The following is a 56,169-nucleotide window of genomic DNA, read 5'->3' as shown; positions in this document are numbered from 1 at the left end:
CACCACCGGGAACTCGGGCAACTCCGGGAACTCCGGTGACACCGGCGGCAACTCGGCCGTGGTGAAGACCGAGAACAAGAAGTGGGACGGCCACCGCGGCGACAAGTGCCACGGCTGGAAGAACCACGGCTGGAAGCACTCAGGCTGGAAGCACGACTGGAAGAACCACGGCACCAAGTCCTGGACCGAGGTCACCTCGGGCGACTCCGGTGACACCGGTGCCACTGGTCCGACCGGCGACGCCTCCAACCACAGCACCACTGTCGGTGGCCACTCCGGTCCGGCGGGCGACGGCGGCGACGCCTCGTCCTGGACGCACGGGAAGCACTCCGTGAAGGCGTGACCACGAGGTGATCACAGGGCGGGGCCGGCTGATGCCGGCCCCGCCTTTCGCTATGTCACCCATTCGGGTTTCCGGTTGCGCTGAAGGGGTATTCGGCGGTTCCCCTATGAGCAGGACGGTGTGACGTGGAGAGACCGCCATCGAAGGACGAATGGTGTCCGACGGTAGGTGTGGAGGAGGAGTTCCTCCTCGTGGACCCGGAGACCGGTGCGCCGGTGAACCGGGCGGACGAGGTCGTCACCGTCGCGCGGGAGCAGTTGGGGCTCGATCTCGAGCGCGAGCTCACCGGCGCGCAGGTGGAGATCAACACGACCGTGTGCCGTGACGTGGAGCAGGCGCGCCAGGAGTTGCTCGAGACCCGGCGCCGCGTCGCACAGGCCGCGCGCACGGCGGGCTGCCGGGCCATCGCCGTCGGGGCGCCCCCGCTGGGGGAGGCGACCGGAGAGGTGACGGACAGCCTGCGGTACCGGCGGATCGCACGTGAATTCGGTGCGCTGGCGGAACAACAGCTGATCTGCGGATGTCACGTGCACGTCGCCGTGCCCGACCGGGAGACCGCCGTCCAGGTGTGCAACCACGTGCGCCCGTGGCTGCCCGTGCTGGCCGCCGTGACCGCGAACTCGCCGTTCTCGGGCGGCGAGGACACGGGGTTCGCGAGCTGGCGTTCGACCGTCTGGTCGCGCTGGCCGGTGTCCGGTCCGCCGCCGGTCTTCGAGTCGTGGCAGCAGTACGAGGAAGTCTGCGACACCATGATCACGGCGGGCACCGCGCTGGACCGGGCGATGATCTACTGGGACGTCCGGCCCGCCACCGACCTGCCCACCGTGGAGGTGCGGGTCTCGGACGTCGCGGCGACCGTGGACGAGGCGGTGCTGCTCGCGGCCCTCGTCCGGGCACTCGTGGCGCAGGCGGTCGTCGACGTCGGACGAGGCGTGCAGGCCGAGCCGATTCCCCAGGAGACACTGCGCCAGGCCTGCTGGGGCGCGTCCAACGGAGGGCTTCGGGGCAGCACGCTCGACGTGGTGTCCGGCGAGCAACGGCCGGTGCGGCGGCAGCTGGACGACCTGGTGGACCGGCTGACGCCGGTGTTCGAGGCGAACGGTGATCTGCCCGCGGTGCAACGAGGTCTGCGGCTGCTGGACGGCGCGGGCGGCGGCGCGGACCGGCAGCGGGAGGCGTTCAGGGGAGGCGACGTGGCGTCGTTGCTGACCCTGCTCGACGTCGACAACGCGGACCGGTCCGAGCCGCGGGAGACCGCTGCCAGCTGAGACGGGGCCTCCCGCGTTGAGTACGATCTTCGACACCTCGCGGTGGCGCGAGGCCAAGAGACGGCGTCCGAGGTCAAACAGCGAGCCTGTGACGCATGGCGAGAGGGCGGCCATGAGGGCGTTCGGCACATCTGAACAGGGCACGGACGAGGATCTCCGCGCGCTGTTCGGGCAGTCCACCGCGGTGTTCGCGAAGTTCACGGGGCCCGCGCACGTGGTCGAGACGGCCAACCCGGCCTTCCAGGCCACCTTCGGTGAGAACGGTCAGGGGCTCACCGCGCTGCTGGACGAGGTCCTCCGCACCGGCGAGCCCCGCACCGACCGTGACGTGCGGGTGGTGCGAGGCAGCGGCCCGCACGCGCAGGAGACGTTCTTCGACCTCACCTGCGAGCCGCGCCGGGACGCGTCCGGCGCGGTGCACGGGGTCCGCGTGATCGGCGTGGAGACCACCCAGGTCAAGCACGCCCAGCGGTTGATGGCCGAGCATCGGGCGCTGCTGGAGCAGATCGCCCGGCAGGCTCCGCTGTCCGAGGTGCTCGACGGGATGGCCCGGTGCATCGAGGAACTGGCGCCGGAGGAGCTGTTCGTGTCGGTCCTGCTGGCCGATCCCGACGGCCTGCACCTGCGCCACGGCACCGCTCCCAGCCTGCCCGCCTTCTACAACGAGGCCATCGACGGCATCGCCACCGGGGAAGGCGTCGGCTCCTGCGGAACGGCCGCGCACCGGCGTGAACCGGTCATCGTCACGGACATCGCCACCGACCCGTTCTGGGACGACTTCCGCGACCTGGCTCAGCGGGCCGGGCTGGGCTCGTGCTGGTCGACGCCGATCCTGGGGCGCGACGGCAGCCTGCTCGGCACGTTCGCGATGTACCACCCGGCGGCCCGTGCCCCGCAGGACAACGACTTCGCGCTCATCCGGGTCTTCGCCGGCACGGCCGCGCTGGCGATCGAACGGCACCACAACGAGGTGGCGCGCCAGGCCGCCGAGGCACGCGCCGAGGCTGCTCGCGAAGCCCTGGCCGAAGCGGTGCGTGCGGAACGGGAACTGCGCGCGGAGGCCGAGCGCCGTGCGGACGCCGCCGCCGAGCTCACCGCCCAGATGCGGGTCGCCGCGGCCGCTCATTCCGGCGCACCCCACCCCGAACTGTGCCAGCTGGGCGGCAGGGCCGGGTGCGCCGCGGCGGCCGAGCTGAAGGTCGCCGACTCCTGGGGCGACGCGGCCTGGGGGTGCGCCGCGCACGTCGAGGAGGTGCTGATCCACGTGCGGTCGGTCTTCATCGCGGGTGAGGAACTCGGTGGCCTGGCGGCGTACCTGAACCGGTGACCCCGCGGCGGTTCACGCCGAGGGACCGCGCAGGTACCTGGTCATCATGTCGACGAGTTCGTGCTCGAACGTCTCGGTCGGCCGTTGGAACGCGGCCAGCCGGTGCGTGTTCAGCTCCACGGTGAACACGACGAGCTCGACCGCCGTGTCCAGGTCCCGCACGTCGACGTCGGGGTGGCGGGCGAACACGTCCCGGACCTGCGCGAAACGGTGTTCGCTGTGGCGGGCGAGGGTGTCGCGCAGTTCCGCGGAGAACTGCCCCTCCTCGATCATGATCCGCAGCAGCTGCGGGTCGTCGCGGTGGTGGTCGATCGCGTCGCGGACCAGCGCCCGCACCACGGATTCCAGGCTGCCCGGCGAGAAGTCCAGCCGGTCGGCCTGCGTCCAGGTGCCCCGGTCGATGTGACGGACCATCAGCTCGGCGAGGATCGAGTCCTTGTTCGGGAAGTACTGGTACAGCGAGCCGATCGACACGCGGGCGCGTTCGGCGATGCGGTTCGTGGTGCCCGCGGCGTACCCGTGCTCGGAGAAAACGTGAGCAGCCGCGGTCAGGATGCGGTCGCGGGTGAGTTCCGCGCGCACCTGCCGGGGCTTGCGACGTGGGTCGACGTCGCGGCTGGCCGACGGCATGCCGTGCCTCCAAAAGCGAGTATCCAAGACCTGAGCAAATGCTCATAATAGTGTCATGAGCTGGGAAAACAATCCTTCTGCACGGCTGGACACGGTGGCGGGGGTCGAGGCGGTCATCGGGCGCCCGGCGTCGGTGATCATGCTGAAGGAGCTCGGCGCGCTCGACGCGGGATGTGTGGACCTGCTTGCGCGCAGCCCGATCGCGGGGTTCGGGTACCGGGGTGCGGACGGTGCCTGCCGCACGACGTTCGTCGGTGGCCGGCCCGGGTTCGCGCGGGTGCACTCGCCGACGCGGATCTCGTTCGACCTGGAGGACGCCGAGGGGCCGGCGTCGATGGTCTTCCTGCTCCCCGGAGTCGGGGAGACCTTGCGGGTCAACGGTGTCGTGCGCGGCGGGGGCTTCGACGTCGAGCAGGTCTACATCCACTGCGCGCAGGCCGTGCTGCGTTCCGGACTGTGGTCGCCTGCCGAGACGCCGCCGCCGGCTCCCGCGATCGGTGACGGACCGCTCGCGTCGGCCGGTGTCGCCGACTTCCTCGCCGCCGCACCGTTCCTGGCTCTGTCCACCTGGGACTCGAAGGGCGGCGGCGACACCAGCCCGCGTGGAGAGCAGGGGATGGTCGCGCGGATCCTCGACGGCCACACACTCCTGATCGCGGACCGGCGCGGCAACAAACGCGCCGACACGGTGCACAACCTCCTCGAGGACGACCGGCTCTCGTTCGCGGCGCTGGTGCCGGGACGCACCGGTGTCGTGCACGTCCGGGGCCGCGCGACGATCACCGTGGACCCGGCGTTGCTGGAACCGTTGTCGCTGCGGGGGATCCCGCCGCACGCCGCCCTGCTCGTCGACGTCGAGGCCGCCGAGCTGAGCGCGAACGACGCGGTGACGCGGTCCCGGCTGTGGACCACCGCCCTGCCCGCCGACGTGCCCGACATGATGGCGCTGGGAAGTCGTCACCTCGCGGCGAACGTCCGGAGAGGCGGCTTCCTGTTCAAGGTCGCCGGCCTGATCCCGGCGCGGTGGATGCGCGCGGTCATGGACTTCGCGTACCGCTCGGGTCTGCGCAAGGAGGGCTACGAGGTCGTCCTGAAACCCCGTGCCGTGGCGGAGGATCCGCTGCGCGAGGTGCGCGTCACCGAGGTGCGGCCGGAGACGCCGAGCGCCGTCACGCTGGTGCTGGAGGACGACCGGCCGTTCGACTTCCGGCCCGGCCAGTTCTTCACGCTCGTGGCCGACGTCGACGGCGTTGAGGTGCGCAGGCCCTACTCGGCGTCGTCCGCACCGGGGGCGCGGCTGGAGGTGACGGTGAAGGAGGTGGGCCTGTTCTCCCGCCACGTCCGCACGCTCACGCCCGGCGACCGGCTGTTCGTGCGCGGCCCGTCGGGCACGTTCCACGCGGAGCCCGGCCACGAGGTGGTGCTGATCGCGGCGGGCAGCGGTGTCACGCCGATGATGAGCATCATCCGCACCCTGCTCGCACAGCCGGGCGACCGCGTCTCCCTGCTGTACAGCAACAGGACCGCGGAGGAGGCCATCTTCGCGGCGGAACTCGCGAGCCTGGGGGAGCAGCACCCCGGACGGTTCGCCGTGACCGATGTGCACACCTCCCGCGACGGACGGCTCGACGTGCCCGATGTCCGGAAGTGGGCGGCCGAGTTCCCGTCCTCCGCGCGGTTCTACGTCTGCGGTCCGGAACCTCTGATGGACACCGTGCGGCAGGCACTGGACGAACTGGGCGTGCCAGACGACCGCGTGCACTTCGAGAGCTACACCAGTGCGTCGGTGGCGGCGGGATCCATGACACCGCAACGGATGGTCGTCGACGGTGTCGGCACCGCGGTCGTCGAACCGGGGCAGACGTTGCTGGACGCCGGGCTCTCCGCCGGACTGCCGATGCCCTACTCCTGCACGGTGGGCAGCTGCCGGGAGTGCGTGGTGAAGCTCCTCGCGGGGAAGGTCTCGCGACAGGAGGAGGACGGCCGGGTGCTCGCGTGCACCACCGCGCCGCTGACGGACGTCACGCTGGAGCTGTGACCGGAAACGGGGCCAGGCGTCACGGGACGTGCTCACCGGCTGGGAACGCTCTCACCCGGAGGGCGGTTGTCCCTCGAAGTGCTCTTGCGCCACCGTGACGCCCGACAACGTTGTCGGGGAGGTCTCTCGTGGGCGTACGCGCGGTGCTGGTCGTGCTGATGACGGCTCTGGCGCTGCTGGTGCCGGGCAGTGCCACAGCCGGTACGGCACCGGACTACCCGGAGTTCCCCTACCCGCCGACGACCTACCAGGAACCGTTCCGCGGGCAGTTCCACTTCAGCTCGCAGTCGGGCTGGATGAACGACCCCAACGGACTGGTCTTCGCCAACGGCCTCTACCACTTCTTCTACCAGCACAACCCGCACGGCCTGGAGTGGGACACGATGCACTGGGGCCACGCCACGAGCCCCGACCTGGTGCACTGGACGCAGAAGCCGATCGCGCTGGAACCGGGCGTGCACCCCGGCACGTTGTTCTCCGGTGGAGGCATCGCCGACACGGGCAACACCTCGGGACTCAAGACCGGTGCGCTCGACCCGATCGTCGTCTTCTCGAACACCAACGGCGTCAGCATCTTCTACAGCAACGACAACGGCCGCAGCTTCCAGGCGTACGACGGCGGGCGCAAGCAGATCGAGATCCCGGAGGAGAGCCGCGACCCCAACGTCGTGTGGGACGCCGACCGGCGGCAGTGGGTCATGGTGGTGTGGTCGAACCGGGGCGGCAACGGCGCGGACATCTACACCTCGCCGGACCTGCTGCGGTGGACGTTCGCCAGTCGTTACGCCGCCGACTGGCTGTTCGAGTGCCCCGACCTGTTCGTGTTGCCGCTCAACGGCGCCCCGCGGTGGGTGCTCACGTCCGCGACCGGCGAGTACGTGGTGGGCAGCTTCGACGGCACCACGTTCCGCACCGACCGCCCGCAGCCGAAGAAGATGAACCACGGCACCACCTACCCCGGCGGGACGTTCTACGCCGCCGAGACGTTCCACAACACACCGGACGGCCGGATCGTCCAGATGGCGTGGCAGGGCGGGAACCGGGGGCACGGCTGGACCGGCAACGCGACGTTCCCCGTCGCGCTCGGGCTCGTCGCCTCGCCGGACGGGCCGAAGGTGACGAGGACACCGGTGGCCGAGCTGGACTCGCTGCGCGCGGACACCCGGACGTGGCGGAACACGACCGTGACCGCGACGAACAACCCGTTCGCCGGGATTCTCGCCGACACCTACGAGATCACCGCGCGCTTCGACCTGCGCGGTGCGACGGCGAGTGAGTTCGGGTTCGCGTTGCACAGCCGTTCCGACGGCACCGCCGATCGCACCGTCACCTACGACCGCGCCGCGAAGAAGTTGTACGGCAAGCCTTTTGACGCTGCTGGCGACGAGGTGAGCGTGCGGCTGCTGGTGGACCGCGGCCAGCTGGAGATCTTCGGCGGTGACGGCGTGTTCTCCATGGCGGACAACGTGAACTTCGACTCCGCCGCCGTCAGCCAGGGCATCCGGTTGTTCGCGACCGGCGGTCAGGTGCGGGTGAAGGACGCGAGGTTCACCCGGCTCAGCACGAGCTGGGGCACCGCCCAGTCGACGCTGGAAAGCACCCTCTCGGGTCCGTGGCACGCCACGGCGGGCATGTGGAGCGACGTGGCCGCGGGCAAGCAGGCGCAGACGACCGGCGACTCGTTCTACCTGAGCGCGAGCACCGGCGGCGACGCGACCTACCAGGGCGACCTGCGCCTCGACACCGCGCAGGCGGCGGGACTGACGTTCCGCGCGACCCCCGAAGGCGCCGGGTACACGGCGAACATCGACGCGAGCGGCGTGGTGAAGCTGTGGCGCCCCGGCCGTGACATCGCGACCTACGCCGCGCCGATCACGCGTGGGCGCACCCACCACCTGAAGGTGCAGGCGACGGGCTCCCGGATCCAGGTCTGGCTCGACCACGGCACGTCCCCGGTCATCGACGCCACCGACACCGCGTACGCGTCCGGGCGCTTCGGTGCCAACGTCTTCCGCGGTGCGGCCACCGTGCAGAACCTGAACACCGGCACCGGCGGGTTCTCCGCGTTCCGATCGGGACCGTGGACGCAGACCGGCGGCACCTGGACCACGACGCCGGAGTCGTTGCGCGCCAACGCCTCCGGAGACGGCTTCTACCTCAGCGACCACACCGTGCGGGACGTCGTCTACGAGGGTGATCTGTCCGTCGTCACCGGGGTGGCGGCGGGCCTGACGTTCCGCGCGACCCCCGAGGGCGCGGGCTACACCGCGAACATCGACACCGGCGGGGTCGTGAAGCTGTGGCGGCCAGGTCGTGACATCGCCGCGCACGCCACGGAGATCGTCGCCGGGCGGACGTACCACCTGAAGGTCCAGGCAGTCGGTGACCGCATCCAGTTGTGGCTCAACGGTTCCCCGGTGATCGATGCCGTGGACACGGCGTACGCCGAGGGACGACTCGGCCTCAACGTGTACGCGGCAACGGCGACGGCGCAGCACCTCGCGGCCGCCTGACCAGTGTGTGCGCGGCCCGGCACGGGTACCGCGATTCGATGAGGACACCACCGATCGTCTCGGCGGAGGAGTGGGACGCGGCGCGCCGGGAACTCCTGCGCAAGGAGAAGGAGCACACCCGCGCGAAGGACGCCCTGGCCGCCGAACGCCGCCGGCTGCCGCGGGTCCGGGCCGGGAAGGCGTACACCTTCGAAGGGCCGGAAGGGGAGACGGACCTGCCCGGCCTGTTCGCGGGGCGCAGCCAGCTGATCGTCTACCGGCACTTCTTCGAGCCCGGTGTCGCGGACTGGCCGCGGGGCGGCTGCGGCGGGTGCGCGATGTTCACCGACAACCTCGGCCACCTCGCCCACCTCAACGCCCGCGACGTCACGTTCGTGCTGGTCTCCGCGGCCCCGCAGGACGACATCCGGCGCTACCGCCACCGCATGGGCTGGGACGGCGTGCCCTGGTACACCACGCGGGACGACTTCTCGAAGGACTTCGGCGTCGACGAGTACTTCGGCCTCAACGTGTTCCTCCGCGACGGTGACGAGGTCTTCCGCACGTACTTCACCAACGCGCGCTCGGCCGAGCAGACGGGCAACGTCTGGAGCCTGCTCGACCTCACCCCGCTCGGCCGCCAGGAGGACTGGGAGGACTCGCCCGAGGGGTACCCGCAGGAGCCGCCCTACCGGTGGTGGCGCCGCCACGACGAGTACGGCACCGCCGAGGACGCGGGCTGACGGCAGGTGTGAACGTTCACCGTCCTCTGTGGCCGATGTGCCCCTGAAGCTGCTGCGTCACCGGGGAACGTCCACCCGGCACGCCCACGACGGGTCTTCCGCACGGCAGGACCTGGGGCTGCGGTGGCCGACCCCCTGGAATCGGCGTTGGAACGGGCTGATGGGAGCGCGCCGCCCAAGCGGGCGATCGGCGAGGGAGATGATCTCCTGGCGCCCTGATTGATCACTGGGCAGTATGGGAAACATGCCTGCCATTCCCGAGAGCTCCGCCGTCATCGCCGATGTGGCCGCGGAGAACGACTACGACGGCTTCGCCGAGGCGTACACGGCCGAGAACGAGACCAGCCTCCTCAACGCCTACTACGTCCGGCCCGCGATCGTGGACCTGGCCGGCGACGTGGCCGGTCGACGAATTCTCGACGCCGGCTGCGGTGCTGGTCCCGTGTCCTCGGCGCTACGTGATCGGGGAGCCGTCGTGAGCGGCTTCGACCGCAGCGCCAAGATGGTGGAGCTGGCCCGGCAGCGGCTCGGTGACGACGTGGACCTGCGGGTCGCCGACATAACGGGCCCGCTGCCGTACCCCGACGGCGCCTTCGACGACGCCGTCGCCGCTTTGGTGCTGCACTACCTGCAGGACTGGACCGCACCTCTGGCTGAGCTGCGGCGGGTGCTGAAGCCCGGTGGCCGGCTGATCGTGGTCGTCAACCACCCCATCCTCCTCAAGATGGTGCATCGCGAGACTGACTACTTCGCGACCACCAAGTGGTCCGACGAGTACGACTTCAACGGCCAGAAGGCCGTGCTCACCTACTGGCACCGGCCGCTGCACGCGATGACCGACGCCTTCACCGCAGCAGGCTTCCGCACCGCCGTCATCAGCGAGCCGCCTCCGGCGCCGGAAGCCCACGAACTCTTTCCCGACGAGATGGCGAGTTTCCCCTCCGGGGCCTTCCTGAGCTTCATGTTCTTCGTCCTGGAGGCCGCCTGACCACGGCGTGGCACATGGGTGGCCGCAAGGTCCGTGGCAAGCACCACGAACTTGCCCTGGACACCACAATGTCCGGCTGGACAGGACACCGCACGCCCGTGCCGGTGAGATCCGCGCCGGCACGGGCCCCGGCCGGGTGACCGGGGACTCCGTCACCACCGCGCGGCCCGGCACGGGCGCCCGATCTGCGCATGTAGGCTTCGCCCGGCAGGTGCGGACACGTCAAGCAGTCGGCGCATTCGGAGTTCCTGCTGTACAGCGACGATGATCCGGTGAAAGCTCATCCCGGCTTCCACCGCGGGTTCATCGTGGCCTGTCGGTTTGTCGACTGCTCGAGGAGACCTGAGTGACCGTGGACGCGGGACGTGCCCAAAGCCTGACCGACCTGCTGCGTGACAGCGCGGAGCCGCTGATCGACAAGTGGGTGGGCGTGGTCGCGGCGCTGCTGCGCGGGCGGTCGACGAAGACGGAGCTCGAAGCCGACTTCAAGGAGTTCTACGCGGCACTGCTGCCCGTCGCCGGCAGCGACGGCAGGAACATCGGTGGGCCGGAGTTCGCCGACCTGCGCGCGTTCCTGGAGGAGTACTCGCGCTCCCGGGTCCGGGCGGGCTTCACCCCGACGGAGACGGCGTCGAGCGTGTTCTCCCTCAAGCGCGCGGTCTTCGACCTCACCGAGAGCAGCGACGACCCGGAGATGTTCCGCCAGCTCATGGCGTTCTCCGGGCTGCTGGACGCGCTCGGCCTGCTGACCTTCGAGTCCTACGCGCGGGTCCGTGAGGAGATCATCCGGGAGCAGTCCGAACAGCTCCTGGAGCTCACCACGCCGGTCGTCAAGGTCTGGGAGGGCGTGCTGGCGGTACCGCTGGTGGGCACCCTCGACTCGGCCCGCACCCAGGTCGTCATGGAGAAGCTGCTCGAGGCGCTCGTCGAGACCGGGTCCGAGCACGCGATCATCGACATCACCGGTGTGTTCGCGGTCGACACCCAGGTCGCGCAGCACCTGCTCAAGACGGTCGTCGCGGCCCGGCTGATGGGCGCGGAGTGCATCGTGTCCGGTATCCGCCCGCAGATCGCGCAGACGATCGTGGCGCTGGGCATCGAGTTCGGCGACATCGTCACCAAGGCCTCCCTCGCCGACGCGCTGCGGCACGCGCTGCGCCGTGAGGGCGTCGACGTCGTGCGCCGCGAGACCGCCTGATGGAACGCGTACCGATTCTGAAGATCGGTGGCCTCCTGCTCGTCTCCATCCAGATCGACCTGCAGGACCAGAGCGTGCTGGCCCTGCAGGAGGACCTGGCGGAGAAGATCAGCGCCACCGGCGCCCACGGCGTGATCATCGACATCTCGGCGGTCGAGATCGTCGACTCGTTCATCGGCCGGATGTTCGCCACGATCGCGTCCATCTCCCGGCTGTTCGACGCCGACACCGTGGTGGTGGGCATGCGGCCGGCGGTCGCGATCACGTTGGTGGAGCTGGGTCTCACGCTGGGCGGGGTGCGCACGGCGCTCGACCTCGAACGCGGCATGAAGATCCTGGGACAGCTCGGTCGCGGACGGGACTCCTGATGCCGCCCCGGTCCGAGGGACCGGAGGAGGTGCCGATCACCGCCGACGACGACGTCGTCCGCGTTCGCCAACTCGTGCGGACCTACGCACAGCAGACCAAGCTCTCGCTGGTGGACCAGACGAAACTGGTCACCGCGGCGAGTGAGCTCGCGCGCAACACGCTCATCTACGGCGGCGGGGGCTTCGCCCGCGTCGAGGAGGTCAGCGACGGACGCCGCGCCGGCGTGCGCGCCTCCTTCCACGACGAGGGACCCGGCATCCCCGACCTGACGCTCGCCCTGGCCGACGGCTGGAGCAGCGGCAGCGGGCTCGGCCTGGGCCTGAGCGGCGCGAAGCGCCTGGTGGACCAGTTCGACCTCGACACCGAGGTCGGACGCGGCACGGTCGTGACGGTGACCAAGTGGAAGAGATGACCACGGTGACCTGCCTGCCGCTCGTGCGCGACGAGGCCTGGATGCCGGTCGAGGAGACCGCCCAGGTCGGCCGGATCCGCCGCACGGCCACGTCGCTGGCCGAACGGCTCGGGTTCACCGCCACGCGCACGGCGGAGATCGGCCTCGCCGCCACGGAGATCGGCACGAACCTGCACAAGCACGCCCGGCAGGGCGTGGTGCTGGTCCGGACGGTGCGCGGCGTGGAGGACTCGGCGGTCGAGATCGTCGCGCTCGACCGCGGGCCCGGCATCAGCGACCTCGCCCTCGCGTGGGAGGACGGCCACTCGACGACCGGAACGCTCGGCGTCGGGCTCGGCACGGTGGCACGACTCGCGACGTCCTGCGCCATGTCCTCCCGGCTCGGCCTGGGAACGGCGCTCGTGGCGCGGTTCGCCCCGGTGCTGCGCTGGGCACCCGAGTGGGGTGAGGAACGAGCGGCCGGCGTGACCAGGCCGATCAGCGGCGAGGACGTGTGCGGCGACGCCTACGCGTTCTGCCGTTCTGCTGACCGGATGACGCTGATGATGTGCGACGGGTCCGGGCACGGGCCGCTGGCGGCGGCCGCGTCCGACGCCGCCGTGCGCCTGTTCCGCGAGCAGCCCTTCCTGCCGCCCGACCAGATGGTCGCGTTGCTGCACAAGGCGTTGCGCGGCACGCGGGGTGGCGCGGTGGCGGTCGCGGACGTCGACCTCATCGCGCGGACGGTGCGCTTCTGCGGGCTGGGCAACATCGCCGCGGCGGTGCTGGGGGAGGGCCGCAAGACGGGCATGATCTCGGTGCCCGGCGTGGCGGGCCACCAGGCGCGCACGATCCGCACGTTCGACTACGCACTGCCGGAGAAGGCGGTCGTGGTCCTGCACTCCGACGGCCTCACCGAACGCTGGGGCCCCGACCACGGCAGTGACCTGGTCAACGACCCGCCGGTGCTGATCGCGGCGACCCTGCTGCGGGAAGCGGGCGTGCGCAAGGACGACGCCTGCGTGCTCGTGGCCAGACCGGCATGACGACCGACGACCTGCTGCGGCTGGTGATCGGTGACGAGCGGGACGTGTTCCTGCTCCGCCAGCGCGGCCGCCAGGTCGCCGCCGCGGTCGGGCTCGACGGGCAGAACCAGATCCGGGTCGCCACGGCGCTGAGCGACATCGGCCGGGAACTCGTCCGGCAGGAGGTGGGCACGACCGCGGTCTTCCGGCTGCGGCGCCGGCCCGTTCCGGCGTTGCTCGTGGAACTGTCCTGGCAGGCGCCCGTGACCGCGACCGGCCCCGGCTGGGACACCGCCCGCAGGTTGATGAACGAGCTGACCCTGACCGCCACGGGCGTCACGCTGGTGAAGAACGTGGCGCACGCGGACGCGCCCGACGAGGACCTGCTCCGGGACCTGCGCGAGAGCACCGGCACCACCGCGCTCGACGAACTGCGCGCCCAGAACCAGGAGCTGCTGGAGACGCTCGAGAACCTGGAGGCCAAGAGCAAGGAGCTCGAACGCCTCAACGACGAGCTGGAGGAGACCAACCGCGGCGTCGTCGCGCTCTACCAGGAGCTGTCCGACGAGCTGGAGCAGACGAACCAGGGCGTGGTGGCGCTCTACGCGGAGCTGGAGGCGAAGTCCGCCGAGCTGCGTGACGCGGCCGCCGCCCGCATCCGGTTCTGGTCCAACATCAGCCACGAGCTGCGCGCGCCGATCAACTCCGTGGTCGGCCTGACCCGCCTGCTCGGCGGGCCGGGCGGGGATCCGATGACCGACGACCAGCGCCACCACGTCGACCTGATCAACGAGTCCGCGGCGACGCTGCTGGCGCTGGTGAACGAGCTGCTCGACACGGCGAAGGCCGAGTCGGGCAGCCTGCAGCCGCGGATGGCGCCCGTCGCGCTCGACTACGTGATCACCCAGCTGCGGTCGGCGGTGCGGCCGCTGCTGCGCTCCGGCGACGTGCGGCTGGTGGTGGACGACGTGCCCGAGCTGCGGCCGCTGGTCACCGACGAGACGATGCTCGTCCGGATCCTGCGCAACGTCCTGTCGAACGCGGTCAAGTTCACCAAGCGCGGCGAGATCCACTTCACCGCCTCCCAGGGCCCCGGCCCCGACGAGGTCCGGTTCGTGGTCACCGACACCGGCATCGGCATCCCGCCCGCCGAGCAGGACCGCGTGTTCGAGGAGTTCTACCAGGTGCCGAACTCGCTGCAGGTCGGTGCGAGCGGCACCGGGCTCGGCCTGTCCTACGCGCGCAAGCTCGCCGAGATCCTCGGCGGCACCCTGACGCTGAGCAGCACGTCCGGTGTGGGCACGGAGGTCGTGCTGACGCTGCCGACCGCGAAGGACGAGTTCGTCCAGCCCGCGCCCGTCGCCTGCGCGCTGATCGCGGACGGCGACGAGAAGTGCCGCCGGCAGCTGCGCGACGCCCTGGCCGGGCTCGCCGCCGAGGTCGTCGAGACCGAGGACGGCCGCACCGCCCTGAACCTCGCGAAGTCACGGCGGCCGGACCTCGTCCTGGTGAGCGCGAGCGCCCCGGTGATGAGCGGCAGCGCGGTCCTGTCCGTGTTGAGGCTTGATCCGGATCTGGCCGGGGTACCTGTGGTCATCGTGTGCGGCGACGACCCCGGTGGTCTCGCGCGCAGCGTGTACAGCCTGGGTGCCGCGATGCTGCACGAGGCGCGGATCTCCCCGGAGACGGTGAGCCGTGCGATCAGGGACGCTCAGCTCACCGCGCGCAGAACGGACACCCGATGAACCCGACAGCGATGGGTGGCGGACCGGCCAGGGTCCTCGTGGTCGACGACCTCGAGGCGAGCCGGTTCATCGCGTGCAGCTGGCTGCGCCGCAGCGGCCACACGGTGGTCGAGGCGACCACGGCGGCGGAGGCGCTCATCGCACTGGAAGGCGACTTGTTCGACCTGGTCCTGCTCGACGTGCACCTGCCGGACATGAGCGGGTACGACGTGACGGAGCGGATCAAGGCCGACCCGCGCACCAGTTCGATCCCGGTCGTGATGCTGTCGGCGACCTTCATCGAGCCCGAGGACAAGGTCACCGGCCTCACCAGGGGCGCCGACGCCTACCTCACCGAGCCCGTCGACCCCGGCGAGCTGCTGGCCAACGTCGAGGCGGCGTTGCGCTACCACCGCGCCCGCGCGCTGGCCGAACACCTCGCCGCCCGGCTGACCCGGCTCGCCACCGCCACGTTCGCCATCAACGCCGCGCCGACGTTCGAGACCCTGGCCGAAGCCGCCGCCATCGGGGCCGCCGACGTGCTCGACACGGAGGCCACCGCCGTTCTGACGGCTCCGTCCGGTGCCGTGTGCGTCGTGATGGCCGGTGCCGCGTGGGTCCGCCCGGACGAGGCGACCGTCGAGCAGTGGATGGCCTCGCTCACCCCTGGCGTCGGGGTGGCCGTGATCGAGGCCGCCGCGGTGCCGTGGCACCAGGTCGCGGTGGTCGCGCGCACCAAGCTGCGGCGCCCGCCCATCGGCATCACCGTCAGCCCGCTGGCTGTGACCACCGACGACGACCGGAACCTGTTGCGCCAGCTCGCCCAGGCGGCCGCGCTCGCCGCCGAGGGCCTGCACACCTTCGCCGAGGAGCACTCGCTCGCGCTCACGTTGCAGCGCAGCCTCCTGCCCCGCGCGTTGCCGCAGGTGCCCGCCCTGCCGATGACGGCCAGGTACGTGCCGGCGTCGAGCAACGCCGAGATCGGCGGCGACTTCTACGACGTGATCGAGCTCGACGGCCTCCTGCTCATCGCCATCGGCGACGTGTGCGGCCATTCGATCGAGGCCGCGACAGTGATGGCGGAGGTGCGCCACACCCTGCGCGCGTACGCCGTGGAGGGCCATCGGCCGGCCGAGATCCTGCGCCGCGTCGACGCCCTGCTCGAGCGGTTCCACCCGACCGGGGGCCTCACCACCATGTGCCTGCTGCTGGTCGACCTGGAGGCGGGCACCATGGCCGTCGCGAACGCGGGCCACGTACCGCCGCTGATCGTCGACGACCAGGGTGCTCACTACGCCCGCGTGCACGGCCCGTTGCTGGGCATCGGGCTGGACCGGCCGGAAGCGACGGAACTGCCGTTGCCGCCGGCGACGACGGTGCTGCTGACCACCGACGGCCTCGTCGAACGGCCGGGCATCGATCTGGACGAGGGCATGGAGAAACTGCGCGCCGCCGTGTCGAACACCGAGGACATGGACGAGCTCGCCGACCGCCTGCTCGCCGAGATGGGCCAGGACAAGCGGGACGACATCGCCCTGCTCCTGCTGCGGCGGCTCGGGTGAGCGCCCCCGTGGTCGACCTGCCCGTCCGGCCGGGCATGTCGATGGCGTCGTTGCGCCGCGACCTCGCCGCCGCCCTGCACGACCTCGGTGAGGACCACCTCTACGACGTGCAGCTCGTGGTGACCGAACTCGTGTCGAACGTCCTCGACCACACCACCATGAGCACCGGTCACCTGCGGATCGTGCTCCGCGAGGAGCCCTGCGCGGTGCTGGTCGAGGTCGACGACGAGTCCGCGGTCGAACCGGTGTACGGCCGCTCCCGCCTGGGGGAGAACCGCGGCAGGGGCATCGTGGTGGTGGACAACATCTCGCGCGAATGGGGCTTCCGGCCGCGCGGTGAGCACGGCAAGACGGTGTTCGCCCTGGTGGAGTGCACCGGCTGAGGCCCTGCCCCGTCCGCAGCGGTTACCCCGATCCGCTCGGGGTACCTCTGGCCATGACCACCACACCGTCAGCGCGGTCTGGGGAGCCATCTCGGCCTCCACTAGCGCGAAAGCCGGTCCCCACCGGTGAAAGATCCGTCACCGAGCACCTCGACAACGGTGCCGTCGTCACCTACTTCGACCCGTCCCCGTTCGCCGAGGGCCCGTTCCGGCGCGCGGTCGCGATCGGGGCGGAGATCGTCGACCCGCGCACGAACCTCCGCTGGATCCCGTTGCTGCGGGGCGACCTGACCATCGACCTGGTCGCCTGGGCGCTGGTCGTGGACATCGCTCCCGGCTAGCCGGGAGCGATGTCCACCCTCAGCCGGACGGCTCGAGCAGTGCCAGCATCTCCGGCAGGTCGAAGTGCCGGGCGACGTCGAGCGCGGACCTCGGCCCGAGAGCCGGATCCGCGCCCGCGCTGAGCAGCAGGCGGACGATCTCCTCGGAGCGCCGGAACACCGCCGCCCCCAGTGCGGTCTGCCCCCGGTCGTTGACCCGCCCGGTGTCGGCGCCGCGCTCCAGCAACGCCCGCACCACGTCCGTGCGGCAGCGGTAGGCGGCGAGGATCAGCAGCGTGTCGCCCGAGGAGTTGGTGAGGTTGACCGGGATCCCCGCGTCGACGGCCTCGCTCAGCCCCGCCCCGTCTCCGTCGCGGGCCAGGTCGAACATCGACTGAAGGAACCCGAGCTCCTCGTCGGTGAGCGTCCGGCTCATGCGATGGCCGGGGGGAAGCGGTCCCACACGCGGTGGGCCCCGAGCAGCTTCGTCACGGCCGCGAGGACCTTCGACGCGTCGTCGTCCAGCACGACACCCGGCCCCGTGCACCCGGCGGCCTCGACGGCGGCCCGCCCGGTGCCCCACGCGCCGATCGCCTTGGCGTGGCGGAAGGCCTCCTGGACCATGAGGGTGACGCGCGGGTCGGCGGAGTCGCCCGCGACCAGCAGGGCGTCGAACTCGACGGACCGCGCGGTGAGGAACGTGCGCTGCGCGACCAGGCCGCTGTCCCCGATCGGGCCGCCGATCGGCGCGATCAGCAGCGGCACCATCCCGCCGGCCAGGACGGTCTCACGCACCGTGCGCACACCGTCGAGATCCAGCGGGTCGACCACGATGCCGATCATGCGGCCGTCCGCGGGCCACGTCTGCCCGAGCTGCGACAGGGCCGGGCTCGGCGTGACCTTCTTGAGCCGTGCCTTCTCCGGCACCGGGAGGCCCAGCCCCTTCGCGACCTCCGCGCAGAGCGTGGCGTCGACGTTCGCGAGCACCAGCAGTTCGCGTTCCTTGATCACCTGCTCGTAGCACTTGCCCAGCTCGAAGGTGAACGCGCTCACGACGTGGTCCTTCTCGACCGGCGTCAGGCTCTGCCAGAACAGCCTCGGCTGCGTGTAGTGGTCGGCGAACGACGCCGGCGACTGGCGGACCTTCACGGCCTTCGGCAGCGGCCGCGCCACCTCGACGAACGGCCGGTCGCCCTCCTTCGCGACGAACGGGTTGCCACCGTCGAGCGTGTTCGGCCGGTAGGGGGCGACACCCCCGTGCACCGCGTGCTGGTGGTAGCCGTCGCGGAGCATGTCGTTGACCGGCGCGTGCGGGCGGTTGATCGGGATCTGGTTGAAGTTCGGTCCGGCGAGCCTCGTCAGCTGGGTGTCGAGGTAGGAGAACAGCCGGGCCTGGAACAGCGGGTCGTCGGTGACGTCGATGCCCGGCACCAGGTTGCCGAGGTGGAACGCGACCTGCTCGGTCTCCGCGAAGTAGTTGAGCGGGTTGCGGTTCAGCGTCAGCATCCCGACCGGCTGCACCGGTGCGAGCTCCTCGGGGACCATCTTCGTCGGGTCGAGCAGGTCGATGCCCTCGAACGTCTGTTGTGGACTGTCGGGCATGATCTGCAGGCCGAGTTCCCACTGCGGGTACGCGCCGGACTCGATGGCGTCGGCGAGGTCGCGGCGGTGGAAGTCCGGGTCGAACCCGCACAGCAGCTGCGCCTCCTCCCACACCAGGGAGTGCACGCCGAGCTTGGGCTTCCAGTGGAACTTCGCGAGCGCGGTCTCGCCGTCGGCGTTGACGAGCCGGAACGTGTGGACGCCGAACCCCTCCATCGTGCGGTACGAGCGGGGGATGCCGCGGTCCGACATGTTCCAGATGACGTGGTGGGTGGCCTCGGTGTGGGTGGACACGAAGTCCCAGAACGTGTCGTGCGCGCTCTGCGCCTGCGGGATCTCGCGGTCCGGGTGCGGCTTGCCCGCGTGGATCACGTCCGGGAACTTGATCCCGTCCTGGATGAAGAAGACCGGGATGTTGTTGCCCACCAGGTCGAAGTTGCCCTCCTGGGTGTAGAACTTCGTCGCGAACCCGCGGGTGTCGCGCACGGTGTCCGCCGACCCGCGCGAGCCCAGCACCGTGGAGAACCGCACGAACACGGGCGTTTCCACGCCGTCGCCGAGGAATCCGGCCCTGCAGACGTTCACGGCGGTGCCGTAACCGACGAACACACCGTGCGCGCCGTATCCACGTGCGTGGACCACTCGCTCCGGGATGCGCTCGTGGTCGAAGTGCATGACCTTCTCGCGCAAGTGGTGGTCCTGCAACAGCGTCGGCCCGCGTTCACCGGCCTTCAACGAGTGGTCGGTGTCGTACAGCCGCGTGCCGCCGGAGGTCGTGAGGAACTCGCCCTGCTGGCCCTGGGACACCTGCGGCGCCCCGGTCGGCGCACCCGTCGGCGACACCGTCTCCGGTCCGGTCTGGTCGTGCTTGGGCGGCAACGGCCCCCGCGGCTCGGTCGGCTCGGTGAGTGACGGCGGCTCGCTGCCGGGGGTGCCGGGAATCGGCGGGTTCACCATGTCGGCGACCTTGTCCACGGCCTTCTCGAGTGCCGCCTTCACGAGCTTGCCTGGCTTGTGGGTGGCCACGGATGCCTCCTTCTCGCACGGGAACGTCGGACTGGCGGTACCCGGTGGTTCGGGTACCAACCACTTGACGCGGAACCGTTTGTTCCGGTCGGAAGGGGGTACGCCGGTCGCGTCCGAAGTGCGTTTCCCTTCGACGGGAGTCGTCATGTCCCGAACCGGAACGGCCCGGCGCCACGCGGTCCAGACGATCGCGCTGGTCGTGGCCGCGGTGTTCACGCTGGTGGGTGTCGCCGGGTTCATCCCCGGCCTGACCACGAACTACGACACGCTGATGTTCGCCGGCCACGAGTCGCGGGCGATGCTGCTGGGCCTGTTCGCGGTGTCGGTCCTGCACAACGTGGTCCACCTCGCCTTCGGCGTGGCCGGCTTCCTGCTGTCGCGCACGGCCAATGGCGCGTACTGGTACCTCGTCGGTGGCGGGGCGGTCTACCTCGTGCTGTTCGTCTACGGGCTGATCGTCGACCACGGCAGTGACGCGAACTTCGTGCCGGTGAACCCCGCCGACAACTGGCTGCACCTGTTGCTGGGCGTCGCCATGGTCGTGCTCGGGCTGGCGTCGGGCGGCGGCCGTCACCGGACCGTGCGCGGCAACTGAACCTCCACACCGAAAAGCGGTGGGCATCGCTCGTGCGATGCCCACCGCTTCATCTGGACCTCAGCTCGGTTGGAGCAGGACCTTCTGAGCCCCGTGCTGCTTCTTCTGGAACATCTCGTAGGCCCTGGGCGCCTCGTGCAACGGCAACCTGTGCGTCGCGAAGTCGTCCACGCCCAGAGGATCGTCGGAACCGGAGAGCAGCGGCACGATCTCGTCCATCCAGCGGCGGACGTTCGCCTGTCCCATGTGGAGCCTGATCTGCTTGTCGAACAGTTCCATCATGGGCATCGGGTCGATCATGCCGCCGTACACACCGGACAGTGAGATCGTGCCGCCGCGCCGCACCGAGTCGATGGCGGCGTACAGCACGCTCAGCCGGTCGATGCCGGCCTTCTCGGTGATCAACGCTCCGGCGGCCTGCGGCAGCGCGGCCACCAGGTTGTGAGCGAGCCGCGCGGCCGGGGCGCCGTGCGCCTCCATGCCCACCGCGTCGATGACGGAGTCCGCGCCACGACCCGCGGTGAGCGCGCGGACGGCGTCGCCGATGTCGTCGTGCTCGCGGGTGTCGAGGACCGTCGCACCGTGCGCCTCGGCGCGCGCCAGGCGCTCGGTCACGAGGTCGATCCCGATGACCTGCCCGGCACCCTTGTGCAGGGCGACGCGGGCGCACATCTGCCCGATCGGCCCGAGCCCGAAGACCACGACGGAACCACCCGCGGGGATCTCGGCGTACTCGACCGCCTGCCAGGCCGTCGGCAGCACGTCGGACAGGTACACGAACCGGTCGTCCGGCGGGCCGTCCGGGACCTTGATCGGCCCGTACTGCGCGTGGGGCACCCGCAGGTACTCGGCCTGCCCGCCGGGCACCTGCCCGTAGAGCTTCGTGTAGCCGAACAGTGCCGCGCCCTTGCCCTGCCCGGTGACCTGGGTCGTCTCGCACTGCGACTGCAGCCCGCGGTCGCACATGAAGCAGTGCCCGCAGGAGATGGTGAACGGGACGACCACGCGGTCGCCCGGCTTGAGGGACGTGACCTCCGCGCCGACCTCCTCCACGACGCCCATCGGCTCGTGACCCAGGACGTCGCCCTCGGTCATGAACGGGCCGAGCACCTCGTACAGGTGCAGGTCCGAACCGCACACGCCGGTGGAGGTGACCCGGATGACGGCGTCCGTGGGTGACTCGATCCGCGGATCGGGCACCGTGTCCACCCGGACGTCGCGTTTGCCGTGCCAGGTGACCGCCTTCATCAACGCTCCATTCGTGAGAGAACACAGTTGTGGGCCGGGTGCCCTCGTAGTCGCCTCACAAACACCCGAGCGCGAGCGCTATCCGTTCTGCGACACCAGCGACCGCAGAGGCGTGCGCAGCGACGACTCGCCGTTCTTCCAGGACGACAGCAGGTGATCTGCCAGTCGTGACTCCAGGTGTTCCGTCGCCTGGATCCCGAACACGACGTCGGCCTGAAGCGACGGCTCCTGCTCCAGCAGCGAACCGATGACGTCGTTGCGCATGATCTGCTCGTGCACGGCGTCGGCCTCGATGTGCTCGGTGAAGAACTCGACGCACCGCGGGTCGGCGTCCATCCGTCCCAGGGCCTGGACCATGCGCTGGGCGCTCGGTCCCGTGGTGATCTCGGCGGCGGCGAAGTGGCCGACCAGGGCGCCGCGCAACGACCGGTGCAAGCCGAACAGCGACATCATGTTGACGATCGCGATGGCCGGTGCCGGCACGTCGTCGAGGTAGCGCAGGTAGTCCGAGGACATGCCCGCGCCGTCGAGCAGGTCGGCGTACAGCTGTGAGTGCATGCGGTCGGCCCGTCCGCCGCCGAACTCGTCGAACTCGACCGCCACCAGCGCCGCCTTCGCCCTGCCCCGCAACCGGGGGATGACCCAGGCGTGCGGGTCGGCCTCCTTGTGGTGGTACACCGAGCGGTGCGCGAAGTACTCGCACATCTGCTCCCAGGTCCCGTCGTCGCGCAGGTGGTGCGAGACGCCGCTGCCGGGGACGTGCTCGACCAGCATGTCGCCCAGGGCGGTGTCGAGGTCGTCACCACCGTCCACATCGGAGCGAAGACGGCCGAGGAACGCGCTTTCGGCCTGTGCCCGCAGCCGCAGCAGTTCCGGGTCCCACTCCCAGGCGGGGTCCACGCCGTCGAAACCGCCGTAGTGCAGTTCGTACAACGTGTACAACGCGATCGTCAGGTCCTCTCCGTACGGATCGGCGGCGGCGAACGGGATCGCGCGGCCGTCCGGGTCACCGCTCAGCGCGGCGACGACTTGCTCGGACAACGGGCCACGAGGCGTTGGAAGGTGCACTCAGGAGTCATACCCGCGTGGAGACGAGCCCATGCACGAGTTCCAGCTCACCGCGTTCCTCCAACGCCGGCGTCACGTGCTTGAGCAGCTTGTCGAGCAGTGCCGTGGCGGGCACCCGGCACTCCAGCCACGGGTCCACACCGGCTCCGTCCACGCCGTACCGCGAAGCCGCCCACACGGCGGCGGCGAGCACGTCGTCGCGCACGGCGTCCGGCTTCTTGCCGTCACGGAGGTCCTGGTTCGCGGTGTGCACGAGAGCGCGGGACAGCGCTGCCTGCAACACCGATCCGCTCACTTCGGTGGAGGCGTCGGCCATGCGGAACTCGACGGTCGGCAGCCGGGAGGCCAGGCGCACGAGCCAGAACGTCTGCGCCGCGTCCACGAGCGTTCCGCAGCGCACCATCCGGGCGACGTGGGCGTCGTAGTCCCGCGCGTCGGTGAAGAGCGGCGGCACGCCGGAACCGGGGAAGCGCGACTGCTGCACCATCCGCCAGCTCGCGTAGCCGTGGTCGGGGGAGTTGGCGGCCAGCGCCAGCAGGGTCGGCAGCCACGGCCGCACGTGGTTCAGCACCGCCACCGCCGTGTCGCGATCCGGCACGCCGACGTGCACATGGCATCCGCTCGCCTCGTAGTCGTCCACGACGCCCGCGTACATGTCGAGCACGCGGCGGAACCGTGCGCCCTCCGAGACGACCGAGTGCGTGGAGGCTTTGAGAGGTGTGCCACGGGAAAGCAGCTCCAGGCCCTCCGCTCGGGCGGCGTTGGCGAGCATCGAGCGGGCCTGCGAGAGCGCGTCACCGAGGGCGGCCACTCCGGTGCACGGACCGGTCGCCGCCTCGACCTGCGTTCCCGCGAGTTCCGCGTGGAACTTGGTGAGCTCGGTGTCCCGCACCCGTGCCAGCACGGCTTTCGCACGCATGACCGTGCGCCGCGAAGCAGTGTCGACGAGCAGGAACTCCTCTTCCACCCCAACGGTGTCGGCGCAGGTGTCCACCAAGAGCCCGTCTCCGCTCTTCCCGCAACGTTGCCGCCGGGTTACCCGCGCCGGGTGAGGACGAACCACCACGGGGTATCCGGCCCGGCATGGACGACAAGACGATCGAGGCGCTCGGCAAGCTCAGCAAGGCGCGGGAGACCACCGAACGGGCTCGCGGCCACCTGTACTCCTTCCACCAGCTCACCGGCACCGCGGACTTCGAGATCGGGGACGCGATCGAGGCGCTGCGCGAGGCCGGGCACGTCGACCACGCGAACCGCGTGCAACGGGAGTTGCTCGGCCGCAACGTCCTGCCGGGACGCTGGACCTTCCAGATCGTCGAGGAGTACGACGACATGTACTACGACGTGGTCCGTGAGGTCGAACGCGCCGTGCGCGACGATCTGGCGGGCGGCCAGCGGCACGGCCTGGAGAAGCAGCTCAAGCGAGACCGTCAACGTCTCAGCGCCGCCGCGTACTCCGAGCAGACCGATCGGTGAACAGGGCCACTGCCTGCCTGTCCTGCGGTCATGGGGCGGCTGGGCTACGTTCGAAGGCAGGGTTCAGCACGCAGCCCTCCGTCGCGGCGCAGCCGTGCGGATGGGCGGAGCTGCCACCGAGGTGACCGCTCGACCCTTCCGCGATCAAGGCCGGAAGAGGGCGCATGAAGATCGCAATGGTGTCGGAGAACGACGCGCAGGGCCGCTGGGACGTGCACGCCGCGGACCTGGCGGCGGCGCTGGTGTCGCTGGGCCACGAGGTCACGGTCCACAGCTGCGGTGAGGCCGTGGCCACCGTTCCCGGCCAGGAGCCCTATCTCGGTGGCTTCGTCGACTCGCTCCGCTTGGAGTGGGTGCTCACACCACCGGACGTCGTGCACGCCCACCACTGGCGGCCCGGCCTGGCCGCGCTGCTGGCGGCACAGACGGCCGGTGTGCCCGTGGTGGCGTCGTTCCACGGTTTCGGCCGGCGACCCGACGTCGAACGACTGGTGGGCAGGGAGGCCGCCGTGGTCGTGGCGGGCTGCGGGGACGAGGTGCTCCGGCTCGCGGAGGCCGGGCTACCGCGCTCCAGGATCGTGGTCGTCCCGCGCGGGGTCGACGCCGACCTGTTCCAGCCACAGGGCGAACCAGTTCGCAGACGAGTGAAGCGCATCGTCTGCCGGGCGGGCGACGGGGTGGCGGACGTCGTCGCGGCGCTGCCGTGGCTGCCGGACGCCGAACTGCTGATCACCGGGGCGTTCCCGGCGGGCGAGGCCCGCCGTCTGGGACAGCGGGCGCGAGAACTCGGCGTGCACGAGCGGGTCCGGTCGACCGGACCGGTCGCGCGCGAGGACGTGCCGGCGTTGCTGCACTCGGCGGACGTGGTGGCATGCGTGCCCAGGCAACCCCTGTGGGACGCGTGGCCGCTGGAGACCATGGCCTGCGGTGTGCCGGTCGTGGCCACGGCGGTGGCCGGGCTCAGCGACGCCGTGACCGACGGTGTGACCGGGGTCCTCATTCCACCGGGCGAGGTGAAAATGCTGGTCAGGAGGCTGCGAGAGGTCCTGGAGGACGCCATGCTCCGCACCTCGTGCGGGATCGCGGCGGTGGACCGGGTCCAGGCCCGGCACACCTGGCCGGACGTCGCGCGCGGCGTGGAGCGGCTGTACCGGCGAGTGCTGGAGATCCCCTCGGCCGCGAAGCACGGACGAGCGGTGGGCTGACACCGTGGGGGAGCCGGACGCTGCTCTGGACCGGACCGTCGGCGCGGCGGAGGTCGTGCGCCAGGTGTACGACGAGATGCCGTTGATGGTCATGGGGTACGAGGGGCCGGAGCACCGGATCATCGCGGTGACCGGCGTCTGCCGGACGTGGCTCGGCCGGGGCGAACTGATCGGGCCGACGGTGCGGGAGGCCTTTCCGGAGACGAAGGGTCAGCAGGTGTTCGAGATCGCCGACCGGGTCTGCGCCACCGGCCGGCCGGAGTCGCTGCGCGGGTTCCGGCTCCAGTTCGTCCGGCGGGATCCCGGGGTCCGCGTGGAGGTCTTCGTCGACTTCACCGTGACCCCGAGACGTGCGCCGGACGGGCGGGTCACCGGCGTCGTCATCGACGCGGCCGACGTCAGCGAGCGTGTCCGGGTGCGGCGGGCCGCCGAGACCGACGCCGATTCGGGGAGGCGAGGGACGTGATCGACGCACTGCAGCGGGAGATGCTCCCGTCCGCTGTTCCGCTGCTGCCCGGGGTCCAGGTGGCGGCGAGCTACCTGCCGGCCCGGGCCGGCACGGCGGCGGGCGGTGACTGGTTCGACGCGGTGCCGCTGCCGGGCGGCAGGCTCGGCCTGGTCGTGGGCGACGTGGTGGGCCACGGCCTCGCCGCCTCGGCGATCATGGGCCAGTTGCGGGTGGTCACGTCCGAACGCCTGGTGGCCACCGGGGACCTCCACGAGGCCCTCCGGTCCGCCGACGCGACCGCGCAGCGGATCCCCGGTGCCAGGTCGGCCACGGTGTGCGTCGCGGTGCTGGACCCCGTCTCCGGCGTCGTGGAGTACGCGTGCGCCGGGCATCCGCCACCGCTGGTCGTCGCGGCCGGCGAGGCGCGGTTCCTGGAGAGCACCGGCGGCCGGCCCCTCGGCGTGCGCGGCGATCACGACACGGCCGCCGGACGTGCCGAACTGGTTGAGGGCGATCTCCTCCTGCTCTACACCGACGGAATCCTGGAACGGCCGGGCCGCACGCTCGCCGAAGCCACGGTCGAGTTGCTCCGGACGGTGGGCGATGTCACGGCCGGCCGCGCGTTGCGCGAGCCCTCCCCGCTGGTGGCCGACCGGGTGTGCACGCAGACCGTGGAGCTGTTGGCCAGGGTCAGCGGGCACAGCGACGACATCACGCTGCTGGCCGCCCAGCTCGTGCCGCAGCCCGCGGACCTGCACCGGGTCTACCCGGCCATGGGGGAGTCGCTGCCGCTCCTGCGTGCGGAGATCACCGGCTGGCTCGCCGACGCCGGCGTGGGCCCGGCCGACGCCGACTCGCTGCGCTACGCCGCCGTGGAGCTGGCCACCAACGCGATCGAGCACGCCTACCTCGACTCGGTGGGGGACGACGAGTTCGTCGTCACCGGCAGGCTCACCGCCGGCGGTCACGCCGAGGTGGAGGTGTCCGACCGGGGCCGGTGGCGCGAGCCGAGGCCGTCCGGCGATCGTGGCCTGGGCCTGCAGCTCACCGCCGCCATGGTCGACCGGTTCCGGGTGGACCACGGCGACACCGGGACGACGTCGTCGGTGCGGCACCTCGTGGGCAGGCCTGCCCGCCTGCTGTCGGCGACCGACCTGGGCTTCGCGGTGGCCCCGGCCCCGCCCGACCCGCCACTGGTGGTCGAGGACCACTCGTCGGCCGCCGGTCCGGGCATCCGCGTCTCGGGGCCGGTCGACGCGCACACCGCGGGCATGTTCCAGCAGGCTGTGCACACCGCGGGCGCCACCGGCACCCGCGGGCTGACCGTGGACCTCAGCGACGTCACCCACCTGACCAGCGCGGGCGTGTCCGCGCTGCACCGCCTGATGGGCAGGCACAGTGACAACAGCACGGAACTGCGGCTGTTCGCTCCGGTCGCGACCTCGGCCGACGTGGTCCTCACCATGGTCGGCATCGCCCACGACACCGAGCTCCCAGAGGGGTGGTGACGCCGCGTGAAGTCCATCGCGGGCCTGAACCTGCGCTCCGCCACGACCGAACGCGCGCTGGTGCTGAGGCTGCCCGCGGCGACCGAGCTGGACGGCACCGCCGTGCACGCGTTGCTGGAGGCGACCTCCGCCCTGCCACCGCCTTCGACCGTGGTGCTGGACCTGCGCGAGCTCACCGACCTGCCGGCCGCGGGGGCCAGGAACCTGGTGTCGTTCGTGCGCGCGCTGTCGTTCCGGGCGGTCCGCTGCGCGTTGCTCGTCGACCCGGCCCGGACGGTGGCCAGGGTCCTGGCCACCGTGGACCACGCGCGAACGCTGCCGCGGTTCGCCGACCTCGAAGAGGCGTTGCTGGGACAGGCGTGGATCGCGGAGCACGGCGTGGAGGAGCTGGTGCCGCGGTTCGAGGCGCTGACCCGCACCCTGCTGGGCGCCACCACGGTCGCCGACGCGTTGCAACTCGTCGTGGCCGCGACGCGGAAACTCGTGTCCTGCGCCGACGTGGTCAGCATCACCCTGCGCGGATCGGACGGCGTGTTCCGCACACCGGTCGAGACCGACCCCGTCGCCACCGCGCTGGACGAGGCCCAGTACCGCTCCGGCCTCGGGCCGTGCGTCGAGGCGGCCAGGAAGGACGGTCCCGGGTACGCGATCAGCGCCGACCTGGGCGCCGAACGGAGGTGGCCCGAGTTCGCCGCGGCCGCCACGGAGAACGGTCTGACCGGCGTGCTCGCCACCGAGTTGCTGTCGGCCTCGAACGACGAGGTGACCGGGGCGCTCAACATCTTCGTCCGCCACCACGCCGTGATCTCCGACACCGACCGCAACACGGCCCTGCTGCTGGCCACCCACGCCTCCCTCGCGATCGCCCACCTGCGGACCGCGGAGCTCGCGGTCCTGAACACGGCCCAGATGCGGCGCGCGATCGACTCGCGTGACGTGATCGGCCAGGCCAAAGGCATTCTGATGAGCCGGCAGGGCATCGGCGCGGACGAGGCGTTCGCCTTGCTGCGCCAGACTTCCCAGCATCTCAACGTCAAGCTCGTCGAGGTCGCCGAGACCCTCGTGGCCCGCCGCGGAGAGCTCGAGCCGCCCGTCGTCGGCGCGTGACCTCGGCGGCCCGCGAAGCTGTGTTGCGGTTGTGTCTGGTGGGGAAGGGGCATAGCGTGGTGGCAGTTTCATGTGACACCGAGTCGTTCATGTGAGGTCGTCTACAGGTTCTCCGAGTTGGGCAGCGGCTGGTGTCGGCGCTTCTCGCGGTTGGCCGAGAGGAGCAAGCCGATGAGCCCGCAGTCCAGCGGAGCGGCGGCGGTGTTGACCGCGCGCACCGAGGTGCACGACGGGATCGACGTCGTGATCGTGGCGGGGGAGATCGACCGGGCGGCGGACGGTTCGCCGCTGCTGGTGGCTCTCGACGCGCTGCGGGAACGTCCTCCCGCCGGTCTCGTCCTCGACCTGGGTGCGGTCACCTTCTTCGGTTCCGCCGGTATCAACCTGCTCGTCGGTGTCGTGCGGCGGGCGAAGTCCGCGAACGTCCCGTTCGCCGTCGTCGCGGAGAGCAGGGTCGTGCTGCGGCCGCTCGCCATCTCCGGTGTGGACGCCCTGCTGACCGTGCGCCCGGACCTGCGCGCCGCGTTGGCCGCGCTTCGGTCCGTGCCACCGCAGCGGCGGCGTTGAGACGGTTCACGGCACCACGGGCGTGAAGCGGGTGGTGTGCGCGAGTCCGGACAGGTCGAGGACCCGTGCCGGAGCGCTGGAGTCGGTGGCCACCAACGACAACACCCGTCCGCGTTCCTTCGCCCGCAGCATCGCCTGCAACAGCAGCGCGACGCCGGAACTGCTCAGGTAGCCGACGCCGGTGAGGTCGACCTCCACCGGCCGTTCGTCGTCCGCGTCGACCCGTGCCAGCAACGGCGGCCGCAGCCCGTCCACTGTGGACACGTCGAGATCTCCGGTGAGCAGCACCATCTGCACGCGCTCGTCGTCGCCGTCCGACAGTCCACTTGCGACTGTGATCGGTGGCGGCGGAGGCGCGGTGCGGGTGTCCGGGACGGCGGGGACGTGGAAGCGGATGGTCGTGCCGTCCTCACCCGTCTGCAGGTCGTCCTCGTCGGAGACGGCGCGGATCATGCCCAGTCCCCGGCCGCGATGGCCCTTGTCGGACGGCGGTGGCCGCCACCGGCCTTGGTCGGTGACGGTCACCCGCACACCCCGGCCGGTGCTTTCCAGGATCGTGTCGAACGTGCCGCCTCCCTCGGGATAGGCGTGGTCCACGACGTTCGAGGCGGCCTCTCCCAGCGCGAGCTCCAGGTCGTACGCGGCGTCGTCGGACAGTCCCGCCAGAGCGGCCCAGGTCGTCGCGGCCCGGCGCAGCGGGGAGAGTTCGCCGGGTTCGGCCGGGAGGCGCAGGCGCAGCGGCGGCGGTAGATGCCGTGCCACGACGAGAGCGACGTCGTCCGCCTGATCGTCCGTCAGCATCGTGTCGATGATCCGGCGCGCCAGCGAGGCGGGGTCGAAACCGGCTGTGCCGTCCGCCGCCGCGGCGAGCCTGCGCAGGCCTTCGTCGAGCACCTCGTCCCGGCGTTCGACCAGGCCGTCCGTGTAGAGCACGACCGACGTGCCAGGCGGGAAGGCCGCGGTGTGCTGACTCGGCGGCGCCGGTCCGCCCGCGCCCAGCACCGGTCCGGTCTCGGCCGCCAGCAGGCGCGCGCCGTCGTCACCGACCACCACGGGAGGCGGGTGGCCCGCCGACGCCCAGCACAGCTCGCCGGTGCTCCAGTCGAAGATCAGGCACGCGCACGTGCTGCCGGCCGCGCCGTTGACGCGTGTCGCGAAGGTGTCCAGGCGCCGCAGCGACTCGGCGGGGGAGTGGCCGTCGAGCAGGTACCCGGCCAGGGCACTGCGCAGCTGGCCCATGACGGCCGCCGCGGCCGGTCCCTTGCCGACCACGTCCCCGACGGTGAGGGCGACGCGGGTCGCGCCGACCAGGACGACCTCGTACCAGTCGCCGCCGATCTGGGAGTGCTGCGCGGCCGGCAGGTACCGGGCGGCGGTGGCGAGTCTGGACAGCGCCGGAAGTTCCCTCGGCAGAAGGCTTTCCTGCAACGCGGCCGCGATCTCGTGCTCCCGTTGCAGCAGCAGGTCGCGTTCGGCCTCGGCGCGCCGGCGCTCGGTCACGTCCCTGCCGATCACCTGCAGACCGGTCGGCGTGGACTGGACGCTGAGCTCCAGCGCGACCTCCGTCCCGTCGGCGTGGCGCATCGTGACGACCTGCGAGACCGAGAGGTCCGGTGGGAGATCACCCACGAGCAGGTCGGCGACGGAGGAACCGAGCAGCTCGTCGGACCGGTAGCCGAGCAGGCCGCCGGTCGCCGGGTTCGCGGCCACGAAACGCAGATCGTGGTCCAGCAACCAGATCGCGTCCGTCGCGCGCTCGACGAGCAGCCGCAGCCGCTGTTCGCTGTCTCGCAGGGCCCGGTCGGAGTGCACCCGCTGCAACGACTCCCAGCAGCGGTTCACCACGACGGACACCAGGTCGATCTCGTCGTGCGTCCAGTGGCGGACGGTGGCCTGGTGCACCGCCATCGCGGCCACGAACCGCCCGCCGCGCAACAGCGGCAGGCAGATCACCGCGCGGATGCCGGTCACCCGGTACGCGGCGTGGTCCTCGGCGTCGAGCCGCTGGTCCTCCAGGGCGTCGTCCACCACCCACGGCTCACCCGCGCGCATCGCGGTCAGGGCGCCGTTGCCGAACTCCCGCATCGCGAACCGGCCGGGCAGCGGGGGCAGTCCCGTGGCGTGGTCGCCGCTCATGACGAAGTGGTTCTCGTCGGCCTCCGTGCGGGCGTAGGCGCACCGGTCGACGCCGAGGTGCTCGCCGAGCATCCGCGTCGCCAGCGCCATGACGTCCTCCGCGTCGTCGAGCCGCTGGAACGCGCGGTCGAGCGTGTCGAGGAACCGCTGCCGCTCGTCGGCCGCGTGCCGGGCGGTCACGTCGATCAGCACGCCGGTGCGCAGCGCACCCTGCACACGGGTCCGTTCCGTCAGCCAGACGAGGTCTCCCGCGGCCGTGCGGACGCGGTAGACGATCTCGTAGTCGGCGTCGGAGCCCCAGCGTCTCCGCTCGCTCTCCTCGCGGTCGTCGGGATGCGTGATGTCCCGCCAGAAACCGGGATCGTCGAGCCAGCGCCGGGCCGGGTGACCGAGCACCTGCTCGACCGCGTCCGACAGGAAGGTGACCGCGCCCGACTCACCGCGCCAGACCACCAGCGGCAGGGCGTCCACGAGCGCGGCGAGCCCGGATTCCGGCTCACTCATCGCGTTCAGCCATGCCGCGGCTCTCCTTGGTCGGGCGAGGCGGAGTCCACGGCGCCGGCTGCTTGACGCACGTCAACCGCATCGTACGTCGGTGGAACGTCCCTCATCCGGATCCGCCGGAATCGAGGTGAGGAGGCGTGCACGCGTGCGCGACTGCTCGCCGATCACCGGGAACGTCGGCACCGGTTCGAGCACCGGGGTGGCCTGGGCCCAGCACCGCAGCAGGTGCCTGCCGAGCCGCGCCTCCAGCACGATCGCGGCGGCCGCGCCGTGCAGCAGGTCCTGGGTCCGGCCGGGGTTCTCGGCGAGGTGCGTCCGGCACTCGTCGAGCAACCGGTCCCACCGATGTTCCGGGGCTTCGAGCGTCGTCGCGGGCTGGAGCCCTGCGCGCCGCAGACCCCGGTCCAGCTTCCGTTCCGAGAGCCAGGACCTGGCGGCGGAGGTGGCCTGGTGGCCGAGGGCGGCCGCGGGAGTCGTGCTGTGGCTGAGCATGCGCATCGTGTTGTGCGCGGCGAGCGCCACCGCGGGCACCCGGTCGACGAGGGTGTGGCCGGGAGAGCCGGACAGCGACTTCGTGGCGAGCAGTTCGCGCAGCTGCGCGGCGGACGCCCGGTGCTCGGCGAAGGTGTACACGCCGGTGTGACCGTCCCGCATCAGGCTGATCAGGTGGTCGCCGATGAGCGACGGTGACGCCGTGTCGCCACCGGCCGCGCGCACCACGGGCGCTGTCATCTGGCGCAGGGCCCTGGCCCACCGCTCACTCAGCCACGTGCGCCAGTGCACGAGGTCCGGGTGGTCGTTCGTGACGCCCTCGAAGCCGCCGTCGAGCGTTTCGAGCACGATCCACAGCGCCAGCTGGAAGTCCGCGTCCCCGGTGAGCTCCTCCGGATCGTCCGTCGTCCCGGACGGCCGGGTCGAGCCGGCCGAGAGCAGGGCGGCGATGACACCGGCGCTCACCGGTCCGCGGGCGGTGGGCAACAACATCAGCGCCTCCGTCAGGAGTGATCCGCAATCCCGGGATCACGTACCCGCTGCGGCACAGGTCAAACTCGTCCACCGGGAGCGGTTCAAGATCGTCACCTAACGGGTGATCTTGTCCGCCTCCGGTCGTGCGGATCCGGTCCGGCGTTCGTATGTTCTGCCGGCGGTCGCGAGACCGCCGCACCACCAGGGCCCGCCGTGCGCTCGCCTGTCCAGCGGCGTGCCCTGTCCATGTCGTGGACGAAGCCCTCGTCGGACAGGCGCCTTCACCGGCGAGAGCGGGACGAGGTGCCAAAGGGACATGCGTCATCTTCGTGGCAACATCACCGGTCGTGCCGTGCTCGTCGCCGTCTCCGCGACGGCCCTCGTCACCCTGGGCGGCACGGCCGCCTCGGCCTCCGCGCCGGTCGACTGGGACCGGATCGCGCAGTGCGAGAGCGGCGGCAACTGGTCGACCAACACCGGCAACGGCTACCAGGGAGGGTTGCAGTTCAGCCCGTCGACCTGGCAGGCCAACGGCGGTTCCGGCCAAGCCCACCAGGCGTCCCGCGAGGAGCAGATCCGCGTCGCGGAAAGCGTTCTGCGGACTCAGGGTCTGGGCGCGTGGGGTGCGTGCGGGCGACGTGCGGCCGTCGGCGGCCAGCAGCCCGTCCGGCAGGGGCAGCCCCCGGCCGGACGCAAGGCGGCGTCCCGCGTCGTGCCGGTGGCCGCGCCGTCCACGAGCAACCCCGACGGTGACTACACGGTGAAGTCCGGGGACACGCTCAGCAGCATCGCCGCGGAACTGCGCGTCGAAGGCGGCTGGCAGGCGTTGGTGGAGAAGAACTCCCGGCACCTGACCAACCCGGACCTCATCCGGCCCGGCGACAAGATCGTCACGAAGTGACCTGAGGCGCGGGACCTGTGCCGCAGGTCCCGCGCCGTCACCTCTCAGCGAGTTCGGGCAACGGCGTCACCGCGCCGTCGCGTGCCGTGCGGAGGCCGATCCGCCTGCGCCGCACCAGTTGCACGACCGCCAGCAGGACGTAGAGACCGGACAGCGCGAGGATCACGACGCGGTTCGCGGCGTCGGGCAGCGTGACGCTGGCGGTGAACTGCGCGGCGAACAGCACGAACAGGGTCGTCGCGCCGACGGCCGTCAGACCGAGGTCCGCGAGGATGCTCACCGCGAACAGCGACTGCGCGGCGGTGATGAGCAACTCCAGGCGCTGGTGGCCGTCCAGCGGCAGGCCGTGGGTGCTGCCGCTGGAGATCGCGAACACGATCGGGATGGTGCCGACCAGCAACGTCCACTGGTTGACCTTGCTGGACAACAGGGTGCCCAGCGAGTGCGAGGCCATCAGCCGGGCCGCGTAGAGGCACGCGACGATGAGTTCCGGTGACTCGCTCGCCAGCGGCGCCACCCACTGCACGAGCACGAACTCGTCCACGCCGAGACTCGACCCGGTGTCCACTAGGTTCCGCGCGAAGTGTTCGGCCGTGGCGAGGATGACGATCCCGGCGAACGCGAACATGCCGATCACCCACCGGCGGCGCGGCCGGCGGTCCTGACGGCCGATCCACTCGGACACGCCGAGCAGGTTCGGTTCCTCGACCGGCGCCTTCGACAGCCGCCACGCGTACGCGGCGAAGATCGCCAGGAACACAGCGGCGTCGACCATCGTGAGCGACGTGCGCAGCGGCAGGCTCAGCGAGTACAGGGTCGCGAGGCCCAGGAACACGACCTCGACGGACATGATCGGCGCGAGCACGACCCGTCCCTCGTGCGTCGACCTGCTCTCGCGGTGCGCCCGCCGCACGGCGATCGCGCCCACGAGGACGACGAGGGGCCAGCCGAACCCGACGAGCACCCGGTTGGCGCCGGTCATGTTGGCCAGCGCGAGCGAACACGGGTCCGCCTCACCGGGAGGTGGCACGCAGGTGCCCTCCCGCGCGAACTCCTGGCCCGCCTCGAACGTGAACACCAGGTCCACCGCGTACTCCGGCAGCACGGCCACTAGCGCGAGCACCGCGATGGCCAGTCCGGCGCTGATGTCCACCTGCGCGGCCTCGGCGGCCCACGCGAGCACGAACGCCGCCCCCACGATGGCGATGCCGAACACCAGGGCCGCCAGCGGTGCCGGGACTTCGGGGTGGGGCCAGCCGAGGTAGTCCGCGCCACCCAGGTAGGTGCCGGGGAGCGTGGTGAGCGCGGCCAGGGGAAGCCGTGCGGGGAAACGACGGTCCTCGGACAAGAAGCGCCTCCAGGTCGGGACGAACGTCGCCGCGTCCGGCCCGGCGGTTACCCGTCTCGCGCGCCGCTATGCCGCCGGTTCGGACTTCGTTGCCCGCCAACCGTTCATGGCGGTGCGGCGACCACCTCGGTGGCGGAGGTGTAGCGGCGGCCGGGGAGGTGGTGCAGCCGACGGCGGACGTCGGTGCCGAGGTCGTGGACTTCGGTGCGGCTCACGACGCGGAAACCGGCTCAGCGGCCGCGCAGCCACTCCGCGACGTCCTCGAAACCGCCGCGCACGGCCGCTTCGAGCGGCGTGACCGGTTCCCACGGCGGCAGCCAGTCGACGTCCGCGCCCAGTGCCAGCAACCTCTCCGCGCACTCCCGCTGACCGCCGTGGCAGGCACCCCAGAACGCGAGGTTCACGTCCTCCGGTGTGGCGCCGGCGAGAAGTGCGTCGAGGCGGTCGGTCAGCCCGAGGGTCGCGGCATCGGTCAACGTGACCGCCGCGCCGCGTTCCACGAGCCGGTGGGCCGCACGCCACTGCGCGAACGCCCGCGCGTCGGCCAGGGGAGTGCCACCGCCGATGACCGCCCCGTCGGCGTTGATGTCGGCGCCGGCGTCCAGGAGTGCGTCGAGCACCTCGACGTCGTCGGCGCTGGCGGCCCAGTGCAGCGGCGTCTCGCTGTGCGAGCCTTGGAACCGCGCGTGGACGTCGGCGCCCGCCTCGACCAGCGCCGCCACGGACTGGGCGCCGTGGGGGCGTCGAGCGGGCCAGTCCGTCAGGACGTGCAGCAGGGTTCGCCCACCCCCGTGCTCGTCGACGATCCGCGCGGTGGCCAGTCCGGCGTTCTCGTTCAGCAGGTGCCGCAACGTGGTGAGGTCGCCGCCGTGGAGTGCGGCGGTCACTGCCATGGCCAGCGGATCGTCGTGCCGCATCGTGGTCAGCTCCCCTGGGACCAGCGGACGACGTCGGCGAACGTCACGTTCCCGCCGCACACCACGAGGCCCAGCCGTGCGTCCGGCCCGACCCGGTCGAGCACCGTCCGCGCTGCCGGGACGAGACATCCGGCGGCGGGCTCCGCCCACACCTTCTGCGTCTCGGCCAGCGTGATCGTGCCCCGCACGGCGTCCGCGTCGGACACGACGAGCACGTCCTCGACCAGCGCGACGGTGTGGTCGTAGGTCAGCTGCGACACGTGCGGCGCGGACAGCGTCGAGACGATCGACGTGGGCGCGATCTCCACCGGACCACCGGCGTCGAGGGCCCGGCGCATGGCGTCGGCTCCCTCGACCTCGACGCCCCACACCCGCACACCGGGCACGAGCGCGCGGAACGCCGTCGCGACGCCGGAGACGAACCCTCCGCCGCCGACGCTCACCAGCACGTCGGTGACGTTCGGCGCGTCGGTCGCGAACTCCAGGCCGACGGTGCCCTGCCCGGCGACGACGATCGGGTCGTCGTAGGGGTGCACGAGCGTCGCGCCCGCCTCGACCAGGTCGTTCAGCAGCGCGAACGCCGCCGCCAGCCCGTCGGTGAGCCGCACGTCCGCGCCGGACGCCCGCGCGAGCTCGACCGACCGGGCGGGTGCGGTCGAGGGCATCACGACGGTCGCGGCCACGCCGAGTTCACTCGCGGCGGCGGCCAGCGCGATCCCGTGGTTGCCACCGCTGACCCCGACGACGCCCGCGGCGCGTGCCTCGGCGGACAGCGAGAGGATCTTCGTGAACGCGCCGCGCGTCTTGAAGGAACCGCTGCGCTGCAACAGTTCCAGCTTCACCGTCGTGGGAGCGCCGAGCAGGGCGGACAGTCCCGGCGATGCCACTGTCGGCGTGCGCAGCACCCGTCCGTCGAGCACCTCGGCCGCGGCCAGGACGTCGTTGATGCTCAGCAGCTCGGCCATGCCGCCCAGCCTATGTCGGCGTGCTCCTCGGGCGCCGAACCGGGCGATCTCCAGCCGTCGTACACCGTGCTGAGGTATCTGCGGAACCTAATGGGGGTTTGTCGCCGCAACAGCGTGAATTATGATCCGTGTGTGCCGAATCTGCGGATGAAGGCAGATCACCTCGTCGACGTCCCGGAGGCCTGGAACATGTCCAAGATCGTGAACGGGGTTCTCGCCGGCGCCTCGGCGGCGCTGGTGCTCGCGGGCTGCGGTTCCGGCACCACCCCGTCCTCGGACCCGTCGAAGGTCACCGGCGACGTCACGGTGTTCGCGGCGGCATCGCTGACCGGCACGTTCACCCAGCTGGGCAAGGACTTCGAGGCGGCCCACCCCGGCACGAAGGTCAAGTTCAACTTCGGCGGCAGCTCCGCGCTCGCACAGCAGATCGGCCAGGGCGCGCCCGCCGACGTGTTCGCGAGCGCCGCACCTGCCAACATGAAGCAGGTGACCGACACCAAGGCGATCACGGACGCGCCCCGCACGTTCGTGAGGAACACGCTGCAGATCGCGGTGCCCAAGGGCAACCCCGGCAAGATCGCCGGGCTCGCGGACTTCGCCGACGCCGGCAGGAAGATCGCGTTGTGCGCCGAGCAGGTGCCGTGCGGCGCGGCGTCGAAGAAGGTGTTCGAGGCCGCGAAGGTCACGCCCGCGCCGGACACGCTGGAGCAGGACGTGAAGGCCGTGCTCACCAAGGTCTCGCTCGGTGAGGTCGACGGCGCGCTCGTCTACAAGACCGATGTGAAGGCAGCGGGGGACAAGGTCGAGGGCATCACGTTCGCCGAGGCGTCCCAGGCGGTCAACGACTACCCGATCGCCCCGGTCGCCAAGGCGCCGAACGCGGTCGCGGCCAAGGCGTTCATCGACTTCGTGCTGTCCGACAAGGGTCGTGCGGTGCTCAGCGCGGCGGGCTTCGACAACCCGTGACGCGCAACCGGGTCCGAGGGCGGTTGCCCGCCGTCCTCGTCCTGCCCGCTGTGGCCGGCCTGGCGTTCCTGCTGGTGCCGCTCGTGGGGTTGCTGATCAAGACGCCGTGGACCTCACTGTCCACTCTGCTCAGTGCCGAGGTCGGTGAGGCGCTGCGGTTGTCGCTGATCTGCGCCTCGCTCGCCACCGTGCTGTGCCTGTTCCTCGGCATCCCGCTGGCGTGGCTGCTGGCGCGGTCCGGGTTGCCCGGTCGAGGGTTCCTGCGCGCGCTCGTCACGGTGCCCCTGGTGTTGCCGCCGGTCGTCGGTGGTGTCGCCCTGCTGCTGGTCCTGGGGCGGCGCGGGCTGATCGGCGAGCACCTCGACGCGTGGTTCGGGATCTCGTTGCCGTTCACCACGGCCGGTGTGGTCGTCGCGGAGGCGTTCGTGGCCATGCCGTTCCTGGTGATCTCGGTGGAGGGCGCGCTGCGGGCCGCCGATCCGCGCTTCGAGGAGGCGGCGGCCACGCTCGGTGCGTCGAAGTGGCTGACGTTCCGGCGGGTGACGCTGCCGTCGGTGCTGCCGGGGGTGGTGGCGGGCGCCGTGTTGTGCTGGGCGCGGGCGCTGGGGGAGTTCGGGGCGACGATCACGTTCGCGGGCAACTTCCCCGGTGAGACGACGACGATGCCACTGGCGGTTTATCTTGCCCTGGAAACGGATCCGGACGCGGCGATCGTGCTGAGCATCGTGCTGTTGCTGGTGTCCGTCGGAGTGCTGGCCGGTCTGCGCGACCGGTGGATCAGCGGGCCGACGTGACCCTGAACGCGGAACTGCGCGTGGAGCGCGGCACCTTCACCCTCGACCTCGGACTGACGATCGCGCCGGGCGAGGTCGTCGCGCTGCTCGGCCCGAACGGCGCCGGGAAGTCCACCGCGCTCCGGGCGCTGGCGGGCCTGCTCCCGTTGTCGTCCGGGCACATCACCGTCGGAGAGTCCACCTGGGACGGTGCCCGGTTCGTTCCCGCCGAGGAACGGCCGATCGGCGTGGTGTTCCAGGACTACCTGCTCTTCGCGCACATGTCCGCGTTGGAGAACGTCGCGTTCGGGCTGCGGTCGCGCGGCACGCGCAAGGCCGAGGCGCGGGCCGAGGCCTCGCGCTGGCTCGACCGGGTGGGCCTGAACGGGTACGCGCAGACGAAGCCGCGTTCGTTGTCGGGCGGTCAGGCGCAACGCGTCGCGCTCGCCCGCGCCCTGGCCACCGGCCCGAGCCTGCTGCTGCTCGACGAACCTCTCGCCGCGCTGGACGCGAGCACCCGCCTGCAGGTCCGTTCCGAACTGGGCCGCCACCTCGCGGACTTCGGCGGCCACACGCTGCTGGTGACGCACGACCCGTTGGACGCCATGGTGCTGGCCGACCGGCTGGTGATCCTGGAACGCGGCCGCGCCGTGCAGTCCGGGCCGCCCGCGGAGGTCGCGCGCCAGCCGCGCACCGACTACGTCGCCAACCTCGTCGGCCTGAACTTCTACCGCGGCAGGGCATCGGGCACCGAGGTCGGCCTGGACGGCGGCGGCACCCTCACGATCCCGCGACCCGTCGACGGCCCCGTGCACGTCGTCTTCCCGCCGACCGCGGTCAGCCTGCACGCCGAACGGCCGGAGGGAAGCCCGCGCAACGTCTGGCCCGTGACGGTCGAGGCGATCGAACAACACGCCCACACCACTCGTGTCCGTCTGGACGGCGCTCCGAACGTGCTCGCGGACATCACCACGGCCACCCTCGCCGAGTTGCGGTTGCGGCCCGGCGACGCGTTGTGGGCGGCGGTGAAGGCGACCGAGACCCACGTCTACCCGGCCTGAGCCCGTTCCACATCGCGGGAGCCCTTGCCGCTTCTGGCCTTCTGCTCCGACCATGACCGCCACCAAGGGATGGGGAGGGGCGGCATGAGCGCGGAGGACGGCGTAGGCCGCGAGCGCAGGCTCGCGTTGAACGAGGACTGGGCGGCGACGATCGCGGGCCTGGTGCTGCTGGTCCTGGTGCTGGCGGGGATCCTGCCCGGCTGGCTGGTGCCGTGATGACGGAAGTCGAGACGCGGCAACGATCTCGGGTGCTGTGGGCGGTCGGCGGTGTCGCGGTCGTCGTGGTGCTGGGCGCGCTGACCCGGTACCTGGAGCAGAACGTGCCGGTGTTCACCAAGGGCACCTGGCTCGGCGGTGTCGCGAAGAGCGTGGAGTACCCGGTCTACGCGATCCTGCTGGGACTGCTGGGAAACGCGGTGCTGACCGGGCTCGGGTTCCGCGACCGGCTCGCCGCGGGGTTCCGCACCGAGTTCTTCATCAAGACCGGCCTGGTGCTGCTGGGCGCGTCGATCAACTTCGCGGTGATCGTCAAGGCCGCCGGTCCGGCGATCGCGCAGGCGTTCCTGCTGATCACGCTGGTGTTCGGCTTCACGTGGTGGCTGGGCGGCAAGCTCGGCATCGACCAGAAGCTGCGGGCGCTGCTGTCGTCGGCGGTGTCGATCTGCGGGGTGAGCGCGGCGATCGCGGCGGCCGGGGCGGTGCAGGCCCGGCGGGAACAGCTCGCGTACACCGCGAGCTTGGTGATCATCTTCGCGTTGCCTTCGATCTTCCTGCTGCCGCTGGCCGTGGACGCGCTGGGGCTGTCGCCGGCGGTGGCGGGTGCGTGGATCGGCGGCAACATCGACACGACCGCGGCCGTGAGCGCGGCGGGCACGCTCGTGGGCGAGGAGGCGTTGCAGATCGCGACGATCGTGAAGACGACGCAGAACGCGCTGCTCGGCGTGGTGGCGGTCGCCCTCACGGCCTACTTCGCGTTCAAGGTCGAGCGCACCGGTAACGCGAAGGTCAGCGGGCGCGCGTTGTGGGAGCGCTTCCCCAAGTTCGTGCTCGGCTTCCTGGCGGCGTCGATCGTGGCGACGGTCTTCCTGGAGTCCGGCGGCGACAAGTCCGTCATCACGACCGTCAACGACCTGCGCACGCTGTTCCTGATCCTGGCGTTCGTCTCGATCGGGCTGGAGTTCCGGGTCGCACCGCTGCGGGAGGCGGGGTGGAAGCCGATCGGGGTCTTCGCGAGTGCCACGGTGTTCAACCTGCTGGTGGGGCTCGGGCTGGCGAGCGTGCTGTTCGCGAACTTCAGCGGTTAGTTGACCGACCCCGTCCGGTAGCGCTTACGGTGGCCGGGTGACGACCACGGCGGAGGTTGCGAGCCAGATCGACGAGAAGATCCGTCGTCTGGAGTCCCAGCTGGTGCGAGAGTACGGCGACGTGCCGCCGAGCCTCGTGCACGAGTGGATCGAGCGGGCGCGGGCGCGGTTCGGAGGCGCCCGGCTGCAGGACTACGTGCCGTTGTTCGTGGCTCGCGAGGTGCGCGCGTCGGCGCGCGCGTTCCCGGTCGAGGCGACGGCGGGGACGTTCCTGTCCAGCTGGGCGCGCAACACCGCCCGCCGCCTGCTCGCCGCCGAACTGCCACGCCGGTGGGCGCACACGGCAGGGGTGGCGCGCCGGGCCGAACGCGTGGCGCGCGTCCTGCCCGAGGAGGAACGCGAGCTGCTCGTCGCCGCGGCCTGGGTGCACGACATCGGCTACGCCTCCGAGCTCGCGGACACCGGCCTGCACTCGCTCGACGGCGCCCGCTACCTGCGCCGGGCCGGCGTCTCGGACCGGATCTGCGGCCTGGTCGCCCACCACTCCGGCGCGGCGGCGGTGGCCGAGCTGGTCGGGCTCGCCGAGGGCCTGGCGGAGTTCGAGGACAACCGGGGACGCCTGCGCGACGCGCTCTGGTACTGCGACATGAGCACCGGCCCCGACGGTTCCCCGACGACCGTGCAGGGCAGGCTGGCCGAGATCCGGCAACGCCGCGGTCCCGAGGACCCGGTGGTCCGCGCGCTCGCGATCAACGGCGACGAGCGCCTCGCAGCCGTCCGCCGCACGCACCGGCTGCTCCGCCGCGCCGCCTGACACCGTCGTCTACCGTGGCGACATGCTGGACCTGAGCCCGCGGCCGGGCGACCTGGAGCCCGTCGAGACCGTCTCGATCGACGAACTGCGGGCGTTGCAGCTCGAGCGGCTGCGGTGGTCGGTCCGCCACGCGTACGAGAACGTGCCGCACTACCGGGCGGCCCTCGACGCGCACAGCGTGCACCCGGATGACGTGAAGTCGTTGGCGGACCTGGCGAAGCTGCCCTTCACCACCAAAGCGGACCTGCGGGACAACTACCCGTTCGGCATGTTCGCGGTCCCGCGCGAAGAGGTCTCGCGCGTGCACGCCTCGTCGGGCACGACGGGCAAGCCGACCGTCGTCGGCTACACGAAGGCAGACCTGGACACGTGGGCGACGGTCATGGCCCGCAGCATCCGCGCGGCCGGCGGTCGCCGGGGCCACGTCCTGCACAACGCGTACGGCTACGGCCTGTTCACCGGCGGACTCGGTGCCCACGCGGGCGCGGAACTGCTGGGCTGCACGGTGGTCCCGGTGTCCGGCGGCATGACCGAACGCCAGGTGCAGCTCATCCGCGACTTCGAGCCGGACGTCATCATGGTCACGCCGTCCTACATGCTCTCGATCATCGACGAGATGGAACGCCAGGGCGTCGACCCGCGTTCGACGTCGTTGAAGGTCGGCATCTTCGGCGCCGAACCGTGGACGAACGACATGCGCGCCGAGATGGAGCGCCGCCTGGACATGCACGCCGTCGACATCTACGGCCTGTCCGAGGTGATCGGGCCGGGTGTGGCGAGCGAGTGCGTGGAGACCAAGGACGGCCTGCACGTCTGGGAGGACCACTTCTACCCGGAGATCATCGACCCGGTCACCGGCGAGGTGCTGCCCGACGGCGAGGAGGGCGAACTCGTCTTCACCTCGCTCACCAAGCAGGCGATGCCGATCATCCGCTACCGCACCCGCGACCTCACCCGCCTGCTACCGGGCACGGCCCGAACCATGCGGCGGATCGAGAAGATCACCGGCCGCACCGACGACATGATCATCCTGCGCGGCGTGAACCTGTTCCCGACCCAGATCGAGGAACTGATCCTCAAGGTCCCGGCGCTGTCGCCGCACTTCCAGTGCGTGCTGAGCCGGACGGGCAACCTCGACGACCTGACCGTGCTGGTGGAGCACCGCGAGGACGCCGCGGCCGGTGACGCGGGGGAGGCGTTGCGGCGGCTGGTGAAGAACTCGATCGGCGTGACCGTGGCGGTGGACGTCGTCGCGCCCGGCGGGATCGAGCGGTCCGTGGGCAAGATGAAGCGCATCGTGGACCGCCGTCCTGAGCGGTGAGCAGGCACACGAGCGACTACTTGAAACTTGAACTATCTTTGAAGGCATGAAGAAGATCGGTTTTCTGTCGTTCGGGCACTGGACGGACAGCCCGCACTCGCAGACGAGGTCGGCGGCCGACACGTTGCTGCAGTCGATCGACCTCGCCGTGGCCGCGGAGGAGCTGGGCGCGGACGGCGCGTACTTCCGCGTGCACCACTTCGCGCGGCAGCTCGCGTCGCCGTTCCCGCTGCTCGCCGCGATCGGCGCGAAGACCGACCGCATCGAGATCGGCACCGGCGTGATCGACATGCGCTACGAGAACCCGATGTACATGGCCGAGGACGCGAGCGCGGCGGACCTCATCGCCGGTGGCAGGCTGCAGCTCGGCATCTCCCGGGGATCGCCCGAGCAGGTCATCGACGGCTGGCGGCACTTCGGTTACGGCCCCGCCGAGGGGCAGACCGACGCCGACATGGCCCGGATGCACTCGGAACTGTTCCTCAAGGTCATCGAGGGTGGCGGCTTCGCGGAGCCGCACCCGCGCCCGATGTTCCCGAACCCGCCCGGCCTGCTGCGCATCGAGCCGCACTCGCCCGGCCTGCGCGACCGCATCTGGTGGGGCGCGGCCACCAACGCGACCGCCGAGTGGGCGGCCACGCTGGGCATGAACCTGATGAGCTCGACGCTGAAGTTCGACGAGACCGGCGCGCCGTTCCACGTGCAGCAGGCCGAGCAGATCAGGGCGTTCCGCAAGGCCTGGACCGAGGCCGGCTGGACGCACGAGCCGCGGGTCTCGGTGTCGCGCAGCATCTTCGCGCTCACCACGGACCTCGACCGCATGTACTTCGGCGGGGACGGCAACAGCAAGGACTCGGTCGGGTTCATCGACGGGCCGAAGCAGGCGATCTTCGGCCGGTCGTACGCGGCCGAGCCGGACGTGCTGGTCGAGCAGCTGGCGGAGGACGAGGCGATCGCGGAGGCGGACACCGTGCTGCTGACCGTGCCGAACCAGCTCGGCGTCGACTTCAACGTGCACGTGCTGGAGGACATCCTGAAGCACGTCGCTCCGGGACTCGGCTGGCGCTGACCGGAACTACTGTCGTCGGCATGGACGTCTACTCGCGACAGGCACAACGGTTGTGGCGGTGGGTGGACGCGCCGCAGGACGCCGAGGTCGCCGGGTTCGTCGCGCTGCAGGCGGTTCTGGGCGCTGACGAACGGGCGCGGGACCTGAGCGAGGCCGATCGGCGCACGCTGATCACCTTCGCCCGCCGGATCGCGCTCGCGACGCTGCGCACGGGTGACCCGGCGGCGCTGGACGCGGCCTTCGAGGCGCTGGCCGTGGTCGGCGTGGAGCGGGTCGACGAGCGGGACGCGGCGCTCGTGGCCTATGCCGCGCACCGGGTCGGTGCCCCGCGGTCGGCCGGGGAGATCGACCTCCCCGGCGACTGGGGGATGCGCGAGGTGAGCACACCCGACGGCGTGGTGCTGGTGCGGGACGACGGCGGGCGGTACTCGGACGGCTCCGACCTGGCGGCGCGGGCGCTGCGGGCGGCGGACCTGCTGGAGGCGGGCTGGTACATCGACGCCGAGGTCACCGTGGGCACCTCGTGGTCGGCCGGGTCGCTCGGAGAACCGCGTCGGCCGCTGGTCGCGGTCGCCGGTGTGCGGGCTGAACGGGAGCACGGGCGGGCAGGCCACTCCGCGCTGGTGTTCCTCGCGGAGGCCGCCACCGCGCAGGATGCGGCGACGGTCGCCGAGGCGGGCGCCGGCACCGCCCGGCTCGCGGTCGCCGTCGGCCACCGGTGCGCCTTGCTGATCGCCCGTTCACCGGCGGGTGTCGCCCCGGTGGAGACCGCGGCGTCCCTGGAGAGGTTCCGCCAGGGGCTCGCCGACATCCTCGTCTAATTGTCTCTATTGCTTCGGTGTTGACCGAAAGAAATCACCGGCGGCGGTCGCGGACGTAGATCGACGACTGCTTGCCCTCGCCGGGAGTGCGGCGGTCGACCTCGAACAACGTGGTCGCCGTGATCAGGTCGCTGAGCTTCGAGTAGCCGTACGTGCGGGAGTCGAACTCGGGCCGTTGCTTGGTGATGATGCTGCCGACCGCGGCGAGCGTGGCCCAGCCGTCGTCGTCGGACGCCGCCTCGACGGCGTTGCGCAGCAGGTGGACGAGGGTGGTGTCGCCCTTGAGCTGGGCGACCGAGGTCGTCCGCTTGCGCGCCAGGGGAGTCTCGGTGGGGGCTTCGCCCTCGGGGTCGACGAGGTTCTCGACGTAGATGAACTTGTCGCAGGCCGCGACGAACGGCTTGGGCGTCTTGCGTTCGCCGAAGCCGTAGACGGTGAGTCCGGACTCGCGCAGCCGGGCGGCGAGTCGGGTGAAGTCGGAGTCGCTCGAGACGATGCAGAAGCCGTCGAAGCGGTCGGAGTAGAGCAGGTCCATCGCGTCGATGACCATCGCCGCGTCGGTCGCGTTCTTGCCCGTCGTCCACGCGAACTGCTGGATCGGCTGGATCGACTGGGCCAGCAGGTGGTCCTTCCAGCCCTTGAGGCTGGTGCCGGTCCAGTCGCCGTAGGCGCGCTTGACGTGGGCGGTGCCGTACTTCGCGATCTCGGCGAGCAGCGCCTCGGTGATCGAGGGCTGGGCGTTGTCCGCGTCGATGAGCACCGCGAGTTTGACGGCGCTTTCGTTGCCTGTGGCCAAGGGTTCGTTCGCCTTTCCGTGTCCGGGCGCGGGACGGGCCCGCGACCGTTGTTCTTTGTAGACCTCCGGGGCGGACCGCGCGAACAGGACCCCACGGCCGACACGATGGTCCAAAGCGACACGGAGGCCCTGTCCCCGCATTACGGTGGTGAGGGAACTGGCGTGAGAGAGGCGGAACCGGGCGTGACGTCCTGGGTTGAAGTGATCAACTATGTCCGGCTGCGGTACGAGGTGCTGGAGGAGACGGACGACTGGCTGCGCTTCCGACTCGACGTCGACGGCGCGCGGACGCAGCAGGTCTCCGTGCACCACCTGCCCGACCTCGGTGGCGCCGCGTGGGTGGAGATCTCCTCCCCGGTCGGTCGCGCCGCGGACGTCGACCTGCTCCGCTTCCTGGAGCTCGCGGGCGGGTCGCAGGTGGGCGGAGCGGCCGTTGTGGACGGTCTCGCGCTGCTCAAGCACGTGGTGCCGCTGGAGGACCTGAGCGTGCGGGAGGAGTTCGAACGACCGCTCACGTTGCTGGTCGGCCGCGCGGACGCCATGGAGCACCAGCTGACGAGCGGCGACGCCTTCTAGCGTGGTGCCGGACGCCGCGGCCTGGGCCGAGCAGCAGGTGGCCGCGGTCCGCGACGACCCCACCGGCCGCCTGGCGTTGATGGAACGCTGCTACCACGGCCCGTTCGGCCAGGCGCCTCAGCACCTGCCGTTCCGGCGGGCGGCGCGGTCGTTCATGCGCTGGCAGCTGCGGCGGGGCGTGTTGCGACCGGCGTTCCACGCGCGTCCCGGCAGTCCGTGGTGGCGGGCGGTGAACGAGCGGATCCTCCGCGACGGGTGTGAGGCGGTGGGCCTGAGCGGCGGGCTGGGCGGTCCGCCGTCGTCGCGCACGGCCGCCCACTGGCTCGCGTTCGCGCGCGACCCGACCGCTCAGGCCTGGTACCGGGCGCACAACGGGAGCGTGGTCGCGGCCTACCTGGAGCACCGCGAGCAGGCCGGCGCCGAGAACGAGCCGGAGCGGTTCTTCATGAACGTCATCCTGTGCAGGGTGCTCTACACGCACGCGCTGGTGGCCGCGCCCCGGTTGTCGCTGAGCTGGTTGCGCGGGCTCGCGCCGGTGCTCGGTGACCCGAGGCTCGGCATGACCGGGATCTTCCTGCAGCTCTCCCGCGTGCTGCCGGACGAGTACCCGCTGCGCGACGACGTCCCGTACTACCTGGGCCAGGAGCACGGGTTCGCCCGGCTCGTGGACTTCGGGATGATCGTGCCGCGGTTGCGGCGGCTCTACGAGTGGTCGGCGGCCGAGCTCTCGGCGCCCGGCCTGCTCGACTGCGTTCGTGACGGCGCGTTGACGTACGCGTGGCGGTTCGAGGACCGGCACGTCTGGGATCCGCCGAGGTCGGTGCTGATTCCCGTGATCCACCGGTTGCTGCCCGGCTGAATCGCGATTCTTTCCGGTGCCTTGACTGGTGGGTCGGCGTTGCCCATCGTGTGTGCCGTGACTGGACTGGAGCAGCATTCCACCGATGTCGTGATCGTCGGTGCCGGCTACGCGGGCCTGGCCGCCGCGTCCCGTCTGACGGCCGCCGGAGCCGGTGTCGTGGTCCTGGAGGCCGCAGACCGTGTGGGCGGCCGGGTGGTCAGCGAGGTGCTGCCGTCCGGGGTGCGCGTTGATCACGGCGGTCAGTGGATCGGGCCCTCGCAGAAGCGGTTCCACGAAATCGCGGCGCGGTTCGGCTGCGCGACGTTCCCGGTCTGGGAGACGGGCGGGCACGTCGAGGTCTGGCACGACGGCACCCGCGCCGAGCACTCCGGCGCGACGCCGCAGACCGGTCCGGGTCTGGCCGAGTTCGGGCGGGTCACCGCGTTGCTCGACGAGCTCTCGGCGGCCGTCGACCGGGAACAGCCCTGGCTGACGCCGAACTTCGAGGTGCTCGACGAGATGTCGGCCGAGGAGTTCTTCCTCGCGCAGACCGGCGACGAGGACGCGCACCGCAGGCTGGCGCTGATGGTGCAGGGCGTGTGGTGTTGCGAACCGAGGGAGGTCTCGTTCTTCCACGTGCTGTTCTCCATCGCCTCGGCGGGCGGCTACGCCCCGCTGGTGGACACCTCCGGGAACTCCCGTTTCGCCGGCGGCGCGGACGCGTTGGCGGTGGCGCTGGCCGAGTCCTCGACCGTCCGGCTCGGCGAACCGGTGCTGACGATCCGGCACGGTGCGGACGGCGCCGAGGTGGTCACGGGCAAGGCGGTGGTGCGGGCGCGGCGGGTGATCGTCACCGTGCCCCCGGCAGCGCTGGGACGGATCGGGTTCGAGCCCGCGTTGCCGTCCGCGCGGCGCGGCTGGACGGGCCACACGCCGATGGGCCGGGTCTCGAAGATCCACGCGGTGTACGAGGAACCGTTCTGGCGCAAGAAGAACCGCTCCGGCATCGCCACCTTCCACGGCCGCGGCCCGGTGGGCGTGGTGGTCGACAACTCGCCGCAGGACGCGTCCCGGGGCGTGCTCGCCGCGTTCGTCCAGGGCGACCGCGTGGACCGCTGGGCCGCCGCGCCCGACGACGTCCGCCGCACCGAGGTCCTCGCCGCGCTGGCCGAGGTCGCCGGGCCGCGAGCGCGGATGCCGATCGACTACGCCGAGACGGCCTGGTCCGAGGACGGCTGGACCATCGGGGGTCGCGCGTGCTTCGTGTACCCCGGTGGCTGGGCGCAGTACGGCGAGCACGGCTGGCGTGCCACGACCGGCAGCGTGCACTGGGCGGGAGCCGAGACCGCGTCCGTCTGGAACGGCCACGTCGACGGTGCGATCACGTCCGGCGAGAGGGCGGCCGACGAGGTGATGGCGGCTCTGAAGATCGCCGGACCATCGGCGTGACACCGCCCCCGCTGCCGGGCTGACCGCGGACCGGGAGTCCGCCAATTCTGATTCAGGGTGCCTCGGAATTCGTTGAATAGAGTTCTGCAAACGTTGTCGATTCCCTATTTCACATATCTGATGTTCACATGCTCGAACATTGTTGTGGATTACGAGAGAATTGTTGACGGGGACTTGGTGGGTTATTCACAATTCGACTCCGCGGTGTGAGCCGCCCCACAACCGCGGCCCGAACAGTCCCTGGAGGCATGCGTGTCCCGAAGTCAAGGCCTACGACGAGCAGCGGTGCTCGGCATCGTGGGCGCAGTCGCCGCGGCGGGCATCGCCGTGCTGGTGAACGCGGCCGAACCCGCCGACGCGGCACCCGGCGCGGGCGCGCTCACCGGCGTGGACACCTCGGCGGGAAATCGCCGGGCACCGGTCTCCGGGTTGTACGACTGGAGCAAAGCCGGATATCGCGGAGGGCAGAACCTCCCCGGTGCCGGGGAGATCAACGCCGATGCGGCGTGCCAGATCACCGCGGCCGAACTGGCAAGCCAGTTCGCCGTGAGGCCGAACGACGGACAGGACGACTCGGCGGGCCTGCAGGCGGCCATCGACTCGATCAGGACGACCTGTTCGCCGTCGGCGAGCTACGCCAAGCTGAGCCTGATCACGTTGCCCGCCGGTGAGCTGGCGGTGTCGAGGGAACTGCACGCCGACGCCGACCACCTGATCATCCGCGGTGCCGGCAGGGACGCCACGAAGATCACCTTCCGGCCGGACGCGACCACCCTGTACGACTCCCTGACCCCGGACGGTTCGGACTGGGACGGGGACGGCATGACGTCCGGGCAGGGCAAGGGCGGCTGGCTGTGGCCGGGCCGCGGCCTGTTCCGCGTGCAGTCGCGTGGTGTGCACGCCAGTTACGCGAGCGACTACGCGGCGGCGCCGGAGAACCGCAAGGACATCTTCGAGGGCACGGTGAACGTGCACTGGAAGGCCGGCGTGAAGGTGAGCGCGGCCGCGAAGGCGGGTGATCGCACCGTCACCGTCGCCTCGGCCGGTGCGGTCAAGGCGGGGATGCTCGTCAACGTGCGGGCCGCGAACTCGGTCAGGTTCTACGAGCAGCAGAAGGCCACCGGCACCGAGTTCCCCCTGCTCAACATGCACATGCGCCAGCAGATCTTCACCGTGGCGTCGGTGTCGGGCGCCGCGGTCACGCTCGACAAGCCGCTGGAGTTCGACGTGCCGGTCAACTCCACTTCGGACGGTTCCCCGGCGATCGGAGGGGTGACCTACGACTCGAAGGTGTCCCCGATCGTGGACCCCGTCGTCGGTGTCGGCTTCGAGGACTTCGGCTTCACGCAGGCGATGCCGGGCCTCGACCAGGCCGACTCCGTCAACAACTACGGCAACATGGCGCCGGCCGCCGCGATGCACGGCATCGTCTTCAAGTGGGCGGCGAACTCGTGGGTGAAGGGCGTCCGTGCCGAGATGACGGGGTCGCACCCGATCGTCACGGAGGAGGCCAAGAACCTGCAGATCGTGAACAACGAGCTCGACGGTTCGTGGAACAAGGGCAAGGGCGGCAACGGTTACTTCCGCGGCTCACGCGTGTGGGACTCGCTCTACGCCGGGAACACCTCGCGCAACCTGCGGCACTTCACGTTCCAGCGGTCCGCTTCGGGCAACGTCGTGGTGGGCAACGACTTCGACTCCGACCTGAACCTGCACGGCGGCTGGGAACGCCACAACCTCTTCGAGAACAACACCGTCCGGGTGCCCTACGCACACCGCTCGGGCAACTGCCGCGCCAACTGCGGTGAGGAGGGCGGCGGCGGTCCCGACGACTCCCACTGGTTCCCGATCTGGTGGGGCGCGGGCAAGAAGGCCGTCAAGTGGTCCGGCGGGTCCGGTCCCCAGAACGTCTTCTTCAACAACACCATGACGAAGCAGACCGCGACCGGCGGCCCGTTCACCGACTTCTACGCCGACCGCTCGCGGATCTACCAGTTCGGCTGGAACGGCACGACGTACCAGCACCTCGACATCGGTGGTACGCCGATCACCGACTGGGCGCGCAACGAGCAGCGCGACTTCACCGGCGGCCACGGCGTGGACGCGACCAGGACCGACTCGGCGGCGTCGCTGTTCCTCAAGTCCCTCAACGGAACCCCGCCGACCAGCACCACCACGACGACGACCGCCACGACCACCACCACGACATCGACGACCACGACGACCGCTCCGCCGTCGGGCTCGTGCCTCACCGCCAAGATCACGCGGACCTCGGTGTGGAGCAGCGGTTACGGCGCCGACGTGACGCTCACCAACGGCTGCGCGACCGCGACGACGTCGTGGACGATCGAGTTCGACCTGCCACAGGGCACGACGGTCAGCAGTTCGTGGAGTTCGGTCCGCACGTCGACCGGCCAGCACCACAGGTTCACGAACGCGGGCTTCAACGGTGCCGTGAAACCCGGTGCCAGCACGAAGTTCGGCTTCAACGCCTCGGGCACCGGCCTCCCGACCGGCTGCACCGTGAACGGCAACCCCTGCGGAGGCAACTGATGCGCACCCGGGCACTGGCGCTCGCCGGCGTGGCCGCGACCGTCGCGGCACTGCTGACCGGAGCGTCCGCACAGGCCGCCGCACCCGTGCTGAAGGCGGCGGTGACGCAGACGTCCGTGTGGAACGGCGGCTACGGCGCGGACGTGACGATCACGAACTCCGGTGACGCCGCGAGCACGTCGTGGACGATCGAGTTCGACCTGCCGTCCGGCACCACGGTCACCAGTTCGTGGAGCTCGGTCCGCACGTCGACCGGCCAGCACCACAAGTTCACGAACGCGGGCTTCAACGGCAAGGTCAACCCAGGCGCGTCCGTGAAGTTCGGTTTCAACGCCTCCGGCGGCAGCCTGCCGACGAACTGCACGATCAACGGCGCCTCGTGCGGCGGCGGCACCACCCCGCCCGCCGACACGCAGGCACCCACCGTGCCCGCGGGCCTGCGCTCCACCGGCGTGACGTCGAGTTCGGTGTCGCTGGCGTGGACCGCGTCGACCGACAACGTCGGTGTCACGGGCTACGAGGTGTTGCTGGGCAACGCGGTCAGCACGACCACGACCGGCACCTCGGCCACCGTCAACGGCCTGTCGCCGGCCACCGCGTACTCGTTCTCCGTGCGCGCCAAGGACGCGGCGGGCAACACGTCGGCGGCGAGCACCGCCGTGACCGCGACGACCAGCCCGAACAGCGGCAGCACCGTGGACGTGGCCACCGCGGCACAACTCCAGGCGGCACTGGCCGCGGCTGCTCCCGGCCAGACGATCACGATGGCGGCGGGCACCTACCGGGGTTCCTTCGTCGCCAACGCCCGCGCGGGCACGGCGTCCCAGCGCATCACCCTGAGCGGCCCGCGCGACGCCGTCATCATCAACGACGGCCCCACCGGCGACGCCCCGTCCTGTCCCGCGCCCACCGCGGGCTGGGACTCCGGCTACGGCCTGTGGCTCTTCGGTTCCCCGTACTGGAACCTCACCGGGTTCACCGTGCGGGAGTCGAAGAAGGGCATCGTCCTCGACAACTCCCACCACACCACCATCGACGGGGTCTCGGTGCACCACCTCGACGAGGAGGCGGTCCACTTCCGCCGCTCCTCGGCCGACGGCATCATCCGCAACTCCACCATCACCGACACCGGCCTCGTGCAGCCCGGCTTCGGCGAGGGCGTGTACCTCGGCTCCGCCAACTCCAACTGGGCCTGCCACGGCAACAACGGCGGCATCGACCGCAGCGACCGCGTCCAGGTCCTGAACAACAAGATCGGCCCGAACGTCACCGCCGAGGCCGTCGACGTCAAGGAAGGCACCTACGAGGGGGTCATCCGCGGCAACACGTTCGACGGTCAGGGAATCAGCGGCCAGAACTCGGCCGACTCCTGGATCGACGTCAAGGGCATCGGCTACCTGATCGAGGACAACACCGGCACGTTCCGCGGCCCCGGCACCTTCGCCAACGGCTACGAGACGCACAACACCAGCACGACCCCCACCCTGCCCAACGGGTGCGGCAACACCTGGCGCGACAACCGTTCGGACCTCGGCGGCGTGGGCCAGTACGCCGTCAACGTCTCCTCGGTGTCGAAGTGCTCGGCGCTGCCCAACGTCGTCTACGCCTCGAACACCGTGACGGGGGCGGTGAAGGGCCTGACGAACGCTCCGGTCACCCCTTAGGAGCCCTGCCGCTGAACGTGCCCGGACGTCCTTTGTGGACGCCGGGCACGTTCGTCCGCAGGAAACGTGCCGTAGCCCGAGGACTGCGGAACACGTGCAGCCGCGCGTCCCCGGCGTGAGCGGCGACGGCGTCGAGCAGCAGCGGCCGGGACCTGCGGCGCCACGACCACACCCAGCGCCAGAACTCGGCCTTCTCCCGCGAGCGGAGCAACGCCCGCCAGGCGCACCGCGGGAAGGAGTAGTCGAGCAGCAGCACGGTGTCGGCCCTGGCGAGCCGCACCTCCAGGACGTCGTGCGGACCCAGGTCACCGTCCATGATCCACCGGTCCCCGGTGGCGAGCTCACCCTGGACGATGGCCCAGAGGTCGTGGGGAGTCGGTTCCAGGTCAGGGCTCCAGAAGTGCTGGTCGAGCTCGATGACGGGGAGTCCGGTCGCGGTGCCCAGGGCGGTCGCGAGGGTGGACTTCCCGGCGCCGCCGCGGCCCAGGATGACGACGCGTTTCATGACCTTGATCGTGCCAGAGTGGCCCGCGCGTGCATCGGCTGGTGCTCGCCGAAGATGAGGTCCCAGTCCAGTTCCGGCTCCGGCACCGGCCGCGGTTCGGGGATGTGCCCGTGCGTCGGCACGATCGAGCCGTTGAGGAACTGCCACACCTCGTCACCCGCGCGCTGCTGCGCCACGACGGTGGCCTTCCTGGGTTGCGGGATGCCGGTCGGGATCGTCGCCACGAACCGGATGCCGCGGAAGCCTTCGGTGTCGGTGGCCTCCAGCGTGCCCTGGTGCCGGGTCGCGATGCGGCGGGCGATCGCGAGTCCGAGGCCGGCGCCTCCCGCGGCACGGGTGCGGGCCTCGTCGAGGCGGGTGAACCGGTCGAAGACGCGTTCGCGGTCCGCCTCCGGGATGCCGGGGCCGTCGTCGATGACCTCGAGCGTCGCGGAGGTGCCACCGCGCAGGCGCACGACCACCTCGGTGCCCGCGTGCCGTTCGGCGTTGTCGAGGAGGTTGCCGAGCAGGCGGGACAGCTGGGCGCGCCGGCCGGGGACGAGCACGTCGTCGTCCGCTTCCAGGGTGACGGTGGCCCGGCGGGCGACCTCCCGGCGCACCACCGCGCTGAAGTCCACGGTGTCCTGTTTGTCCAGTGCGTCGGCGTCCAGTCTGGCCAGCAGCAACAGGTCCGTGGTCAGCTCCTGCAGGCGTTCGGCGTCCTCCAGCGCGGCTTTGACGACCGTGGGCCAGTCGGCCATGTGCGGGTGCTGGAGTGCGATCTCCAGCTCGGCTCGCAGCGCGGCGAGCGGGCTGCGCAGCTCGTGCGAGGCGTCCGCGACGAACCGGCGGGTGTCCTCGACGGCGCGGTGCACCCGGTCGAGCGTCTCGTTCAGCGTGGCGCCCAGCCTCGCGATCTCGTTGTCGGCGGACGGCACCGGGACGCGCCGGGTCAGGTTGTTCTCGTTGATCTCGGCCACCTCGGCGCGCATCGCCTCCACCGGCCGCAGCACCCGGCTGGTCGCGGCCAGCACCGTGACCGACACCAGCGCGGCGATCGACACGAGCACGCCGAGCAGCGACAGCGTGGAGCTGTTCAGCTGCCGTTGCGCCTCGGAGGCGATCACCAGCGCCTGCTGCTCACTGCGCCGCGGCCCGTCGCCGACCTGCTCGAACCGGATGCCGGCGACGTCGGTGAACGGCCACAGCGACAGCGCAGGGCGCACCTCGGTGCTCGCGTACCGGACCGACACCCCCGGTGTCGCGACGGCCTCCTGCCGGTACAGCTCGACGCACTGCTGCGTGGAGCACATGTAGTGCACCCGCGAGTTGTCCGTGGTCTGGACGGCGATCTCCTGCCGTTGCGACACCAGCATCAGCATCCCGGCGAGGCCGATCAGCACGCCGGTGAACACCGTGGCCAGTGCGGTCACCTTGAACTGGAGGGACCTCATCGGTCCGCCAGCCGGTAGCCGACGCCGCGCACGGTCGTGATGCTCCGCCGGTCGAACGGCGTGTCGATCTTGCGGCGCAGCGCGCTGATGTAGACCTCGACGAGGTTGGGGTCGGGGTCCTGGGCCGCGTCCCACACCCCGTCGATGATCTCCGACTTGGTGACGACCTCACCCGCGTGCCGGAGCAGGAAGTTCAGCACCGAGAACTCCTTCGCCTTCAGGTCGATCCGCGTGGTGCCCCGGTGGCACTCCCGGCTGACCGGGTCGAGCACCAGGTCGCCCGCCCGCAGCAGCACCGGCTGGGCGGTGCGCGACCGCCTGCCCAGCGCGCGGAGCCGGGCCACCAGCACCACGTACGAGAACGGCTTGGTCAGGTAGTCGTCCGCGCCGGTGTCGAGGCCCTCGGCCTCGTCGAACTCGCCGTCCTTCGCGGTGAGCATGAGGATCGGCGTCCACACGCCCGCGTTCCGCAGCTCCTGGCAGACCCGGTAGCCGTTGAGGCCCGGCAGCATGATGTCGAGGACGATCACGTCGTACGGGTGCTCGCGCGCCCGCCACAGCCCGTCCGTGCCGGTGCGCTCCACGTCGACCGCGAACCCCTCGGCGGTCAGGCCGCGGGTGAGCAGGTCGGCGAGGCGGGGGTCGTCTTCCACCACGAGCACGCGCATGGGAGCAGCCTGCCGCATCGATCATGATCGCGTCCTGAAATCCGGTTCAGGATCGTTCAGCGTCCTTTCAGGTTCACCCTGGCAGTCTCTGCGTCGTGGACGAGGGGATCCACGGCCGGGGGAGAAGGTGGTGGCGGCGCAGGGGGGCGTTGCTACCACCTTCTGGTCCGTCCGCACGATCGCCGCTGCGCTGGTCGCCGCACCGTGTAGCGGGTCGATCACTTCGCGCGATCCAGCTCAGGGAACCGTCCCCGTGCGCACGCGATCGCGAGGAGAAACGCATGTCCTGGCAGGTCATGATCGTTCCACCCCCACCGGCCCGCGTCAGACCGCCGTGGCACAAGGCACTGGCCGTCGCCGCGGCTGCCCTGTTGCTGTTCTCCGGCACGGCCCACGCGGCGGTCCCGCTCCCGCAGTCGCACCTCTACACCCCGTCGAACAACGGCCACGTCGAGGTCGGTGAGTCCGTGCTGGTCTCGGGCGGTGGCTACGAGCAGACGGGACCGGACGCGCTGCAGGAGTACGAGGTGTCGGTGGACGGCGGTGCCACCTGGAACCACGGGTACCGGACCGGCACCATCCCGCTGGGCGGCGAGACCGGGATCTCGCAGGCGTTGTGGGAGTACGTGTTCACCCCGCAGGAGGCGGGCGTCTACACGATCGTCAGCCGGGTCAACACCGACACGCGCTACGGCCAGGTGTCCGCGCCGCGGACGCTGTACGTCGGCGTGCCCGGCCCGGCCCCCACCGGGTGCTACCAGTGCGGCTACTACACGTACAACCCGGTCAAGGACGAGGCCGAGGGAGTGGCCCTGGAACTGGGCCTGCGGTTCCGCGTCGACCGGCCGGGCACCATCACCAGGATCATCACCTCGTGGAACTCCAACGAGGCCAGCCGGGTGCGATTGTGGCGCGGTGACGGCACGTTGCTGGCGGACCGGCAGGTGTCCAAGCCGTACGCCGAGCCGTTCGCCACGCCCGTGGCGGTGGTGCCGGGGGAGGAGTACGTCGCGTCGTTCACGTCGTGGCGCGGGCGGTACCGGACGAGCGAGAACACGTTCCCGGCGACGGTGATCCAGTCGCCGTTCGTCCTGCCCGCGCACGCCGGTGTCTACAGCTACGACGGTGGGTTCCCGACGCAGAGCTGGCGTGACAGCCACTACTGGG

At 71.0% G+C, this 56,169-nt stretch carries 52 protein-coding genes and 1 pseudogene (1 of these 53 only partly in view); 38 read left to right on the top strand and 15 right to left on the bottom strand.

The features are described 5' to 3' along the window. The 3 genes and pseudogenes from PV646_RS22750 to PV646_RS22740 form a co-directional block, all read left to right on the top strand. Positions 1-343 (top strand): annotated as a pseudogene (locus PV646_RS22750) (hypothetical protein); the annotation flags it as partial. Between the two features lie 125 nt (positions 344-468). Further along, the gene (locus PV646_RS22745; protein ID WP_500344187.1) at positions 469-1,611 is read left to right on the top strand and encodes a carboxylate-amine ligase; all 1,143 of its coding nucleotides are present in this window, start codon (positions 469-471) and stop codon (positions 1,609-1,611) included. 112 nt (positions 1,612-1,723) lie between these two features. Beyond that, positions 1,724-2,938 carry a GAF domain-containing protein gene (locus PV646_RS22740; protein ID WP_500344186.1) on the top strand — a complete coding sequence of 405 codons (1,215 nt, stop codon included), beginning with the start codon at positions 1,724-1,726 and terminating at the stop codon, positions 2,936-2,938. A 12-nt stretch (positions 2,939-2,950) separates the two neighbouring features. Here PV646_RS22740 and PV646_RS22735 read toward each other — a convergent pair whose 3' ends face one another. Continuing rightward, positions 2,951-3,568 (bottom strand): TetR/AcrR family transcriptional regulator, encoded by a 618-nt coding sequence (locus tag PV646_RS22735; protein WP_500344185.1) that lies wholly within the window; start codon positions 3,566-3,568, stop codon positions 2,951-2,953. A 55-nt stretch (positions 3,569-3,623) separates the two neighbouring features. On the opposite strand from PV646_RS22735, the gene PV646_RS22730 reads away from it, so the two are divergent. The 12 genes from PV646_RS22730 (at position 3,624) to PV646_RS22675 (ending at position 16,822) form a co-directional block, all read left to right on the top strand. After that, positions 3,624-5,606 carry a 2Fe-2S iron-sulfur cluster-binding protein gene (locus PV646_RS22730; protein WP_500344184.1) on the top strand — a complete coding sequence of 661 codons (1,983 nt, stop codon included), beginning with the start codon at positions 3,624-3,626 and terminating at the stop codon, positions 5,604-5,606. A gap of 128 nt (positions 5,607-5,734) precedes the next feature. Continuing rightward, positions 5,735-8,119 (top strand): glycoside hydrolase family 32 protein, encoded by a 2,385-nt coding sequence (locus PV646_RS22725; protein ID WP_500344183.1) that lies wholly within the window; start codon positions 5,735-5,737, stop codon positions 8,117-8,119. Positions 8,120-8,157: 38 nt separating this feature from the next. Next, positions 8,158-8,841, top strand: coding sequence for a DUF899 domain-containing protein (locus PV646_RS22720; protein WP_500344182.1), 684 nt, complete (start codon positions 8,158-8,160; stop codon positions 8,839-8,841). Positions 8,842-9,076: 235 nt separating this feature from the next. Next, on the top strand, positions 9,077-9,829 hold the full coding sequence (locus tag PV646_RS22715) for a class I SAM-dependent methyltransferase (protein WP_500344181.1): 753 nt from the start codon (positions 9,077-9,079) through the stop codon (positions 9,827-9,829). A 346-nt stretch (positions 9,830-10,175) separates the two neighbouring features. Then, positions 10,176-11,027 carry an STAS domain-containing protein gene (locus tag PV646_RS22710; protein WP_500344180.1) on the top strand — a complete coding sequence of 284 codons (852 nt, stop codon included), beginning with the start codon at positions 10,176-10,178 and terminating at the stop codon, positions 11,025-11,027. Continuing rightward, positions 11,024-11,395 carry an STAS domain-containing protein gene (locus tag PV646_RS22705; RefSeq protein ID WP_500345063.1) on the top strand — a complete coding sequence of 124 codons (372 nt, stop codon included), beginning with the start codon at positions 11,024-11,026 and terminating at the stop codon, positions 11,393-11,395. Before PV646_RS22710 ends, PV646_RS22705 begins: the two co-directional genes overlap by 4 nt. Then, entirely contained in the window at positions 11,395-11,808 is a 414-nt protein-coding gene (locus PV646_RS22700; RefSeq protein WP_500344179.1) for an anti-sigma regulatory factor, read from the top strand. Before PV646_RS22705 ends, PV646_RS22700 begins: the two co-directional genes overlap by 1 nt. Then, the gene (locus PV646_RS22695) at positions 11,805-12,833 is read left to right on the top strand and encodes an ATP-binding protein (RefSeq protein ID WP_500344178.1); all 1,029 of its coding nucleotides are present in this window, start codon (positions 11,805-11,807) and stop codon (positions 12,831-12,833) included. Before PV646_RS22700 ends, PV646_RS22695 begins: the two co-directional genes overlap by 4 nt. Continuing rightward, a complete protein-coding gene (locus tag PV646_RS22690; protein ID WP_500344177.1) occupies positions 12,830-14,557 on the top strand; it encodes an ATP-binding response regulator in 1,728 nt (575 codons plus the stop codon). The genes PV646_RS22695 and PV646_RS22690 overlap by 4 nt, the downstream gene beginning before the upstream one ends. Continuing rightward, entirely contained in the window at positions 14,554-16,098 is a 1,545-nt protein-coding gene (locus PV646_RS22685; RefSeq protein ID WP_500344176.1) for a SpoIIE family protein phosphatase, read from the top strand. Before PV646_RS22690 ends, PV646_RS22685 begins: the two co-directional genes overlap by 4 nt. After that, entirely contained in the window at positions 16,095-16,481 is a 387-nt protein-coding gene (locus tag PV646_RS22680; RefSeq protein WP_500344175.1) for an ATP-binding protein, read from the top strand. The genes PV646_RS22685 and PV646_RS22680 overlap by 4 nt, the downstream gene beginning before the upstream one ends. A gap of 53 nt (positions 16,482-16,534) precedes the next feature. Next, positions 16,535-16,822, top strand: a complete 288-nt coding sequence (locus PV646_RS22675; protein WP_500344174.1) for a hypothetical protein — start codon at positions 16,535-16,537, stop codon at positions 16,820-16,822. 19 nt (positions 16,823-16,841) lie between these two features. On the opposite strand, the gene PV646_RS22670 is transcribed toward PV646_RS22675, so the two are convergent. Next, positions 16,842-17,237: an ankyrin repeat domain-containing protein gene (locus PV646_RS22670; protein WP_500344173.1), complete on the bottom strand. Its 396-nt coding sequence runs from the start codon at positions 17,235-17,237 to the stop codon at positions 16,842-16,844. After that, positions 17,234-19,360: a catalase gene (locus tag PV646_RS22665; RefSeq protein ID WP_500345062.1), complete on the bottom strand. Its 2,127-nt coding sequence runs from the start codon at positions 19,358-19,360 to the stop codon at positions 17,234-17,236. The genes PV646_RS22670 and PV646_RS22665 overlap by 4 nt, the downstream gene beginning before the upstream one ends. A gap of 214 nt (positions 19,361-19,574) precedes the next feature. Here PV646_RS22665 and PV646_RS22660 point away from each other — a divergent pair, with 214 nt between their 5' ends. Then, positions 19,575-20,024, top strand: coding sequence for a DUF4383 domain-containing protein (locus tag PV646_RS22660; protein ID WP_500344172.1), 450 nt, complete (start codon positions 19,575-19,577; stop codon positions 20,022-20,024). Between the two features lie 60 nt (positions 20,025-20,084). Here PV646_RS22660 and PV646_RS22655 read toward each other — a convergent pair whose 3' ends face one another. From PV646_RS22655 to PV646_RS22645, 3 genes are all read right to left on the bottom strand, one after another. Further along, positions 20,085-21,272 (bottom strand): zinc-dependent alcohol dehydrogenase, encoded by a 1,188-nt coding sequence (locus PV646_RS22655; RefSeq protein ID WP_500344171.1) that lies wholly within the window; start codon positions 21,270-21,272, stop codon positions 20,085-20,087. A 78-nt stretch (positions 21,273-21,350) separates the two neighbouring features. After that, on the bottom strand, positions 21,351-22,313 hold the full coding sequence (locus PV646_RS22650; RefSeq protein WP_500344170.1) for an iron-containing redox enzyme family protein: 963 nt from the start codon (positions 22,311-22,313) through the stop codon (positions 21,351-21,353). Positions 22,314-22,347: 34 nt separating this feature from the next. Further along, on the bottom strand, positions 22,348-23,334 hold the full coding sequence (locus tag PV646_RS22645; RefSeq protein WP_500344169.1) for a carboxylate-amine ligase: 987 nt from the start codon (positions 23,332-23,334) through the stop codon (positions 22,348-22,350). An 89-nt stretch (positions 23,335-23,423) separates the two neighbouring features. Here PV646_RS22645 and PV646_RS22640 point away from each other — a divergent pair, with 89 nt between their 5' ends. The 6 genes from PV646_RS22640 to PV646_RS22615 all read left to right on the top strand — a co-directional run bounded on the left by PV646_RS22640 (position 23,424) and on the right by PV646_RS22615 (position 28,651). Beyond that, positions 23,424-23,816, top strand: coding sequence for a hypothetical protein (locus PV646_RS22640; RefSeq protein ID WP_500344168.1), 393 nt, complete (start codon positions 23,424-23,426; stop codon positions 23,814-23,816). Positions 23,817-23,980: 164 nt separating this feature from the next. After that, complete coding sequence (locus PV646_RS22635; protein ID WP_500344167.1) at positions 23,981-25,021, top strand: glycosyltransferase; 1,041 nt, start codon at positions 23,981-23,983, stop codon at positions 25,019-25,021. A gap of 4 nt (positions 25,022-25,025) precedes the next feature. Further along, on the top strand, positions 25,026-25,487 hold the full coding sequence (locus PV646_RS22630) for a PAS domain-containing protein (RefSeq protein ID WP_500344166.1): 462 nt from the start codon (positions 25,026-25,028) through the stop codon (positions 25,485-25,487). Next, complete coding sequence (locus PV646_RS22625; protein ID WP_500344165.1) at positions 25,484-26,977, top strand: SpoIIE family protein phosphatase; 1,494 nt, start codon at positions 25,484-25,486, stop codon at positions 26,975-26,977. Before PV646_RS22630 ends, PV646_RS22625 begins: the two co-directional genes overlap by 4 nt. A gap of 6 nt (positions 26,978-26,983) precedes the next feature. Then, entirely contained in the window at positions 26,984-28,084 is a 1,101-nt protein-coding gene (locus tag PV646_RS22620; protein WP_500344164.1) for an ANTAR domain-containing protein, read from the top strand. Positions 28,085-28,255: 171 nt separating this feature from the next. Next, on the top strand, positions 28,256-28,651 hold the full coding sequence (locus PV646_RS22615; RefSeq protein WP_500344163.1) for an STAS domain-containing protein: 396 nt from the start codon (positions 28,256-28,258) through the stop codon (positions 28,649-28,651). A 6-nt stretch (positions 28,652-28,657) separates the two neighbouring features. Here the strand turns inward: PV646_RS22615 and PV646_RS22610 are convergent, their stop codons facing one another. Both PV646_RS22610 and PV646_RS22605 read right to left on the bottom strand, forming a co-directional pair. Then, the gene (locus tag PV646_RS22610; RefSeq protein ID WP_500344162.1) at positions 28,658-31,291 is read right to left on the bottom strand and encodes a SpoIIE family protein phosphatase; all 2,634 of its coding nucleotides are present in this window, start codon (positions 31,289-31,291) and stop codon (positions 28,658-28,660) included. A gap of 72 nt (positions 31,292-31,363) precedes the next feature. Next, positions 31,364-32,275: a hypothetical protein gene (locus PV646_RS22605; protein WP_500344161.1), complete on the bottom strand. Its 912-nt coding sequence runs from the start codon at positions 32,273-32,275 to the stop codon at positions 31,364-31,366. A 298-nt stretch (positions 32,276-32,573) separates the two neighbouring features. On the opposite strand from PV646_RS22605, the gene PV646_RS22600 reads away from it, so the two are divergent. Beyond that, entirely contained in the window at positions 32,574-33,158 is a 585-nt protein-coding gene (locus PV646_RS22600) for a transglycosylase family protein (RefSeq protein ID WP_500344160.1), read from the top strand. A 37-nt stretch (positions 33,159-33,195) separates the two neighbouring features. Here PV646_RS22600 and PV646_RS22595 read toward each other — a convergent pair whose 3' ends face one another. The 3 genes from PV646_RS22595 to PV646_RS22585 all read right to left on the bottom strand — a co-directional run bounded on the left by PV646_RS22595 (position 33,196) and on the right by PV646_RS22585 (position 36,388). Continuing rightward, entirely contained in the window at positions 33,196-34,506 is a 1,311-nt protein-coding gene (locus PV646_RS22595) for a calcium:cation antiporter family protein (RefSeq protein ID WP_500344159.1), read from the bottom strand. Between the two features lie 230 nt (positions 34,507-34,736). After that, positions 34,737-35,423 carry an ankyrin repeat domain-containing protein gene (locus PV646_RS22590; RefSeq protein ID WP_500344158.1) on the bottom strand — a complete coding sequence of 229 codons (687 nt, stop codon included), beginning with the start codon at positions 35,421-35,423 and terminating at the stop codon, positions 34,737-34,739. A 5-nt stretch (positions 35,424-35,428) separates the two neighbouring features. After that, positions 35,429-36,388: a threonine ammonia-lyase gene (locus tag PV646_RS22585; protein WP_500344157.1), complete on the bottom strand. Its 960-nt coding sequence runs from the start codon at positions 36,386-36,388 to the stop codon at positions 35,429-35,431. A gap of 132 nt (positions 36,389-36,520) precedes the next feature. Between PV646_RS22585 and modA the strand changes: the two genes are divergently transcribed. The 9 genes from modA to PV646_RS22540 all read left to right on the top strand — a co-directional run bounded on the left by modA (position 36,521) and on the right by PV646_RS22540 (position 44,517). After that, entirely contained in the window at positions 36,521-37,354 is an 834-nt protein-coding gene (gene modA, locus PV646_RS22580; RefSeq protein WP_500344156.1) for a molybdate ABC transporter substrate-binding protein, read from the top strand. Continuing rightward, entirely contained in the window at positions 37,351-38,148 is a 798-nt protein-coding gene (modB, locus tag PV646_RS22575; protein ID WP_500344155.1) for a molybdate ABC transporter permease subunit, read from the top strand. The genes modA and modB overlap by 4 nt, the downstream gene beginning before the upstream one ends. After that, positions 38,145-39,188 (top strand): ABC transporter ATP-binding protein, encoded by a 1,044-nt coding sequence (locus PV646_RS22570; RefSeq protein ID WP_500344154.1) that lies wholly within the window; start codon positions 38,145-38,147, stop codon positions 39,186-39,188. Before modB ends, PV646_RS22570 begins: the two co-directional genes overlap by 4 nt. Positions 39,189-39,272: 84 nt before the next feature. Then, on the top strand, positions 39,273-39,404 hold the full coding sequence (locus PV646_RS22565; protein WP_500344153.1) for a hypothetical protein: 132 nt from the start codon (positions 39,273-39,275) through the stop codon (positions 39,402-39,404). Further along, positions 39,404-40,492 carry a YeiH family protein gene (locus PV646_RS22560; protein WP_500344152.1) on the top strand — a complete coding sequence of 363 codons (1,089 nt, stop codon included), beginning with the start codon at positions 39,404-39,406 and terminating at the stop codon, positions 40,490-40,492. The genes PV646_RS22565 and PV646_RS22560 overlap by 1 nt, the downstream gene beginning before the upstream one ends. A 37-nt stretch (positions 40,493-40,529) precedes the next feature. After that, the gene (locus tag PV646_RS22555; protein ID WP_500344151.1) at positions 40,530-41,306 is read left to right on the top strand and encodes an HD domain-containing protein; all 777 of its coding nucleotides are present in this window, start codon (positions 40,530-40,532) and stop codon (positions 41,304-41,306) included. 22 nt (positions 41,307-41,328) lie between these two features. Beyond that, on the top strand, positions 41,329-42,627 hold the full coding sequence (gene paaK / locus PV646_RS22550; protein WP_500344150.1) for a phenylacetate--CoA ligase PaaK: 1,299 nt from the start codon (positions 41,329-41,331) through the stop codon (positions 42,625-42,627). 46 nt (positions 42,628-42,673) lie between these two features. Continuing rightward, on the top strand, positions 42,674-43,696 hold the full coding sequence (locus tag PV646_RS22545) for an LLM class flavin-dependent oxidoreductase (RefSeq protein WP_500344149.1): 1,023 nt from the start codon (positions 42,674-42,676) through the stop codon (positions 43,694-43,696). Positions 43,697-43,716: 20 nt separating this feature from the next. Beyond that, positions 43,717-44,517 (top strand): hypothetical protein, encoded by an 801-nt coding sequence (locus PV646_RS22540; RefSeq protein WP_500344148.1) that lies wholly within the window; start codon positions 43,717-43,719, stop codon positions 44,515-44,517. Between the two features lie 34 nt (positions 44,518-44,551). Here the strand turns inward: PV646_RS22540 and PV646_RS22535 are convergent, their stop codons facing one another. Continuing rightward, positions 44,552-45,313: an NYN domain-containing protein gene (locus PV646_RS22535; RefSeq protein ID WP_500344147.1), complete on the bottom strand. Its 762-nt coding sequence runs from the start codon at positions 45,311-45,313 to the stop codon at positions 44,552-44,554. Positions 45,314-45,475: 162 nt separating this feature from the next. Here PV646_RS22535 and PV646_RS22530 point away from each other — a divergent pair, with 162 nt between their 5' ends. From PV646_RS22530 to PV646_RS22510, 5 genes are all read left to right on the top strand, one after another. Then, on the top strand, positions 45,476-45,889 hold the full coding sequence (locus PV646_RS22530; protein WP_500344146.1) for a hypothetical protein: 414 nt from the start codon (positions 45,476-45,478) through the stop codon (positions 45,887-45,889). 1 nt (position 45,890) lies between these two features. Further along, on the top strand, positions 45,891-46,748 hold the full coding sequence (locus tag PV646_RS22525) for a hypothetical protein (RefSeq protein WP_500344145.1): 858 nt from the start codon (positions 45,891-45,893) through the stop codon (positions 46,746-46,748). A gap of 57 nt (positions 46,749-46,805) precedes the next feature. Next, positions 46,806-48,179: a flavin monoamine oxidase family protein gene (locus tag PV646_RS22520; RefSeq protein WP_500344144.1), complete on the top strand. Its 1,374-nt coding sequence runs from the start codon at positions 46,806-46,808 to the stop codon at positions 48,177-48,179. Between the two features lie 285 nt (positions 48,180-48,464). Then, positions 48,465-50,732, top strand: a complete 2,268-nt coding sequence (locus PV646_RS22515; RefSeq protein ID WP_500344143.1) for a cellulose binding domain-containing protein — start codon at positions 48,465-48,467, stop codon at positions 50,730-50,732. Then, entirely contained in the window at positions 50,732-52,396 is a 1,665-nt protein-coding gene (locus tag PV646_RS22510; protein ID WP_500344142.1) for a cellulose binding domain-containing protein, read from the top strand. Before PV646_RS22515 ends, PV646_RS22510 begins: the two co-directional genes overlap by 1 nt. On the opposite strand, the gene PV646_RS22505 is transcribed toward PV646_RS22510, so the two are convergent. The 3 genes from PV646_RS22505 to PV646_RS22495 are packed head-to-tail and all read right to left on the bottom strand — an operon-like array spanning position 52,386 to position 55,002. Then, on the bottom strand, positions 52,386-52,901 hold the full coding sequence (locus PV646_RS22505) for a P-loop NTPase family protein (RefSeq protein WP_500344141.1): 516 nt from the start codon (positions 52,899-52,901) through the stop codon (positions 52,386-52,388). The genes PV646_RS22510 and PV646_RS22505 overlap by 11 nt on opposite strands. Continuing rightward, positions 52,898-54,334, bottom strand: a complete 1,437-nt coding sequence (locus PV646_RS22500) for a sensor histidine kinase (protein ID WP_500344140.1) — start codon at positions 54,332-54,334, stop codon at positions 52,898-52,900. The genes PV646_RS22505 and PV646_RS22500 overlap by 4 nt, the downstream gene beginning before the upstream one ends. Beyond that, positions 54,331-55,002 carry a response regulator transcription factor gene (locus PV646_RS22495; RefSeq protein WP_500344139.1) on the bottom strand — a complete coding sequence of 224 codons (672 nt, stop codon included), beginning with the start codon at positions 55,000-55,002 and terminating at the stop codon, positions 54,331-54,333. Before PV646_RS22495 ends, PV646_RS22500 begins: the two co-directional genes overlap by 4 nt. Before the next feature lie 281 nt (positions 55,003-55,283). Between PV646_RS22495 and PV646_RS22490 the strand changes: the two genes are divergently transcribed. Further along, positions 55,284-56,169: the 5' portion of a DUF4082 domain-containing protein gene (locus PV646_RS22490; RefSeq protein WP_500344138.1), read on the top strand. The gene runs 23 nt beyond the window's last position; only the first 886 of its 909 coding nucleotides appear in the window; its start codon is at positions 55,284-55,286; its stop codon lies off the right edge, out of view.

Origin of the sequence: Streptomyces sp. ID05-26A (genome assembly GCF_033794685.1) — a bacterium.
In the GTDB taxonomy this organism is placed as follows: Bacteria; Actinomycetota; Actinomycetes; order Mycobacteriales; family Pseudonocardiaceae; genus Lentzea.
Note: the sequence above shows the minus strand (reverse complement) of the source record. Positions and strands in the feature narration are given on the sequence as shown.

Coding starts and splice junctions, on each gene's coding strand:
- PV646_RS22740 (WP_500344186.1), top strand. CDS start 1,724: ATGAGGGCGTTCGGCACATCTGAACAGGGCACGGACGAGGATCTCCGC.
- PV646_RS22735 (WP_500344185.1), bottom strand. CDS start 3,568: ATGCCGTCGGCCAGCCGCGACGTCGACCCACGTCGCAAGCCCCGGCAG.
- PV646_RS22730 (WP_500344184.1), top strand. CDS start 3,624: ATGAGCTGGGAAAACAATCCTTCTGCACGGCTGGACACGGTGGCGGGG.
- PV646_RS22720 (WP_500344182.1), top strand. CDS start 8,158: ATGAGGACACCACCGATCGTCTCGGCGGAGGAGTGGGACGCGGCGCGC.
- PV646_RS22715 (WP_500344181.1), top strand. CDS start 9,077: ATGGGAAACATGCCTGCCATTCCCGAGAGCTCCGCCGTCATCGCCGAT.
- PV646_RS22700 (WP_500344179.1), top strand. CDS start 11,395: ATGCCGCCCCGGTCCGAGGGACCGGAGGAGGTGCCGATCACCGCCGAC.
- PV646_RS22695 (WP_500344178.1), top strand. CDS start 11,805: ATGACCACGGTGACCTGCCTGCCGCTCGTGCGCGACGAGGCCTGGATG.
- PV646_RS22690 (WP_500344177.1), top strand. CDS start 12,830: ATGACGACCGACGACCTGCTGCGGCTGGTGATCGGTGACGAGCGGGAC.
- PV646_RS22685 (WP_500344176.1), top strand. CDS start 14,554: ATGAACCCGACAGCGATGGGTGGCGGACCGGCCAGGGTCCTCGTGGTC.
- PV646_RS22675 (WP_500344174.1), top strand. CDS start 16,535: ATGACCACCACACCGTCAGCGCGGTCTGGGGAGCCATCTCGGCCTCCA.
- PV646_RS22670 (WP_500344173.1), bottom strand. CDS start 17,237: ATGAGCCGGACGCTCACCGACGAGGAGCTCGGGTTCCTTCAGTCGATG.
- PV646_RS22665 (WP_500345062.1), bottom strand. CDS start 19,360: ATGGTGAACCCGCCGATTCCCGGCACCCCCGGCAGCGAGCCGCCGTCA.
- PV646_RS22660 (WP_500344172.1), top strand. CDS start 19,575: ATGTCCCGAACCGGAACGGCCCGGCGCCACGCGGTCCAGACGATCGCG.
- PV646_RS22655 (WP_500344171.1), bottom strand. CDS start 21,272: ATGAAGGCGGTCACCTGGCACGGCAAACGCGACGTCCGGGTGGACACG.
- PV646_RS22640 (WP_500344168.1), top strand. CDS start 23,424: ATGGACGACAAGACGATCGAGGCGCTCGGCAAGCTCAGCAAGGCGCGG.
- PV646_RS22635 (WP_500344167.1), top strand. CDS start 23,981: ATGAAGATCGCAATGGTGTCGGAGAACGACGCGCAGGGCCGCTGGGAC.
- PV646_RS22615 (WP_500344163.1), top strand. CDS start 28,256: ATGAGCCCGCAGTCCAGCGGAGCGGCGGCGGTGTTGACCGCGCGCACC.
- PV646_RS22610 (WP_500344162.1), bottom strand. CDS start 31,291: ATGAGTGAGCCGGAATCCGGGCTCGCCGCGCTCGTGGACGCCCTGCCG.
- PV646_RS22605 (WP_500344161.1), bottom strand. CDS start 32,275: ATGTTGTTGCCCACCGCCCGCGGACCGGTGAGCGCCGGTGTCATCGCC.
- PV646_RS22600 (WP_500344160.1), top strand. CDS start 32,574: ATGCGTCATCTTCGTGGCAACATCACCGGTCGTGCCGTGCTCGTCGCC.
- PV646_RS22590 (WP_500344158.1), bottom strand. CDS start 35,423: ATGCGGCACGACGATCCGCTGGCCATGGCAGTGACCGCCGCACTCCAC.
- PV646_RS22585 (WP_500344157.1), bottom strand. CDS start 36,388: ATGGCCGAGCTGCTGAGCATCAACGACGTCCTGGCCGCGGCCGAGGTG.
- PV646_RS22565 (WP_500344153.1), top strand. CDS start 39,273: ATGAGCGCGGAGGACGGCGTAGGCCGCGAGCGCAGGCTCGCGTTGAAC.
- PV646_RS22560 (WP_500344152.1), top strand. CDS start 39,404: ATGACGGAAGTCGAGACGCGGCAACGATCTCGGGTGCTGTGGGCGGTC.
- paaK (WP_500344150.1), top strand. CDS start 41,329: ATGCTGGACCTGAGCCCGCGGCCGGGCGACCTGGAGCCCGTCGAGACC.
- PV646_RS22545 (WP_500344149.1), top strand. CDS start 42,674: ATGAAGAAGATCGGTTTTCTGTCGTTCGGGCACTGGACGGACAGCCCG.
- PV646_RS22540 (WP_500344148.1), top strand. CDS start 43,717: ATGGACGTCTACTCGCGACAGGCACAACGGTTGTGGCGGTGGGTGGAC.
- PV646_RS22510 (WP_500344142.1), top strand. CDS start 50,732: ATGCGCACCCGGGCACTGGCGCTCGCCGGCGTGGCCGCGACCGTCGCG.
- PV646_RS22505 (WP_500344141.1), bottom strand. CDS start 52,901: ATGAAACGCGTCGTCATCCTGGGCCGCGGCGGCGCCGGGAAGTCCACC.
- PV646_RS22500 (WP_500344140.1), bottom strand. CDS start 54,334: ATGAGGTCCCTCCAGTTCAAGGTGACCGCACTGGCCACGGTGTTCACC.
- PV646_RS22495 (WP_500344139.1), bottom strand. CDS start 55,002: ATGCGCGTGCTCGTGGTGGAAGACGACCCCCGCCTCGCCGACCTGCTC.